Below are 42747 nucleotides of genomic sequence, written 5' to 3' on the forward strand. Positions count from 1 at the left end.
GGCCCACGCGCCCGGATTCGAACCGGGGACCTTTTCCTTACCAGGTGATCTTTGGACCCTGGCGATTCGAGTTGATCTTAGCTGTCGTCTGTTTGCGGCCGAGACCATTTACCTAATGGCGAATGTGGCCCAGCGATGGCTTACGACGCCGCCCGGCACAACGTGGTGCTCTTTGGCGGGAGCGAGCCGGCAAAGGGCAGAGGCGCCCCGGTGGCCTTGGCCTTCTTTGACGCCTGCGTCGCCACCGATGTGCGCCAGATCGTCCTGCTCGATGGGCCGTCGGTCCGGGGCTGGGATGCATGGCACGAAATCGAGGGCCGTTACCACTTCTCCACGATGCGCGACGGCTTGAAGGCGCTCATGAAGGCCGGCTATCTGGAACCCCGGCCGCCTGAGCCTCTAGCCCACTTGCTGTTTGGCGCTCTCAACGAAGCAGCCCGCGTTCTCGCCCACGCCCCAGATCCAAAGCCGGTTCGTCGCGAGCTGATGGATGCCCATATCCGTCTGATGGAAGGCTTACGTCCCATGGACCGGCGCCAAGGTCCGACCTAAACCTGATCTACGTTCCGGCCGCATTTGGATGGATTTTCAGCCGGCTCATTTGCATGAAGGACTCCGGGAAGGGCTCTCGAGTGACTAGGTCTGCATAGTCCCAAGGAAGTCGCCATTGAATCCGAGGTCGATGACATGCGCAGGGGAATTGAGGCTCACATAGCTGAGATCGACGCTATCGCCGAAACCAATCACGTCCTGGCCGTCCAGCCATCCGTAAGGCGTGATCCTGAGCTCGATGCGTTGCCCCGTTTTCGTCACCACGTCGGCACTACGGCCGCCATTAGACGGGTTAGCAAAAGCAACTCTGTCCTCTGCCGGGGACAGGTGCGCCTCCCCCGCGAAGTTGGGTACTTGCGCATAACTCCAGATCTCGGTGCGATCCTGGCGCCGGATGCTGAGCGTGTTCGGGTAGGTGGTGCACACGTAGTCGCCGGTGGCCGCAACGTCCGTCACGAAGCAATCGTGCGCGGGAGGGGTGTCTTCGATGTGCCGGGTGACTCTTCCCGACTGGGCGTCAACCTGAGCGAAGATTCCCGGAACAGGTAGGGAATCGCCGGCCGGTACCACCCACGCCGTTGGGGCTGTCGCTACGGGTCCAAGTGAGTCCCAGCCGATGAGCGCCATTACCTCGAAGGTCGGCTCCGAGCTCGCGGTCGCCAGGACCTCGTGATAGAGAAGGCGAGCCGCGGCGCCCGCTCGACCGGAATAGACGTCGAGTGTGAAATTCCCAGGAGCAAAGCCATGCGATGTTCCGGCACAGGGGTCGCTGGAGGATGGCTTGGGTGGAATAGTGAAGACCGTAGCCAGCAGGGCGCTGCCGTCGGGGCTGACCGCAAACGAGAGCATCTGCTGGACGCCCGTGAACGGAATTGTCGCGACCACCGCTTCGCTGCCGGCGGCGTCGAGACCTCTGACGATTCCGCCGGCGTCCGCGAAGTAGACCTTCCCCGCTGCAACGTGGGCGCTGGCGGGAAGCCATGCGGCGCCTCCGATGCATCCGCCCCAGGGGACTGGCATGGGCCTGAAGGTCGCCGAAGCCCGCGTGTGGCCTTTCAGGTCTGCGATGACCACCGTGTTCCAGTTGCACGGAGACGCGTTCCCTTTCGCCTCGAGCACAGCCACCAATGGCGGGCCGCTCGGCGTGACCGGCGAATTAGTTCTGACCTGCGAAGCCGTCGCCCATGCACATCCCGCGAAGGCCTCCCCACCAGGGCCGGGCGTCAAGGGCGTGCTGGCCAATGGCGACGCCGCGACCGACCGGAGCGGGCTCGGTGACATGCCGCTGGCGACCGGTGTGGATCCACACCCGGTCAGCAGGAGATTTGCGACGACTACCAAACGCATGACTGTTGAACGCCGGCCGCGACGCATGGTTTCAAGTGGTCGCGGGCCCGCGACTTGCCGAAACCGGAGACGCCGGTGAAGACCGTCAGCCGGCGATTCGGGATCTCGACGCTCAGATTCTTCAGGTTGTTCTCCCGGGCGCCCTGTACCCGGCGTCCCATCGAACTTGGAGCCCACGCCCGGATTCGAACCGGGGACCTTTTCCTTACCAAGGAAATGCTCTACCGCCTGAGCTACGTGGGCGGGGCCGCAGCCCAACGATTCTAGTGGTTGGGGTTCACTCGGCTGGGTTCCGACTCGACCTTGCCGACGTCCGTCAGCACCTCGGCCCGGCCTCGGATCTTGATGGCCGCCGTCAGCTCGGTGAACTGGGCCACGAGCACTTCACCCGCGTCCAGCCGCTCCGTGTGGTGTGAGCGAGTGTCCTTGCCTCGAGTCAGGCCCATGATCGTGACGCCGTCCTCGAGCGCCTTCACCACCACGTAACGCCCGGTCGCCGGGGACATGTCGCCGTGATCGTGCTCGTTGTCGGTCATCGTCTCCCCCGTCCATTGCCGTTGGACTGCGCCTTCGGTCGCACCGTCTCCAGCCGGGTCGATGCGGACCCGACCAACTCGTCGATCTCCGCCGTCAGCGCGGGACCGGCGAGGACATGATAGCGATCGGCATTCACGATCACCTCCCGCCTTCCCACCACCACGTGCAGTACCACGTCATCGGTGCCCGGATGGCGCGCCAGCACCGCCTCGAGCCGCTCGGCGAGCCCCGCATCGCCGTTGGGGATCCGGATATGGACCAGCTGGCGTCGCGACACCGGCAGGCATTCAGGGTCGTCCCACAGCCAGGCCATGTCCACCACCACGGACGCCACCTCCACCTCGGGCTCGAGGTCTGGATCCGCCGGCGACGCGGCGGCTCCCGTCGCCCGGGTGCTGCCCGCCCGCGCGTCGACCTTCCCCTGCACCACCACGACCTTGTCCGGCTCGAACAGCAGCCTGGTCTGCTCGAAGACGCGCGGGAACAGGACCACGTCGACGCTGCCGGTGAGATCCTCCAGCTGCGCGTAGGCCATGATCTGACCCTTGCGCGTGACCACACGCCGCACCTCGCGCACCAGGCCGGCGATTCGCACCTCGCTGTCCTGCAGCGCGCTGGTCACCTCGACCGCTTGCGTGTCCGAGAGCTTCGCCAGCTCGGTGCTGATCCGGCGGAGCGGGTGGTCGCTCAGGTAGAGCCCGAGGAGTTCCTTCTCCAACCGGAGCTTGTCCTCCCCGGCCATCGGCGCGATGTCGATCAACAGCCCGTAGCCGTCGACCTCGGCTTCGGGCGAACCGACCATGTCGAGGAGCGAGGTCTGGCCGGACTCGCGGTCCTTGCGCACGCTCTCGGCGCGGCTGACCGCGTGGTCGAGCGCCGCGAGCAGCCGGGCGCGCTCGCCCAGGCCGTCACACGCGCCCGACTGCACCAGTGACTCCAGCACCCGGCGGTTCACGTCCTGGATCGCCGCCGTGCGCTCGCACAGGTCTTCGAGCGACTTGAAAGGGCCGTCCGCGTCGCGAAGCGAGACGATGGTCTCAACGGCGTGCTGGCCGACGTTCTTGATCGCGGCGAGTCCGAACAGGATTCGCGAGTCGCTCATCGAGAAGTCGGCGCGCGAGCGGTTGATATCCGGCGGCAGCACGTCAATGCCACGAATGCGGCAATCCACGATCGCGGTCGCGACCTTGTCTGCGCTGCCTTCCATGTGGATGAGCAATGAGGTCAGGTACTCGAGCGGGTAGTTGGCTTTCAAGTAGGCGGTCTGGTAGCTGATCACCCCATACGCCGCCGAATGCGCGCGGTTGAAGCCGTACTCCGCGAACTTGGCGATGCCGTCGAACAGCGCCTCCGCCGTGGTTCGGGCGATGTCGCGCTCAACAGCGCCCGCGATGAACTTCGTCCGCTGCTTGGCCATCTTGGCCTTGTCCTTCTTGCCCATCGCGGCGCGAAGAATGTCCGCCTCGCTCATCGTGAACCCGGCCAGCTCCCGCGCCGCCATCATCACCTGCTCCTGGTAGATCATCACGCCGTATGTCTCGCGCAGGATCGGCTCGAGACGCTCGTGCATGTACTCGATCGGTTCGCGTCCCTGCTTGCGCGCGACGTACGCGGGGATGTTGACCATCGGCCCGGGGCGGAACAGGGCGATGGCCGCCGACACGTCGGCGAAGCTCTGCGGGCGCATGTCCATCAACATCCGGCGCATGCCCGCGCCTTCGAGCTGGAACACGCCGTGCGTGTCGCCGTTGGAGATGAGCTCGTAAGTCTTGGCGTCGTCGACGGGGATCTTCTCGAGGTCGATCTCGATGCCGCGGTGCTCTTTGACCAGCCGCAGGCAGGTGGCGATGATGTCGAGGTTCTGCAGGCCGAGGAAGTCGATCTTCAACAGGCCGATGTCGCCGACCGCCTTCATGTCGTACTGCGTCACGACCGACTCACGCCCGGGCCCGTATTGAAGCGGCGTGTAGCGCACCAGCGGCTGCGGCGCGATCACCACGCCCGCCGCGTGCGTGCTCACGTTGCGCGAGACCCCCTCGAGCGTGCGGGCGACATCGATCAGTCGCTTCTGGTCCTCGTTCGTCTCGTACGCCTTGCGGAAGTCAGGGACCTCCTTGATCGTGTCGTCGAGCGTCTTCGAACGGCCCTGGTAGACAGGCACGAGCTTAGCCAGCCAGTCGGTGTCGCGCAGCGGCACCTCGAGCACCCGGCCGACATCGCGGATCGCCGCCTTGGAGGCCATGGTGGTGAAGGTGATGATCTGGGCGACGCGGTCGAAGCCGTACTTTTCCGAGACGTAGCGGATGACCTTCTCGCGACCCTCGACTGAGAAGTCACAGTCGATGTCGGGCATCGACACGCGGTCGATGTTCAGGAAGCGCTCGAAAATCAGGCCGTGCTCGATGGGATCCAGGTTGGTTATGCCCAGGCAGTACGAGACCAGGCTCCCGGCGGCACTCCCGCGGCCGGGACCGACCACGATCCCGTTCCGCCTCGCGAAGTTGTAGAAGTCCCAGACGATCAGGAAGTACGACGCGTATCCGGTCTGGCTGATGACCGAGAGCTCCTGGTCGGCCCGCTCCTGGGTCGCGGCCGACGGCTCGCCGTACCGCCAGCGCATGCCCTCCGTGACCAGCTTGCGCAGGTACTGGTCGGGCTTCAGGCCGTCCGGGACGTCGAAGGGCGGCAGGAGTGTGGCGCCCAGGCGCAGCTTGAGTTCGCACTGGTCGGCGACCTCGAGCGTGCTGGCCAGCGCATCGGGCATGTCGGTGAATGCGCTGAGCATCTCGTCCGGCGTCTTGAGGTAGTTCTCCTGCGACGAGAAGCGCCAGCGGTTGGGGTCGTTGAAGCGGGCACCGGTCTGGAGGCACAGCAGGACGTCGTGCGCTTCTGAATCGTGGCGGTGCACGTAGTGCAGGTCGTTGGTCGCGCACAGGCGCAATCCGAACTCCTTGCCGAAGCCCATCAGCGCCTGGTTGACCTGTTCCTGCCGGTCGATGCCGTGGCGCTGGACCTCCAGCAGGAAGCGATCGGCGCCGAAGATGTCGCGGTAGGCGGCGACCGACTCACGAGCCCCCTCCGTGTCCCCGTCGGAGATCCGGCTCGCCGCCTCGCCCTGCAGGCAGCCCGACAGCGCGATCAGGCCCTTGGAGTGCTCGGCCAGAATCTCCTTGTCGATGCGGGGCTTGTAGTACATCCCCTCCATCTGCCCCACCGTGCAGAGCTTCATCAGGTTCACGTAGCCCTCGTGGTTCGCGGCCAGCAGGGTGAGGTGGTTCGGGTCTCGGTCGACCCGGCCCTCTCGCAAGAGGCGCGACCGGGGAGCGACGTACACCTCGCAGCCGACGATCGGCTTGATGCCGGCGTCTTTGCACGCCTTGTAGAAGTGGATCGCGCCGTACATCACCCCGTGGTCGGTGAGCGCCAGCGCCGGCATCCCCAGCTCCGCCGCGCGGGCGACCAGGGCGGGGATCCGGCTGGCACCATCGAGCAGCGAATACTCGGTGTGATTGTGGAGGTGGACGAAGGTGTTGGGGGCGTGCGGCATTCTTTTGGCTGGGTGTGGCGGACCCCGAGATAGTCTAGCGGCGAGATGGGGGCTCAAACCCGTCGCCTGACCCTCACCGATGGCGAGGGTGAATCCCGCTGACGGCGTAACCGATCCGGCTCAGGTGCCGTTTGGCCTCATGTGGTGCTGCTCAAGCCGATACTGGTCCTTGCGGTCAGGAGCCTTGGGCCCGGGCGGCTCCGCCTCGCGCTCCTGAAGTTCGGGTACGGCCTGCACGCCTTCTAGCCCGACCCCCTCTCGAGCAGGGCGACCGTTTCGATGTGGTAGGTCTGCGGAAACATGTCCACGATCGCCGCTCGCCGCACCCGATAGCCGCCCCGGACCAGCCCGATGAGGTCGCGGGCGTGCGTCGAGGGCTCGCACGATACGTACACCAGCCGTTCTGGGCCAAGGCGTATTAGCTCCGCCAGCGCCGCCGGCTCGCAACCCGCGCGAGGCGGGTCGAGAATCACCGCCTGGTGCTGCCCCAGCCGGACTTGACGCAGCATCGTCTCCACCCTGCCCGGTAGGTAGTCCACCTTGACGGCGTTGATGCGGGCGTTGAGCCGTCCCAACTGCACGGCGCGGGGGTTCTCCTCGATCGCGGACACGCTCGCCGCTTCACGCGCGACGGCGACCGAGATGGTGCCGATTCCCGCGTACAGGTCGAGCACCCGCTCACCGGCTGTCGGCGCGAGCATGTCCAGCGCGGCGCGGTAGAGGACGAGCATCTGCCGGTAGTTGGTCTGCACGAAGGTGTCGCTGCGGACCCGGAAAGTGAGGTCCCAGAAGTCCAGGCTCATGGCGTCGTCGAGCAGGACCTGGTCGGGCAGCAGCTCGGCGACCCTTCGCGCCAGGTCTTCACGCGGCCATTGCGGTTCCGGTCCGCGATGGCGCAGCCGCCACAGCAGGCCGCGCCCTGCCGGCTCCACCGTCAACAGGAGGTTCTGCAGGTTCTTGAGCTCCAGCTCGGCCGCGGCCTGGGCGAAGGCCGGCAGCGCCTGCTCGATCCTCAGGTCGTGGATCGGGCAGGTGTCGATCGCCAGCACCGAATGTGAGCGCTGGCGGTGAAACCCGAAGCGCCAGCCACCGCCCGGCTGGCGCACCGCCTCGAACTCGCCGCGGATCCGGTAGCGCCACGGGTCGTCCATGCCGAGCACCGGCGTGTCGGGCGGAAGCCGCAGCCCGGCTCGCGACCAGGCCTCCTCCACCACCTGCCGCTTCAGCCGCAGCTGGTGGGCGTATGCCGCGTGCTGCAGCTGGCAGCCGCCGCATTCGCCGAAATGCGGGCACGACGCGGTCACGCGATGCGGTGAGGCTTCGATCACGCGCGTGGTGGCGGCGACGGCGACGCCACCGTGGCGGCCCCGTGGCTCGGCTTCGACCACTTCGCCCGGCAGCGCATAGCTGACCAGCCACACCTTGCCCTCGTCTCGCGCGACGGTGGTCCCGCCATGCGCCGGGGACGACGGCCGCAGGATCAGCGGCGCCACAGGGCCATCGGGTCGCGCGCCGGCTTGAAGCCGGCCGCCTCCACGATCTGGGCCGCGAGCTCAAAGCCGCCCGCGACCTTGTCCGGCTGGTGGGCGTCGCTGCCAAACGACACCGCCTCACCCCCCACCTCGTGCCACCAGCGCAGCACCTTCAGGCCGGGACAGAACCGGCTCTCTCCCCCATCCCCACGAGTCGTGTTGGCCTCCAGCGCGCAGCCCCGCCGCGTCGCGGCGACCAGGACCGCCCGCAGCTCGGCTTCGTAATCCTCCTCGCGGTACGGCGGCAGCCCCTCGGCCCAGTAGCGCTTGGGGTAGTCGAGGTGCGACAAAGCCTCGAAGGGTTGCGAGCTCTCGACCATGGCGAGGGTTTCGCGGAAGTACTCCCTGACCGCCTCGGGGAACACGGCGGCCGGCCGGAAACGAAATTGGCTGGCGTCCACCTCCTGACCATCGAGGCGGGCGCAGTGGATCGAACCGAGGACGCGGTCGAACGGGCCGGCGCCCAGGACCGCGGCCGTCTCCTCTGGGAACCAGTGCGGCTCGCCCAGCTCGACGCCCGACAGGATGCGCAGGCCCTTGAACTCCGCGCGGCAGCGCTCGATCGCCTCGTGGTAACCCGTGATGTCCAGAGTGTGCTGGCCTTCATGGATCGTGACGAAGTCGGCGTGCTCGGTGAACGCGATCGCGGGCAGCCCGATCTGCAGCGCGCGCTCGCAGCTGCGCTCCATGGATCCCTGGCGCGCGTCCCAGGACCACTGGCTGTGCACGTGGAGGTCGGGTGGGAGAGGCACCCGACAAGGCTAGCTGGATACCCCTCTTGCGCGGTTTGCGGCGTCCGGCCGCCCTCGTCCCGGCTCCGCCGGCACCCCTGCCGGGCGGGGAGGTGACTTGACTAAAATGGCCAGCGGTGGACTACGTGGTGCTTGCCCTTGTCTACCTCGTGGGCGGGGCCTTTCTGGGAGCCGGTATATACCTGGTCATGAGCGGCAGCTTCCCCGGCTGGTGGGTCAGGCGAATGCTCTGGCCGCTGGTGCGGGTGACGCCGACCGTGACCCACCTCCAGGGCTGGGCCGCGGTCGGGCTCGGCGCCTCGGTCCTGGCCATCGGGTTCACCACGATCGTGCCGGAGATCGTGGGCGGCGTCCTGGTCCTGCTGGCCGTGGCGGCGTACCTGGCGGGCGTCGGGCTATTCGTCTACAGCACCTGGCTTTCGAGGCGGCCGACCGTCTAGCGGAGCAGTCGCTGGAGCAGCTCGCTCGCCACCTTCGGGTTGGCCTGCGGCGCCCTCTTCTTGAGATCCGCCATCAGCGCGCCCAAGGCTTGCCTCCTGCCCGCCCGGTAGTCCTCGACGGCCCTGGGGTTCGCGGCCACGACCGCTTCGATCTCCGCCCGCAGGGCACCCTCGTCGCTGATCTGGGCGAAGCCGTGCTCGGCGACGAGCTCTGACGGCGCCCGGCCCGTGATGAGGGATTCGGCAAGGACCTCGCGACCCTGGTCGCGGGTGATCCTCCCACCGGCGACGAGCTTGACGATCTCGGCCAGGTGCGCCGCCGACGGGAGCTTGCCGCTGGGCGCCACTTCGCCGATGATCCAGTTGGCGGCGGGTTTGGCCTCCGCACCGGCTTCGACCGCGCCTTCGAAGAGGTCGGCGAGGTCGCGGTCGGCCGCGATGAGCACCGCGTCGGCCGCCGGCAGGCCGTAGTCGGACACCAGGCGCGCGCGCCGCGGGCCGGGCAGCTCCGGCAGAGCGCGCCGCAGGTCTTCGATCCACGCCGGGTCGAGCTCCAGCGGCGGCAGGTCGGGCTCCGGGAAATAGCGGTAGTCCTCGGCGAACTCCTTGCTGCGCTGCGAGAAGGTGCGCTGCTCCGCGTCGGACCAGCCGCGCGTCTCCTGCACCACGGTGCCGCCCGACTCGAGGGCCTCTTTCTGCCGCGCGACCTCGTACAGGATGGCGCGGTGCAGCGCGCGAAACGAGTTGATGTTCTTCAGCTCGGTCTTCACGCCCAGCTCGTCCGTACCGAAGCGACGGATCGAGATGTTGGGCTCGGCCCGCAGCTGGCCTTTCTCCATATCGGCTTCGGAGGCGCCGATCGTGCGCAGCAGCGTGCGCAACGCGACGGCATAGTCGCGAGCCTCGTCCGCCGAGCGCAGGTCGGGCTCGCTGACAATCTCCATGAGCGGCACCCCGGCTCGGTTCAGGTCGACAAACGACTCCCAGGCCTTGTGGAGCTTGTCGCCCGCGTGAATCAGCTTGCCTGTGTCCTCTTCGAGATGGACGCGGCGGATGCGGACACGGCGGCCGTCCAGGTCGAGATGGCCGTTGAAGCTCATCGGCAGGTCGTACTGGCTGATCTGATAACCCTTGGGCAGGTCCGGATACATGTAGTTCTTGCGGTCGAACTTCGTGTGCCGCGGGATCTCGCAGTTCAGCGCGAGCGCGGTCTTCAAGCAAGCTTCGACCGCCGCCTTGTTGACCACCGGCAGGACCCCGGGCATGCCGCCGCAGATCTCGCAAACGTTGGAGTTGGGCGGGTCGCCGATGTGCCCGACCGCGCAGCCGCAGAACATCTTGCTGCGGGTGCGCGGCTGGACGTGCACCTCCATCCCGATGACGACCTCCCACCTGCCGGTCATGAATGCGCCCCGCGCGCGCCGGGCCCAAGGGGCGCCACCTGCGCCTTCACGCCGCTCGCGACCTCATACGCTCGCGCGACCCGCAGGGCGACGTCCTCTCGCCACTGCGGCGCCAGCACCTGCAGCCCCACCGGCAGGCCCTCCGACATGCCGCACGGCACGCTGACACCGGGCAGGCCCGCCAGGTTCCCGCCCAGCGTGAGGACGTCGCACAGGTACATCGAGAGCGGATCCTGGGTGCGCGAACCCAGCGGGAACGCGACGACCGGCGACGTCGCACTAACGATGGCGTCGCACCGGTTGAACGCCTCATCGAAATCGCGCTTGATCAGCGTCCGCACCTTCTGCGCCTTCAGGTAGTAAGCGTCGTAGTAGCCGCTCGAAAGCGCGTACGTGCCCAGCATCACGCGGCGCCTGACCTCGGTGCCAAACCCCTGGCGGCGAGTGCGCTGGTATGCGTCGGTGATGTTCTCGGCATCCTGATCCGACAACCCGTACCTGACGCCGTCGAACCGCGCCAGGTTCGACGAGCATTCGGCCGGGGCGATGATGTAGTAGGCCGCCAGGCCGTAATCGGTGTGCGGCAGGGTGACGTCGACGATCTCGGCGCCGGCCTCGCGAAGTGCCTGGATGGCATTTTGGATGGCGGCCTTCACGCCCGGCTCGATGCCCTCGGCCTCGTAGTACTCGCGCGGCACGCCAAGACGCATGCCCATGACGCCGGCCTCGAGGTCGCGGCGGACGTCATTGGGCCGATTCGAAGATGTGGCGTCGAGCGGGTCGTGGCCGCACATCGCCTCGAGCAGGATCGCGGCGTCTTCGACCGACCGGGCGAACGGGCCGATCTGGTCGAGGCTCGAGGCAAACGCGATCAGCCCGTACCGGCTGACGCGGCCGTACGTGGGCTTCATGCCGACGACGCCGGTCAGCGCCGCCGGCTGGCGAATCGAGCCGCCGGTGTCGGTGCCGAGCGCGACCACCGCCTCACCCGCGGCGACCGCCGCCGCGCTGCCCCCCGAGCTGCCTCCGGGCACGCGGTCGAGCGCCCACGGATTGTGGGTGGGGAAATAGCCGGAGTTCTCGGTCGAGCTGCCCATCGCGAACTCGTCACAGTTGGTCACCCCCAGCATCACCGCTCCCGCGGCGAACAACCGCGATACCGCGGTGCCGGTGTATGGCGGTTTGAAGCCGCGCAGGATCTGCGAGCCCGCCGTCGTCTCCACCCCGCGCACGCACAGCACGTCTTTGATCGCAAGCGGGATCCCGGCGAGCGGCCCGGCTTCGCCCGAGCGCAAAGCACGGTCCGCGACCGCGGCCTGCTCGGCAGCCAGCTCGGGTGTTAGACGAAGAAAGGCCTTGACGCTGCCATCCACCCGCTCGATGCGTTCGAGATGCGCCGCGAGCAGCTCGCTCGCGGAGAGCCGGCGCGACTGGAGCAACCGCCCAAGCTCACCGACGGTCAGGCCGATGAGGTCGGTCACGACTCTTCCTGGATCGAAGGCACGCGGTAGAACCCGTCGACCGCCGCCGGCGCGTTGGCGAGCGCGTCGGCCTGGCTGAGGCCAGGGCGCGGCACGTCCTCACGCAGCGGATTCGCGGTCTCGACGACCTGTGCGGTCGGCGGGATCGCCTCGGTGTCCAGCTCCTGGAGGCGGTCGATGTGCGCGAGGATGCCGCTCAGCTGCTCGGCGTAGAACTCCTCGTCGCCGGGCTCGAGGCCCAAGCGAGCGAGCATGGCGACATGGCGGACCTCGTCGCGCGAGAGTGGCACGCGGTCTAGCTTAGTTTCTGGACGAGCCGCGGCTCGACGCCAGACCGACCAGCGCCGGAATCCCCGCCGCCGCGCCGACGCAAGTCAGCGTCATGCCGGCCGCCGCGACTGCGGCGAGGGGCCGGGCCCAACGCTCACGCCGAAAGACGCCGATCGAGGCGACCACCCCGACCGCTGCCGCAGCGGCGGAGGTGCCGACCCAACCGGTCAGCACCAGGGCTGAGCGGCCCACCGCCGATGGTTCAGACAGGAAGCCGCTGAGGAACCAGGCCCACGCCAGCAACACGACGGCGCCGATCACGAGCGCCCATCCCACCCATGCCGGCGTGGACGGCCGTGCGCTCGGAGCCTGAACCTGGGCGGCTTCCACCGGGCGAGTTTAGAAGAGCGCCACAGGTGCCGTGAGCGGCGCCCCCGCCGGCCGCCGGCGCCAGATCGAACGCAACACAAGGATCGCCACGGGCAGCCCGACGCAGGTCACGCTCCACGCAACGCAGACGATCGTCGCCGTGACGCGGCCCCACTCGCGGCCGCGGACGAGCCCGGCGGTGGCGACCGCCTGCAGGAGGCACAGGGCGCCCAGGGTTGCGGCCAGCCCGACCGAGGCCGTCCGGATCAGGGCCGGATCGAGGCCGGCCGACGCGCCGGCCGGGTCGACCGCGATGGCGCCGTAGAGGACGGCGATGGTGGCCGACAGCGCGATGCCCAGTCCGAAGACGGCGAGCACCCAGGCTTCGACGTCGCGCCTCGAAGCGGGCTGGGGCGCACCACACCGGGCGCAGAAGCGCGCGTGGCCGGGCAGCTCCAGCCCACAGGCAGGACACGCCCCTCCCCGCCTGGCGGTGAGGGCCGGCGAAGCCGGGGCGGGGGGAATCACGCTTTCACCAGGGCGAGGAATTGCTCTTCGTCGAGGATCGCGAGCTTCAGCTTCTGCGCCCGCTCGAGCTTCGACCCCGCGCCCGGGCCCGCGACGACGTAATCCGTTTTCGAGCTGACGCTGGATGCCGCCTTCCCTCCCAGCCGCCTCACGAGCGCCTCGGCGTCGGGCCGGCTCATCGTCTCCAGCGTCCCGGTGAAAACGAAGGTCTGGCCGGTCAGCGGGCCCTCGCCCGGCGCCTCGACCGCCTGCGGCTCGACGCCCGCGCTCAGCAGCCTGCCCAGGAGCTCGCCGCCATGGCCCTCGAAGTAAAGGGCGACCTCGCGGGCCATGTTCGGTCCCACGCCCTCGACCCGCTGGAGGTCTTCTTCAGTCGCCGCGCGCAGCTCCTCGATGCTGCCGAAGTCGGCCGCGAGCAGATCCGCCGTCGCCTCGCCGACCTGCGGGATGCCCAGCGCATACAGGAACCGTCCGAGCGGCGGGCGGCGGCTCTCGGCGATGCGATCGAGCAGGTTCTGCGCCGACTTCTCGGCGAACCCCTCCAGCTCCAACGCCTGTTCCTTGGTCAATCGATACAGGTCGCTCGGGTCCTCGACCCAGCCTCGTTCGATGACCTGCCCAAGCGTCGCGTAGCCCAGGCCTTCGATGTTCAGCGCGCCGCGGCTTGCGAAGTGCCGCAGCCGCTCGAGCCGCTGGGCGGCGCAGAACGGGTTGATGCACCGGTGCGCGATGTAGGGCTCCTCGCGCACCACCTCACCGCCGCAGACCGGACAGGTCGCCGGCATCTTCCAACCCGGCTTCGGGTCCTTGACGCTGACGATCTCGGGTATGACGTCGCCCGCCCGGTGGATGACGACCCGGGCGCCCACGTACACGCCCTTCTCGTTGACCTGCTGCTCGTTGTGCATCGTGACGTTGCGAACGGTGACGCCGCCGACCACCACCGGCTTGAGGTGCGCGACCGGAGTGAGCACGCCGGTGCGGCCGACGTAGCACGCGATCTCCTGGACCTCGGTCTCGGCCTGTTCAGGGGCGTACTTGAAGGCCATCGCCCAGCGCGGGGAGCGGGCGACGAATCCGAGCTCGAACTGCTGCGCGAACTTGTCGACCTTGATGACGACGCCGTCGATCTCGTGCTCCAGCTCGTGCCGTCGCCGCTGCCATTCGGCGTGGTACTCGATGACCTCCTCGATCGAAGCCAGGAGCCGGCGGTGCTTGTTGACCCGAAAGCCCATCTTCTCGAGCGTCCCGAGCACCTCCCACTGCGAGCGGCAGGGACCACCTGGGTCGAGCGTGTACATGAAAGTCTGGAGGTCGCGGCTCGCCGTCACGTTGGGATCGATCTGCCGCACGCTGCCGGCCGCCGTGTTGCGCGGGTTGACGAAGCGCGGCCTGCCCTGAGCTTCCGTCTCCCGGTTCAACTTCTCGAACGCGGCGATCGGAAAATAGACCTCGCCCCTCACCTCGAACGTGTCGGGCAGGCCCGCGACCCGCGTGACCGCCAGCGGCACGCTGCGGATCGTCCGCACGTTGGCGGTGACATCCTCGCCCACGGCACCGTCGCCGCGCGTCGCGGCGCGCTGCAGGCGGCCCCTTGCGTACGTGAGGCTGATCGCCAGGCCGTCGATCTTCAGCTCGGCGCAGTAGGTGACCTGGTCGCCGACGGCGGCCCGCACCCGCTTGTCGAAGGCCCGGATCTCCGTCTCGTCGAAAGCGTTCTGCAGGCTGAGCATCGGCGAGCGGTGCCGCACCTTGGCGAACTGGTCCGAGGCCTCGCCGCCGACCCGCTGTGTGGGCGAGTCGACGGCCACCAGGTCGGGCCGCTCGTCTTCGATACGACGCAGCTCCAGGAACAGCGCGTCGAACTCCGCGTCCGAGACCTCTGGCTGATCCAGGACGTAGTAGGCATGCTCGTGCCGGCGGATGAGCTCGCGCAGCTCCTCGACCCTGACCGCCGGGTCGACCGCCTTCTTGCGCGAGCTCATTTGCTCAGGGGCGCAAGGAGGCCGCTCAAGATCTTGATTCCGGATTTGTCGAACTTGATCACGAGCTCCTCGTCGGTTCGGGTGAGCGTGCTCTTGACCACCGTGCCCGCGCCGAACGCGGGATGCCTGACCCTGTCGCCGCTGGTGAAGCGCTGCACCGGAGGCGGCGCCGGCGCCGCCTGCACCTGCCTTTCCTGATAACGCTCCTTGTAACCCTGGCGCGGCGGGGCCACCGGCGCGGCGCCTCGCGGAGCCGAGAGCAGTGACTGCGGGATCTCGGTCAGGAACCGGCTGGGGAACGCCGGCTGCGAGCGCCCGTACAGATGACGGCGGAAGGCGCAGCTGAGATACAGGCGATCCTTGGCACGCGTCATGCCCACGTAGCACAGGCGGCGTTCCTCGGCCATCTCGGTGGCGGCGCCGACCGCGGACGGATTCTCCTCCCGCTCGTCCAGCGCCCGCTGATGAGGTAGGAGCCCGTCCTCCATCCCGACCATGAACACGACCGCGAACTCGAGCCCCTTGACCATGTGCAGGGTGATCAGGGTCACGCCCTCGCCGTTCTCGTCGTAGGCGTCGACGTCCGACACCAGCGCCACCTCGGCCAGGAAGTCCTCCAGGCCTTGAGCGGCGTCGCGCTCGTCGAAGCTCTCCGCGAGCCCGCGCAGCTCGTTGATGTTCTCCATGCGCGCCTCACCTTGAGGAGTGCCGTCGAGGTAGTGCTGGCGCAGGCCCATGATCTCGACGACCTGGTCGATCAGCTCGCTCGGGCGAACCACGCCCATCACCGATCGCACGGATTCGAGCTGGGCATGGAACTTCTGCAGCGGCGCGACAGCCGGCCGCGGCACGCCGGGCACGCGCGCGGGATCGGCGAGGAACGAGAGGATGTCGGCCTCGCTGGCGCGCGCGAATGCGTTGAGCGCATCGACCGTGACGCTGCCGATCTTTCGCGGCGGGACCGCGACGATCCGTCCAAAGCTCAGCGCGTCCTTGGGGTTGGAGCAGAAGCGCATGTAGGCGACCACGTCCTTGACCTCGCGTCGCTCCCAGAAACGAACGCCCCCGACCAGCCGGTACGGGATGCGCCGCCGCGCGAGCACGTCCTCGAAAGACCGTGACTGCGCGTTGGTGCGGTAGAGGACGGCAATGTCCGAATACCCGCGGCTTTCGGACCGGCGCAGTCGCTCGATCTCGTCCGCGACGAACTCCGCCTCCTCGACCTCGTTGTAGGCCTGCGTGGCGCACACCTTCTCACCCCCGGCCCGATCCGTCCAGAGGCGCTTCTCGGCGCGTTCGGGATTGCTGCGGATGACGCTGTAAGCCGCGTCGAGGATGGCCTGGCTCGAGCGGTAGTTCTGCTCCAGGCGAACGACGTGAGCGTCCGGGTAGTCCTTGCGGAAGTCGAGGATGTTGCGGACGTCGGCGCCGCGAAACCGGTAGATCGACTGGTCGTCGTCGCCGACGACGACGACGTTGCGATGCTCCTGCGCGAGCTGGTTGACGAGCACGTACTGCGCGCGGTTGGTGTCCTGGTATTCATCCACGAGCACGTGGCGGAAGCGGTCGCGCCACTTCGCGAGGGCCTCCTCGTCGGTGCTGAAGAGCTCGACGAGCTTCATGATCAGGTCGTCGAAGTCGAGGCCCCCCGATCGCCGCAGGACCTCCTGGTACGACTCGTACACCCGGCGCACCACCTCGTCGTGGTAGCTGCGATTCGGATAGTCCTCGGGACGTTTGAGCTCGTTCTTGGCCTGCGAAATCGCGTTGCTGAGGGCCGCCACCGGGTATCGCTTGGGGTCGAGTCCCAGCTCGTCGAGGGCGCGCCTGAGGGCGGCGCGCGTGTCGTCCTCGTCGAAGATGACGAAGCTGGGCACGACGCCGATCCGCGGCGCCTCGCGTCGAAGGATCTTCACCGCGGTCGAGTGGAAAGTCCCCACCCACATCTTGCCCGCGTCCTCGCCGACGAGCGTCTCGACCCGAGCGCGCATCTCCCGCGCCGCCTTGTTGGTGAACGTGACCGCGAGGAGGCGGTCCGGCCACACCCGGTGCGACGCGATGAGGTACGCGATCCGGGCGGTGAGGACGCGGGTCTTGCCGCTGCCTGCGCCGGCGAAGATCAAAAGCGGCCCTTCGCCGTGCGTGACGGCCTCCTGCTGGGGCGGGTTGAGGCGCGAAAGCAGAGCGTCGAGATTGATGCTTGTGGATTCCCCGGCGGACACTGGATCAACGAGTTTACCGGTGGCCGGATTTGCCGTACTCCTTCGTTACACTGACCGTGCCCTTGGCCCGCGAAGTCGATCTAGGCATCCGCGATCACCTGCTCTACGAGCTCGCGCGAGACCTGAGCTCGTCTCTCGAGCTGGACGTGGTGCTGCGCAAGGTGATGGACCGCGTCATCACCCTGATGAAGGCGTCGCGCGGCTTCATCGTGCTGGTCGACCCGGCCACCGGCACCATGTCGGTGCAGATGTCCGGCGGCGAGGCGGATGCTGAAAAAACGCGTCAGTTCCTGGGCTCGCGAACGGTGATCGAGCAGGTCGTACAGACCGGCCAGGCGGTCGTCTCCACGGACGCCAGCCTCGACGAGCGCTTCAAGGGCCAGCAGTCGGTCATCCTCCAGAACCTGCGATCGATCATCGCGGTGCCGCTGGTCACCAAAGGCAAGGTGATCGGGGCCGTCTACGTCGACAACCCCTTCCAGGCCGCGATCTTCGAGGAACAGGACAAGGCGTTCCTGCAGGCGATCTCCGACCTGGCCGCGATCGCCATCGACAACGCACGCCAGTACCAGCGCTCCGAATTCCTGCGTCAGCTCTTCGAGCGCTACGTCAACAAGCAGGTCACCGACTACGTGCTCGCACGCTCAGACCACAACACCATCTTCCTGCCCGGGCAGCGCCAGCAGGTCACCGTGCTCAACTCCGACATCGCCGGCTTCTCGACCCTGTCGCAGAGCATGGAGGCGGAGGAGCTCGTGGAGTTCCTCAACGACTACTTCTCGCGGATGATCGAAGTCGTCCTCGCCCACGGCGGCAATATCGACAAGTTCCAAGGCGACGGCATGCTCGTGGTCTTCGGGGCGCCGAACCCCATGCACGACCATGCAGCCAGGGCCCTCAAGGCAGCCCAGGCCATGATCAAGGAGGTCGACCGGCTCAACCGCGAGCTGGTTGACTCGGGCAAGCCCGCGATCGCGGTGGGCATCGGGCTGGACACGGGCGACGTGGTCGCCGGTCACGTCGGGTCCGAGCGGCGGCTGGAATTCACGCTCATCGGCGTGCCCGTCAACAACAGCGCCTACCTTTCCAAGGTCCGCCCGGCCAAGGTGCTGATGTCGGAGACGACGCGCGATGCGCTTCCGGCCGGGGTCGAGGTCAGTGAATACGAGCCGATGGTCCTCAAGGGCGCGACCTCGAAGCAGCCCATCTACCAGCTCCTGGTCACGGTCACGGCTGAGGAGTAAGGCAGCCCCTCCCCGCTTGGCGGGGGTGCGGGCCCGTTGGCTACTTGCAGGCCCAGCGGCCTGGGCCGTAGTGACTGTAGAGCCAGGCGGCGGCCTGGGCGTTGGCGACCGGGTCGAACGGTGACTGGTTGGCCCACGGGGTGCCCGACCAGGTGCTCGGCAGGAACTGGAACAGGCCCGATGCGCCGCTGTCCGAGTTCACCGAATTGGGGTGATAGCGCGATTCGCAATAGGCGATGCGCAGGGCCCAGACGACGGCATCCTGCCCCAGAGGGCTGAAGGCATCCGTGATGATCTTGGCGATCCAGGCAGGTGGCGGCGGGTGGTTGTTGAGGGCGGCGATCCGGGCCGCCTCAGCCTCGGCTGCCGCCAGCGCCTGCTGCTGCGCCTGGTAGGCCGCGAGTCCCTGCTGAAGCTCATCGGACCAGGCCTGGACCTGGGCCGTCTGGGCGGCCTGGACGCGCTGGGCGCGTGTTTCACGCACGACAGACTGGCGGTCGTAGGCGCTGAGCTGGGTGACCGCAACCGCACTGGTGCTCGGCGCCGGCGGGTCGAGCCTGGGAAGGAGCACGCTCACCAGGAGCACGACCCACACCAGGACCGCCCGAAATAGCGGCAGCAAACCTTGTCGCTCCTCCTTGGACACGCCCTACCCCTGGGGCGCTGTTCAGGCCTGAGCTCGGAGCGGAGACGCATGGAAGACCACTCAGGAACCGGAAAAGGGCCACCTTACCAGATGGGCGGCGACTTTGTGTAGCCGTAAGCCTCCCCCAACCGGGCGGCCGGACCCGGCCGGGAGGCGATTCCAGAGCGGCGAGGTTCGCTCCTACAGCCGGCCGGATGGAGTTCCGGGCAACGTCAGAACAGGTTGGTGAGCCGGCGGCGGAGAAACCTGCGCCCGGCCGGCTCGGAGTAGACGGGCAGCATCTGTTTCACCCAGCCCAAACGCGGCCTGGGTGAGCGACATCGGGTCCGCGTCGGCGGGCGAGATGGCCTCGCCAGCCGGCCATCGTGCAGACTGCGTGGGTCGTGGTCGTGCCCTGGAAGCCGTTGTGCGCTGCGGCGCGCGGCTGGCGCCTATGGAGGCGAAGGCCGGCATGACATCGCGCCGCGGACGCATCGGACACGGGACGGGACGCGCAGCAGTGATCGCGGTGCTGGTGCTGCTCGGATTCTGCGAAGGGGCGTGCGGCACCGCGACTCCAACAACGCCGACAAACGGCGACACAGCTCAGACAACCATGAGCGCGCCTCCGTCGCCGACAATCATGGTCAGCGGATGCGTCCAACCGGATAGCTCGAACTCGCACGTCTACAAACCCGACCGCCTCGAAGTTCTCAAGCCCTGCATCGCCGTCACCGGCGTCATCGACTTCATTCGCCAGGAGAGGGACGGCGACTTCCACATCGGGCTGAAGCTCGACTCACAGTTCGCGGGTCTGGTCAACGCCTGCAACGCGACCTGCCTCAGGGGCGCCGAGCATGGCGAGCTCGTTGTCGAGCCGGTGTGCATGACCACACCGACCCAGGGGGATGCAGTCAGCTCCTGCGCCGGCTACCACAACCCCATCCGCATCCCGCCGGTCGGCAGCCACGTTCGCATGACCGGCGCTTATGTTCTCGACCTCGACCACGGCTGGACCGAGATTCACCCACTCCAGGAGGTGGACGTCATATGACGTAACCAGCAAGGCGGCGCCAGGCACAGCTGAGCTCAGCTCATCCGTGCGAGGTCGGCGTCTCGACGAGACGACTGAGCGGGTCGGCGACTCCTGAACGGCTCCTCGGGACTGTCTCACGCTGAAAGCCCGATCTGTCCGAGCCGCCTCGGCTAGGCAATACAAAATGGCTATATCAGCGCACGACCTGAACGCGCTTTTCGACCCCGCGCCATCTTGCATCCGCGGTAAGAATCGACGATGCATCCGTCACCCTTCCTACCGCAAGCACCAGAGCGTCTGGCAGCCGGAGAGCCTTGTGACCAGCGCGTAACGCCGCCGCAGCTCTTGCAACCTCCCTGTCGATTGGATGAACGATGTCCACGATGGAATCAACGAACGCCTCGGTCGTTCTGACCGCGTCCGCCCCAAGTCGGCTGGCACCGACCAGTACCTCAGCGAAAGCGCTGGCAGGCAACAGGATCCGATGTTGGCGAGAACGGGCTAAGCGCAGGGAGCGCACGGAAGCTACGTGGTGTGCGTCTTGCGGGTCGAGGACACCTAGAACAACGCTGGTGTCGACGACTACCGGTCCCACTCATCCCTCAACTTCTCGAGTTGCGTAGCTGCCCCCAGTCCAGGAATCGATCCTGTGAACTGGTCAAGGGGATCGATCGCACGTTCAAGCAAGATCCGGCCATCTCCTTCCGCGGTCACCCGCAATTCATCGCCGTGCGCAACGTGCGCAGCAGTCAGAGCCGCGACCGGGAGGGTCACCTGATTCTTTCCAGAAAGCCGAGTCGTGCCACGCGAGCGCTTTACTTTTGCGAGCATAAGTAAAGGTTAGCATGACTCCAAGGCAATTGACTCGATGCCACCCGGCCCACCAGCCGGTCGGGACGATCGATTCGGTGTGCTCGGCCGACTCGGCTCGCCATTGATCGCCTCTGGGGAATCTATTTGATCCCTGTCAGCCTTCAACGCTCGACTCAAGGCATCCCCTTGCTGGCTCAGCCCCAGGTCACTTACCGCATCCCTCGCGACCGGCTCGATGGCGGCGGCCGAGTCACACTCCGCTACCTGAGTCGGCTCCGCCACTTCCACGTCAGCTACAAGCACCGCGGCGAACCAGTCATGCTCCTGGTCGCCGGCGACCATGTGCGCGTCATCGCCGAAGATGGCGCACTGCTGCGCGAAGTGACACTGGATCCCAGCCGCGACTACCAGCGCTCTGCCCCGCCTAGACTGGTCCGGAATCAGGTGAGACAGCGGTCCGCTTCTACCTGAGACAGGACAATGGTGCCGGCGCAGGGATTCGAACCCTGGACCATCGGTTTAAAAGACCGCTGCTCTAACCAAGCTGAGCTACGCCGGCAGCTACCAGGTAGAGATTGTCCCAATTCCGGGCAGTGCCCCACCGGAGAAGATCGACGACGCGTGCGGTAGCCTTCCTCGGGTGACTGCCCCCCGGGCTCCGGCGTTACGTGCCTTGGTCCCCGCGCTGGCCGCATGCATCGCGGTAGTAGCCTGCACGCCCGGTGGTGGCAACCCGCCGCCCCCCGAAGTCCTGGCGGCCGATCAGACCCTGAGCTTTCCCATCGCCCAGGATGTCGCCGATCTCGATCCGGCCCTCATGTCGAGCCCCACCGACGTCGACGTGTTCCGCAATGTCTTCTCCGGCCTGTATAGGTTCGATTCGCGGCTCGGCGAGGTGCCCGACCTCGCGGTCGGGCTGCCGGACGTCTCCGCCGACGGCCTGACGTACACCTTTCATCTGCGGCACGACGCCCACTTCTCCAACGGCGACCCCATCACCGCCGGCGACTTCATTTACAGCTGGAACCGCGCCGCGGCGAAGCAGGGCGACTACGCGGGACTCTTCAACCTCGTCACGGGCTACGAAGCCGTCGCGGAGGGCAGGACCGGCCAGCTCAGTGGGCTCGCCAAGGTCGACGACTACACATTCACCTCCACCCTGAGCAGGCGGGCGGGCTACTGGATCACCGAGGTCGCGCTGTGGCCGTTCTGGGTGGTCGACCAGAAGGTCGTCGCCGGCGCCGGCGAAGATGCGTGGTCCACCAGGCCGGAGACGCTGATCGGCAGCGGGCCGTTTCGAATGACCTCCCGGGCGCCGGGCCAGTCGATGGATTTCGCGCCGGTGCAGGTTTGGTACGGCGGGAGGACAGGGGCCATCACGCATGTCCATATCGAGGTGCTCGCGGATCAGAGCGCCCAGGTCTCGCAGTACGAGTCAGGCGTCTTCAGCCTCATCGGCTACGCCCGCCAGGGCCTGTCGCCGGCGGCCGCGACACGTTACATGTCGGACGCCAAGCTGAAGGACCAGCTCGACCTGGTCTCGACCGGGCTCACCTTCTGGGTCGGATTCAACCTGAAGAGCGGACCTTTTGCCGGCATCGAACCCGGGCGGGCCGGGCGCCACGCGTTCAGCGCCGCCATCGACCGCACCGCCCTGGCCGACGCGGTGTGCAACCAGCGCACGGCCTGCGTCACCGCGACCGGCGGCCTGATCAGCAAAGGCTTGCAGGGGTACCTGGGCGACGGCACCGATTCGAATGTGAAGTTCGATGCGGCCGCGGCCAAAGCCGAGTACCAGGCATGGGACCCCAACGGATCGAAGGTCAGAGGACTCACCTACACCTACGACACCAACCCGTTCAACAAGGCCGTGTGCGACCACCTCGTCGCGCAGTGGAAGAGGAACCTTGGCGTGACGGTGCAATGCGTGGAGATGGACCGTAAGACGTTCTTCGACGACCGCAACGGGAGATGCGCGTACGCGATGTTTCGGCAGAGCTGGAGCGCGGACTACGACCACCCGCAGAATTGGTTCGACTACCTGTTCGTCAGCGGCGCGAGCTCATCGGGCTCTTGCTACTCGAACCCGAACCTGGACAAGGTGATCGCGGGCGCCGATGAGGGGCGGTTGAGCAAGACCCTGGTCGACTACGAGACCGCCGGCCACATGCTCATCAACGACTCGGTGTTCGCCCCGCTGGTCTACGGAGAGCAGCAGTACCTCGTGCACCCGTACGTCAAGGGAGTCGGGGGCAACGCGCTATACGACTTCTTCTGGACGAACGCGCGCATTCTCCAGCGCTGACGCAGGCTCAGGCTTTCGCCCTGACCTCTCTCCGGTACTGCTCCCCTCAGACGTCCTGGGAGAAGTGGCAGGCTGCCAGATGGTCTCGCAGCTTTTCCTCCAACGGCGGCTCGATCTCCGCGCAGGGCGTCGGGAGCCGCGCGATCGGGCAGCGCGTGTGGAAGCGGCAGCCTGACGGGGGGTTGATCGGCGACGGGATCTCGCCCGACAGCTCGACGAGCCGGCGCCCGCGCTGGATCCGCGGGTCGGGCACCGGGATCGCGGAGAGCAGCGCCTTGGTGTACGGGTGCTTGGGAGTGCTGTAGGTCCCGACGCTGTCGGCCACCTCCACGATCTTGCCGAGGTACATCACCATCACCCGATCGCTGATGTGACGCACCACCGAGAGGTCGTGGGCGATGAACAGGTAGGTCAGCTTGAACTCCCGCTGCAGGTCCTCGAGCAGGTTGACGATCTGCGCCTGGATCGAGACGTCGAGAGCGGATATCGCCTCGTCGCAAACCACCAGGCGCGGGTTGAGCGCCAGCGCCCGCGCGATGCCGATGCGCTGCCGCTGGCCGCCGGAGAACTCGTGCGGGTAGCGGTTGTTGAAGTTCGGATTCAGGCCCACCGTCTTCAGCAGCTCCTGGACGCGTTGATTGCGCCCTCTGCCGCGCATCACGCCGAAGTTGTCGAGGGGCTCGGCGATGATGTCTCCGACGGTCATCCTCGGGTCGAGCGACGCAAACGGGTCCTGGAAGATCATCTGCATCTGCCGGCGGTGCTGGCGCAGCTTCTCACCCCGCAGCCGGGTCACCTCGACGTCGTCGATGAAGATCTTTCCCGAGGTGAGGGGGATGAGCTGCGTGACCAGCCGCGCCAAGGTCGATTTGCCACAGCCCGACTCGCCCACCAGGCCGAGCGTCTCGCCCTCGCGGATCTCGAAGCTCACCCCGTCGACGGCCCTGACGGTCGTGCCGATTCCGGCCGGAAAGTGCTTGACCACGTTCTCGACGCGGACCAGCGCCCTGGCGCCCGCTGTCATGGGCGCCTGCTCCTCACGGCGCGCCGGCTCCGCCATCAGTCGGCCTGTCCGGGGCGGACCCCGGACGCGGCGCCCGGCTTGATGTCGACGAGCTCGTCAGCGCCCATCTCCTTGCGCGCCCGGTCCATGGTCACCCAGCACGCCGCCTGCTGATCCGGGCCGATCTCTTTGAGCTGCGGCTCGTCGGTGAAGCACTTCTCGACGCGAAATGGGCAGCGAGGGTGAAATCGGCAGCCGGACGGCGGGCGCAGCAGGTCGGGCGCGATGCCCTCGATCGATCGCAGGCGCTCGTGGCGAAGCGCGTCGACACGCGGGATGGAGCGCAGCAGCGACCAGGTGTAGGGGTGCTGTGGGTTTTCGAAGATCTGATCGACCGGGCCCTGCTCGACGATCTGGCCGGCATACATCACGATCACTCGCGAGCAGAGCCCGGCGACGACGCCCATGTTGTGGGTGATCATGACGATGGCGGTGCCGAGTTCGCGGTTGAGGTCGGCGAGCAGCTCGAGGATCTGCGCCTGCACCGTGACATCGAGCGCGGTCGTCGGCTCATCCGCGATGAGGATCGACGGCGTGTTGGCGAGGCCCATGGCGATCATCGCGCGCTGGCGCATGCCGCCGCTGAGCTGGTGCGGGAAATCCTTGGCGCGCGTTTCCGGCGCCGGGATGCGCACCTTTCTCAGGAGCTCGATCGTTCGTGAGCGGGCCTTCTTTGGGGTGGCGACGTTGTGAGCGAGCATCGCCTCGTCGATCTGGAAGCCCGTGCGCAGCACCGGGTTGAGTGAGCTCTGCGGGTCCTGGAAGATCATCGCGATGTCACGGCCGCGGATCTCGCGGATCTCCTCGTCGCTCAGCTGCAGCAGGTCCTGGTCGCGAAACAGGACCTGGCCCCCCACCACCTGGCCTGGATCCGGAACCAGCCTGAGGAGCGAAAGGGCGGTCACCGATTTGCCGCTGCCCGACTCGCCGACGATGCCAAGGCTTTCACCCTGACGGAGGTCGAAGCTCACCCCGTCGACGGCGGTGACGATGCCGCCGTCGGTGAGGAACTGCGTGCGCAGGTCGCGTACCTGGAGGATGGGTGCGGTCATGTTCGGGATCAGCGCCTCGAGCGTGGGTCGAGGGCGTCGCGAAGTCCGTCGCCCAGGAAGTTGAACGCCATCAGGGTGAGCGAGAGCGCGATCGAGGGTGCGATCACGATGTGGGGCGCGATGCGCATGGCCGCGATGCCGTCAGCCGCCATCGATCCCCACGACGGCTGCGGGGGCGGGACGCCGAGGCCGAGAAAGCTGAGGAAGGCCTCGAAGAGAATCGCCGCCGGGACGCCAAACGTCGCCTGGACGATGATCGGGCCGAGCGCGTTCGGGAAGATGTGGCCGGCGAGGATCCTGAACGGCTTGGCGCCGCTCGCGCGCGCCGCCTCGACAAACTCTCGCTCGCGGAGGGCAAGAGTCTGACCGCGCACCAGCCGAGCCATGTCCATCCAGCGCGTGACGGCGATGGCGATGATGATGTTCGTGAGGCTGGGGCCGAGCAAGAACACCAGGACCAGCGCCACCAGCAGATCCGGGATCCCGTAGAAGAGGTTGATGACGAAGGTCACGACCTGGTCGAGCCAACCTCTGAAATACCCCGCGATCAGCCCGATGGGGACGCCGACCGCCAGGACCACGAGCTGCGTGCCGACCCCGACGACGAGCGAGATCTGCGCCCCGACCATGACCCGGCTGAGGATGTCGCGACCCAAAGCGTCAGCGCCCAGGAGCTGATGGGAGTTGGGTCCGGTGTATGGGATCGTCGTCCCGACTTCCGACATCCGGTATGGCGTGTAGAACAGGGCCAGCACCGCCACCGCGACGAGGAAGACGAGGAACACACCGCCGCCCAGCGCGAGGCGGTTTCGGCGCAGCCGCCGCCACGCATCGGTCCACAGGCTCGCCTGTGCCGGACTGACCGGCTTGGTGATGACTGCCGCGGCGGTCGCCATCAGTAGCGGATCCTGGGATCGATCACGACGTACAGGAGGTCGACCCCGAGGTTGGCCAGGCCCACCAATGCCGCGTAGCCGGTGAAGACGCCGATGACGATGTTGTAGTCGCGGTTGAGGATGCTGGTCGCGAACTCCTTGCCCAGGCCCGGGATCCCAAAGATGTTTTCGATGACGACTCCACCGGTGATGATCCCGATGACCAGCGGCCCAAGGATGGTGATCACGGGGATCAGGGCGTTTCGCAATGCGTGCCGGGCCATGATCACCGTCTCGCGCAAGCCCTTGGCGCGGGCGGTGCGGATGTAGTCCTGCCGGATGACCTCGAGCATGCTCGCGCGCGTCAGCCGCGCGACGATGCTCGCGTACGGAAAGCCCAGAGCGAAGGCCGGAAGCCAGATCTCACCGATGGTGCCGAACCGGCCGGTCCACCCGATCTGGAAGTAGAAGGCGGACTGGGTGAGGTTGTCCAGCCAGACCGCAAAGACGAGGATGAGGAAGGTGGCGATGACGAAGTTCGGCATGCTGTAGCCGATCACCGAGGTGGTGCTGAGCACGTAGTCGACCCAGGTGTTCTGGCGCACCGCGGCGACCACGCCCAGCAACATGCCCAAGCCGACGGTGAAGATCAGCGCGATCAGGCCGACCTCTGCGCTGACGGTCATCTCGCGCACGACCAAAGGAGTGATCGGAACGCCGCGGTTGACGAGCGATTCGCCGAGGTCGCCGTGCAGGAACATGCCCGTCACAAAGCTCGTGTACTGCTGCCACAGCGGCCGGTCGAGACCGTAGTGGTGGAGCAGCAGCTCGTACTGCGTGCCGTGGAGATGCTCGCTGAAGAGCGCATCGCCCGGCAGGCGGTGGATGGCGAGAAAGACGACCGACGACACGCCGAGGACCGCCAGGGCGATCAGCACCAGGCGCTGACTGATATAGACCAGCGTGCCGCGTGTCAGCACTTCACTCCAATTGTCGCCGAAACAACAGAGGGCGCCCGCAAAGCGCGGGCGCCCTCCTGACTGTCCGTGGTTAGTGCGTCTGGATCTGGATCTCGTTCCAGTAGTGGTCGAAGAAGCTGTTGGAACCGGCGCCCTTCACATACGGCTTGATGAGGAAGGAGCCGACGGTGTAGTAGAGCGGGATGTAAGTGACGTCGTCGATGAGCATCTGGTTGAGCTTCTTGTAGTCGGCGAGGGCCGAGCTGAGAGGCTCCGCGTCGGCCTTGGCCAGCAGGTCGTCATATGCCTGGGTGTCGTAGCCGCTGGTGCAGCTCGAGTCGGGGCAGCCGACGATCTTGCCCCAGAGGTTGTCGAACCAGTCCTGGGGGTGGTTGTAGTCGGCCTGCCAGCCGTCGCGGGACATCGCGTACTGCCCCTTGAGGCGTCCCTTGATGAACTGCGAGTGCGAAACAGGCTGGAGGTCCACGTGGACGCCCAGGTTGTCCTGCCACTGCGACTGCATGAACTCGGCCGCCGCCTTGTTGAGCGGGTTCTCAGGGTCGTAGGTGTAGGTCAGACCTTTGGTCTTGCTGCCCGTCGGGTCGGCGCCCTGGAGCAGCTGCTTGGCCTTGGCGGCGTCGAACTTGGCGAGCGGGTCCTGGTTGTCACCCATGTAGCCGACCAGAGTCGGTGGGATCAAACCGCCGGTCGCCTGCGTGCAGACGATGTTCTGGCACACGACCTGGACCAGCTTGGTCTTGTCGATTGCCAGGGCGAAAGCGAGGCGAAGGTCGTGGGCGTTCTGTCCGTCAGCAAGGAGGAACGGACCGCCGGCCACTCGCTTGGCGTCGTGGACCATGTTGAAGCTGACCCAGTAGGTCCTCACCTTGGGGTGCAGCAGGAGCTGGCCGCTCTCGCTGCTCGAGCCCTTGATGCGGAGGATGTCGGCAACCGGGAGGGTGCTGTAACCGCCGTAGCCGACGATGTCGTATCCGCCCTGCTCGTACTTGGTGATGGCGGTCGATGCGTCGGCGACCGAGACGTCGAGGTGGACCTTCTTCAGGGTTGGCTTCGGTGAACCCCACCAGTTGTCGACGGCGACGAAGTCGACCGACTGCTTGGGCACGCGAGCGGTCATCTTGAAGGGCCCGGTGCCGATGGCGGTCGCCGGGTTGGTCCACCAGTTGTCAAAGTCCTGCTTGACAGCGTTCTGGTCGACGATGTCGCCGGTCGTTCCGGCCAGCGCGATCGCGGTGAGGAACCAACCTGCGGGGGTGGCGAGCTTCACCTGAACCGTGTACGGGTCGGTCGCGGTCAGGCCGCTCATCGTGACGGACGGGTCGTTCTTCTCAAGCAGCGCCTCGAGCGCGGCGCCCGAAGCCTGGTTCTGAGAAACCTTGTCGTAGCCGACGATTGCGGAAAGGTTCGTGGCGTACGCGCCCTGCATGGCGGCGGCGCGGTTCCACGAATAGAGGACGTCCTTGGACGTGACCTTGTCTCCGTTGGAGAACGTCACGTCGTGCCGCAGGTTGAACGTGTAGGTCAGGCCGTCAGAAGATGCCGTCGGCACGGAGGTCGCGATGTCGGGAACGATGTTGAGGTTCTCATCGAACTTGACCAACCCGTCGAACATGTTCTGGGAGATCTCTGTGTCGTTCTCGGCGTCGGCGATGGCCGGGTCCAGGGTGCCGAAGTCGGCCAGGATCGGGAAGGTCAGCGTCTGGTCGGCGGCCAAGGTCGTGCTGGTGCCGCCTCCCCCGCCACACGCGCCCAGCACCAGGCTGGATACGCCCCCCACACACAGGGCCTTCAGGAACCGTAACGAGGTTGGAGTCATAGCTTCCCCCTAGGTCGAAAAGCTTGAGGCCACGGCCTCTTCCCCTCGTCTTCTTCCCGGTGGTCTTCGCGGCGACCGGGGCGAGAGCGCGCCGACGGGGGGTGGCGGACCGCGTGGCCCGCCTCTTACTCCGCCCACCATTGTGGGCCTGCTTACCCCGGATTGTCTACCGGTGCCGTCTGGCGGCTCATGGCATGATCGGCCGGTGGGCATGATCGGCCGGGGCGCGCGGCGGCAGGAGGGCGGCGAGAAGGTGGCCGGCTCGACCCGGTTCACGGCCGATCTCGACCTGGCCGGCTTGCTGCACGTCCAGCTGGTGCTGAGCCAGCTTCCGAGCGCCCGCATTCGAGGCGTCGACACCGGCGCCGCACGCTCGGCGCCAGGAGTCTTCGACATCGTCACCGGCGCCGACCTGCCGGAGGTGAAGGCCGCCGGCCCGGACAAGCCGCTGGCCGTCGACCGGGTCTTCTTCGCCGGCCAGCCGGTGGCGGCGGTCATCGCCGGCAGCGAGGCGGCGGCATGGGATGCGACCGGTCTCATCGAGGTCGATTACGAGTCCTTGCCCGCGGCCATCGATCCCGAGCGGGCGATGGAGGATGGCGCCCCACAGGTGCTGGACGCGGACGAGGCCGGCTCCGGCGACGCGTCCATGCACGGCGCCGCCACCAGCGCCGAATCGAAGCCGGCGGGACGGCCGCGCAACGTCAGCGACGTGGCCTCGTACCGGCGCGGCGACGCGAGCGCGGCGCTCGCGAGCGCCGGTGTCGTCGTCAAGGGGACCTATCGCCTGGCCGGTGTGCACCAGGGGTTCATGGAGCCGCACGTCTCGGTCGTCCGGCCGGAACCGGACGGCGGGGTCACGATCTGGGCCCCGACCCAGGGACCGTTCTTCGTCCGCGACGAGATCGCCAAGGCGCTCGACGTTCCGCACCACCGGGTGCGAGTCGTTCCCATGCCGGTCGGGGGCGGGTTCGGCGGCAAGGTGATGCTGCTGGAGACGCTCCTCGCCTTGCTCGCCCGGCGGACCGGACGCACGCTCCGGCTGGCGCTGACCCGGCAGCAGGAGTTCCTGGTCGGCAGGCCGGCGCCGGCGGCGCGCTTCGACATCGAGCTGGGCGCCACGCGCGAAGGCGCGCTCGTCGCCCTGCGCGCGCATTACCACTACGACAACGGGGCCACCGGCGGGTGGCACTCAGGCATCACCGGCGCGTTCTTGGGAGGCACCTATCGCATCCCCAATTTCGACATCACCGGTTACGAGGTGGCCACCAACAAGACGCCGGTCGACGCGTATCGCGCCCCCGGTGGGCCGCAGGCCTATTTCGCGCTGGAGTCGGCGATGGACGAGCTGGCGATCAGGCTCGACATCGACCCGGTCGAGCTGCGCCTGCGCAACGCTTCCCGCGAAGGCGACCCGGATGCCGAGGAAAAGCCGTGGCCGCGGATCGCCATGGTCGAATGCCTCGAGGAGGCGCGGCGCCATCCGCTGTATGCGGCGCCCGTCGCCGCCGGTGAGGGCGTGGGCGTCGCCCTGGGTTCGTGGGGCGGCGCGCGCTCGCCCGCGGCGGCGGGGTGCCGCGTCGAGCCGGACGGCACCGTGTCGGTTCTGGTCGGGTCGCCGGACGTCAGCGGCTCGTCCACCGGCCTGGCGATGATCGCCGCCGAGGCCTTCGGCGTGCCTGTGGACCAAGTGCGGGTGGAGGTCGGCGAGACCGGGGTGGCGCCGCCCGGCCCGATGGCGGCCGGCAGCCAGGTCACGTACAGCGTCGGGGGAGCGGTTTACGAGGCGGCGCTCGAGGCCAGGCGCCAGCTGCTCGAGATCGCGACCGAGGAGCTGGAAGCGGCGCCGGAGGACCTGGACATCGTCGACGGCCGGGTGATGGTGAAGGGCGTGCCGGACCGTTTCGTCGAGATCACCCGGCTGGTCGAGGTCAGCAACGAGTTCATGGGCCGCCACAAGCCGATCCACGCCGCCGGCCGCTCTGCGGTGCAGACTGCATCTCCGATGTTCACGGTCCATATCGCTCGCGTTCGGACGGACGCCGAAACCGGCGACTTCCAGCTCACCGGCTATGCGGCGATCCAGGATGTCGGGCGCGCCATCAATCCACCCGAGATCGAAGGTCAGATCCACGGCGGCGCGGCACAGTCCTTGGGCCGGGCAATGGGCGAGCAGCTCGTCTACGACGGTGAGGGCCAGCTGCGCACCGCCAGCTTTCTCGACTACGAGGTGCCGACGGCGGACCAGCTGCCGGACATCGACGTGCGCCTGATCGAGGTGACCTCGCCGGGCGGACCGCTGGGGGCCAAGGGAGTCGGCGAACCGCCGGCGGTGCCGGGGGCCGCCGCGCTCGCCAACGCGCTGGCGCGAGCCACCGGCATCCGATTGCGAGAGGTCCCCATCGACCGCTCCGCGCTGGCGAAGGCGACCACGCTCCGCTGATCGTGGGTGAGCGCATGGACGCCAAGCGCGGCTCGTCGCTGCGCGCATACGTGGCGCGCACTCTGCCCGACTACTCGCCCATCCTCGTGAGCAACCGGGCGCCGCATGAGCCCAAGCCGGAAGGTGGATTCAGGCGCGGCGCCGGCGGGGTGATCACAGGACTGCTCACGCTGGCCGAGGCGATCGGCGCCGACTGGGTGGCGTGCGCGCGCAACCAGGCCGAGCGTGAGCTTGCCTCCCGGCAGGGCGGCGCGTTCACCGTCCCGCTGCTGCATTCCACCGGCCGCCTGCACTACGCGATGCCGACCCAGGCGCAGTACGACATGTACTACTCGGTGATCGCCAATCCGGTGCTGTGGTTTATCCAGCACTACCTGTGGGACCTCGGCAACGAGCCCGTCATCGACGAGCGCATCCACCAGGCCTGGACGGACGGCTACGTCGAGGTCAACCGGCAGATGGCGGCCAAGGTGGTCGAGGTCGCCCGCGCGGCGCCGTCACGGCCGCTGGTCCTCGTCCACGACTACCAGCTCTATCTGGTGCCGCGACTGGTGAGGGAGAGCCTCCCGTCGGCGCTCATCCAGCACTTCGTGCACGTGCCTTGGCCGACCCCCCAGTACTGGAAGGTGCTGCCGAAGCAGATGCGCGACGCCATTCTCGACGGCATCCTCGGCAGCGACATCGTCGCCTTCCAGTCCAGCCTTGACGTGCGCAACTTTCTTATCACCTGTGAGGCGAACGCCGGCCTGCAGGTCGACGAGCACGAGCGCGCGGTGCTCACCGGCGGCCGGGTGATCTACGCCCGCCACTACCCGATCTCGATCGACGTTCAGTCGACCACCCGGCTGGCCGCCTCGCGCGGGGTCAAGCGCCAGGAGCAAGAGCTGGCCTCGTGGCGGCCGCCGCGCCTCATCGTGCGCGTCGACCGCACGGATCCGTCCAAGAACATCGTTCGCGGATTCATCGCGTACGAGAAGCTCCTGCGCTATCACCCGGAGCTGCGCGGCGAGGTTCAGTTTTGGGCCTTCCTGCAGCCATCGCGGCAGGACGTCGCGGTCTACAGCCGCTATCTGCGGCAGATCCGGCAGGCGGCGGGGCGCATCAACGGTGAATTCGGTACGGAGGAGTGGACGCCGGTCCGCCTCGAGATCGGTGAGAGCGAGCGCAAGGCCATCGCCGCCATGAAGAACTTCGACGTGCTGCTGGTCAACCCCGTTTACGACGGGCTGAACCTGGTGGTCAAGGAGGGCGCCCTCGTCAACCACTCAGACGGCGTGATCGTGCTTTCCGAGAACGCCGGCGCGCATGAGGAGCTGCGCGGGCACGTGCTTTCGATCAACCCGTTCGACGTCGAGGCCACCGCCGCCGCGATGTTCGCCGGGCTGACGATGGCCCAGGAGGACCGGCATCGGCTGAACGAAGAGGCGCGAGAGGTCGTGCGCACCAACGACATCGCGAGGTGGATCAGCGGCCAGGTGCAGGACCTGCGGGACCTGGTGTCGCGGCCCAGTCCGCTATCAGGTTCATGAGGGCGGCCACTTCCTCGGGGCCTGAGACGACCAGGTCGCAGCGATCGAACAGGCCGGGCGGGGCTTCGGCCGAATCCACCCCGACACACATGTGAGGGATGGCGAGCCGGCCGGCCACCTCGAACAGCGAGCGGTCGTTCTCGTCATCGCCGAAGCAAACCACGCCGCCGGGGTTCATTTCCGCCAGCAGAGCCGTGAGCGTGCTGCCCTTGCCGGCTTCGGGCAAGTGGACCTCGAGCACTTTGCGCCCGATCGCCGCCGCGAGGCGGGTTGAAGCCAGCAGCGGGCGCATCACCCCCAGCACCTCGTCCCCGCCCCGGTCGGTGTTGCGGAAATGCACGGCGCTGCTGGCGGGCTTGATCTCGAGCCACGCCCCCGGGATTGCGGCCAGGAGACTCGCCGCCTCGGCGTTGAACCGCGCCAGCGCGCGCTTTTGAGCCGGCCGCGGCAGGGCGCGGCCGCTGTCGCCGATCAGCCGCAATCCAGGAACCGGCACAAGCCCCTCGAGCTCGGCAGGCGCGCGGCTGCTGAGGACGATGACTTTGCCGATCCGCCGCACGAGGCGGCCAAGGGCGTTCAACGCCGCCGGCAAAGCCACCGCACGGGCTGGATCGGGCACGATCTCGGCGAGCGTGCCGTCGAAGTCCGTCACCATCACGAGCTCGTGCGGCGAGATCGCCGAGACTGGAGAGTCGCGCCAGCCGTCTGCGATCGCCCCGGTCCTCACCAGGACGATGTAACGGGAAACGAGCCTCCCGCCGCTGTGCGCACGATCACTCAAGCGATCGGCGGCCGGTGGCGCTGGACGATCCCGGCGAGCTGCGAACCGGGCCGCAGAGTGCCCAATGTACGGCCCCAATCACCCCCCAGGCGCGAGGCGCAGAAGGTCTCAGCGACCGCGGGGTCGCCGTGGCGCAGCAGCAGCGAGGCCTGGAGCACGAGGGCCATGAGCTCGACGATTCGGCGGGCGCGAGCCTCGGCCTCCGCTGCGTTCGACAGGTCGCGTTTCAGGTCGTCCACCGATCGGTCGAATCTGGCGTCAGAGCCGCGCGCGGTTTCGACCTCGGCGAGGAAGGCTGAGAGTGAATCCGCTTCCCGCGTCATGGCGCGCAACACGTCCAGCGCGTTCACGTTGCCGGATCCCTCCCAGATCGAGTTGAGCGGGGACTCGCGGTAGAGGCGCGGCATGATCGACTCTTCGACGTAGCCGTTGCCGCCAAGGCATTCGAGCGCTTCGGCGACGACCGCGACGGCGCGCTTGCAGGTCCAGTACTTGGCGACCGGCAGCGCCAGGCGCCTGAAGCGCGCCTCCGCGGAATCCGAGGCCCGGTCGAAGGCGCCGGCGAGCCGCATCATCAGGATGGTGGCCGCCTCGGATTCCACGGCGAGGTCGGCAAGCACGTTGACCATCAACGGCTGCTCGCTCAGCAGCCGTCCGAATGCCCGGCGGTGGGCGGAGTGATGTGTGGCCTGGGCCACCGCCTGTCGCATCAGCGCCGCCGAGCCGATGACGCAGTCGAGGCGCGTGTGGTTGACCATGTCGATGATCGTCCTCACCCCTCTCCCCTCTTCGCCGACCATCACCGCCCAGGCGCCGTCGAGCTCGATCTCCGCTGACGCGTTGGAGCGGTTGCCGAGCTTGTCCTTCAACCGCTGGATGTGCAAGCGATTGCGGCTGCCGTCGGCCAGGACGCGCGGGAGCATGAAGCACGACAGCCCGCCCGGAGCCTGGGCCAGGATCAGAAATCCGTCGCACATAGGCGCCGAGCAGAACCACTTGTGGCCGGTGATGACGTGCTCGGCGCCAGGGCCTCCCGATGCGACGGGGACGGCGCGCGTCGTGTTGGCGCGAACGTCGGAACCGCCCTGCCTCTCGGTCATGGCCATGCCGAAGAGCGCGCCTCGCTTGGTGGCGGCGGGCCTCAGGCCGGGGTCGTAGTCGAGCGTGGTGAGGAGCGGTTCCCACTGGGCCGCAAGCTCCGGCTGGTGGCGCAGCGCCGGCACGGCGGCGTAGGTCATCGACACGGGACACCCGTGGCCGCCTTCGACCTGCGACCAGATGTAGAAGGCGGCGGCGCGAGCCGCATGCGCGCCGGGCCGAGGCTCGCGCCACGGCAGCGCATGCAGCCCGTGCCCGATGGCGACCTCCAACAATCGATGCCAGGAGGGATGGCACTCCACCTCATCGATCCGATCGCCGAACCTGTCGTGGGTGCGCAGCTTCGGCGGGTTCTCGTTGGCCTGGAAACCCCAGTCGATGGCCGCCTGGGTCCCCGCCAGCCGGCCCAGGTCGAAGACGAGGTCGTGCGCCCAGGCGGCGCCCTCGCGCTCGAGGCCCTCGCGCAGCGGAGCGTCGGCGGCGAGGAGGTTGTAGCCGACGAGCGGCGGCGGCTGGTTCGAGCTACTCTCGCGCAAGCTCCGCCACCAGTCGTAACTGCTCCTTCCGTTCTTCGTTGTCGATGGCCATCGGAGAGACGATCAGCGTATCGATGCCCACGTCGCGGAAGGCTCGGAGCCTTTCCTTCGCCCTCTGCCTCGAGCCCGCGATGCTCACGGCGTCGATGAGGTCGTCGGGCAGCGCCAGCATCGCCTCGCTCTTCCGGCCCGCCAGGTACAGCTCCTGCACCTCCCGCGCCGCCCGTTCGAATCCATAGGCGGAAACCAGGCGGTTGTAGAAGTTCTGCTCCCTCGAGCCCATGCCGCCGATGTAAAGAGCGAGCACCGGCCGGATGGCGTTGCGGGCCGCCTCCGCATCGTCGCTGATCATCACGTTGACGGTCGGACAGATCCTGAAATCCGCGAGCGACCGTCCGTCTCGAGCCGCGCCCTCCTCGAGCGGGGCTCGGAGGGAGGCAGCGTGCTCGGGCGAGAAGAACACCGGCAGCCAGCCGTCCGCGATCTCGCCGGCGAGCGCCACGTTCTTGGGCCCGAGCACAGCCAGGTAAATCGGGATTCGCTGCTGCACCGGCCGGATGGTCAGCTTGAGCACCTTGCCCGGACCGTCCGGGAGCGGAAGCTCGATGGTCTCGCCGTGGAACTCGACCTTCTGGTGCGCGAGGGCCATGCGGACCACGGCCACGTATTCACGAGTGCGCTGGAGCTGCCTGGCGAACCTGACGCCGTGCCACCCCTCCGACACCTGCGGGCCGGACGTGCCCAGGCCGAGCAGGAAGCGGCCGCCTGAGAGCTGGTCGATGGTGGCGGCGGTCATCGCGGTCATCGCGGCGCTTCGCGCCGGGATCTGGAAGATGCCGGAGCCGAGCTTGATGCGGCTCGTGCCGGCCGCCAGCCACGCGAGGACGGTGGCGGCGTCGGAGCCGTACGCCTCCGCCGTCCAGACGGAGTCGTAACCGAGCTCCTCGGCGGTCTGAGCCACCTCGAGCTGATGCGCCGCGGTCAGCCCGAACCCCCAATAACCGACGCTGACCCCGAGCTTCACAGCCCGATTGTCGGCCTTATCTGCCGCTGGTCAGCAGGTACAGGAGGAAAACGTTGAGGGTCACGATGATCGTCACCACCGCCGTGGCTATGGCTGTCGTCGCCGGTCGGTTGACCAGAGTGCCCATGAGCCGGCGGTCGCGGCAGAACAGCAGCAGCGGGATGAGGGCGAACGGGATGCCGAACGACAGGACGACCTGGCTGAGCACCAGAGCCCGCGACGGATCAAGCCCGATGGCGATGACGATCAGCGCCGGCGCCATCGTGAGCGCACGCCGCAGGAACAGTGGAATCCGGCGGTGGATGAACCCCTGCATGACCACCTGCCCGGCGAGCGTGCCGACAGACGACGAGGACAGGCCGCTGGCCAGCAGCCCGAGTCCGAAAAAGATGTCCGCGCCGTGGCCGAGCGTTACGCCCAGGGCCGCGAAGGCCTGATCGAGGCTCTGGAGCGGGCCGATGTTGCGCCCGTGGAAGGCGGCGGCGGCGATGGTGAGCATGGCGATGTTGACCAGGCCGGCGACGCCCATCGCGATCACCACATCCCATCTCTCGAAGGCGAAGATCTTTCGCTGCTCCGCCTCCGAAGCGCCGACCACCCGCCGCTGCGTCAACGCCGAGTGCAGATAGATGACGTGAGGCATCACCGTGGCGCCGAGGATCCCCGCCCCCAGCAGAACGCTTTCGGTGCCGTCGAACCGGGGTGTCAACAGCCCGGCCGCGACTCCGCCGAGCGAAGGCCGGGCGAGAACCACCTCGAACGCGAAAGCGGCGACGATGACCCCGACGAGGGCGGTGATGACGGCCTCGAAGCCGCGGAATCCGCGCGATTGGACGGCGAGGAGGCCGAACGCGGCGAAGGCGGTGATGACGCCGGCGAACAGGAGGGGGACGCCCGGAAAGAGCAGGTGGATCCCGATCGCGGCGCCGATGAACTCCGCCAGGTCCGTGGCCATGGCGATGACCTCGGCCTGAACCCAGAGGCCGAACACGGCTGAACGGGGAAACTTCTGGCGGCAGACCTCGGCGAGGTTGAGCCCGGTCGCGATGCCGAGCTTGGCGCTCATCGACTGGACGAGCATCGCCATGAGGTTGGCCGCGAGCACGACCCAGAGCAGCATGTAGCCGTACTGCGCGCCGCCGGAGATGTTGGTGGCGAAGTTGCCCGGATCGACGTAAGCGACCGCGGCGACGAATGCCGGTCCCAGAAACGGGGCCAGCGCCCGCAGGCCGCGCGTCTCGCCATTGATGGCTCTTTCCGCCGCACGGAGGACTCGCTCCTCGCCCGGCAGCGCGACGACCGCCGCTTCGACCGGCGGCTTGCCGGGCGGCTCGCTGATGGTTACGGGCTTTTCTGCCTTAACGGCCAAGGTCGCGCCGGCCCTCGACGAAGACGGCTTTCGCCAGGCCGAGCGGGACGTTCGCCCGCCGGCCTTTGAGGCGCACCTCGATCGGACCCTCGAACTCGCTGGCCGCCAGCACCTCGACCCCGGCGCCGGGGGTCAGGCCGCGGCGTTCCAGCTCGCGCAGCTTGACGGGGTCGTCGTCGGAGACGCCTTGCACGACCACCTTCTCACCGCCGTGGCATTCGCTGAGAGGGCGGTCGCTGAGGGATCGGACCTTGCCTCCCAGGGTCGGGATGGCGTGGCCGTGGGGGTCCAGCTCAGGGCGGCCGAGCAGCTCGAAGATCCGCTGCTCCATGCGCTCCGAGATGACGTGCTCCAGCCGCTCGGCCTCGTCGTGGACCTCATCCCAGCTGTAGCCGAGCACCTGGACGAGGAACATCTCGAGCAGGCGATGGTGGCGGACGAGCTCGAGGGCGACCTTGCGGCCCTCACGGGTCAGCTGCTGGCCGCGGTAGCGGTCGTGCTCGACCAGGCCCTGCGCCGTGAGGCGGGTCACCATCTCGCTCACGCTGGGCGAGGAGATACCGAGGCGCTGGGCGAGGTCGCGGGTCGGCACCGGCCTCTGGTCGCCGTGGAGGTGATAAAGGGCTTTGAGGTAGTCCTCCTGGGCACGCGTGAAGGCGCTGCGGCGCTCGATCTGCTCGACCACCGGACCTAGGGCTCCCTAATTTCCATCACTGGCATGCCTATCTTAGAAGATAGGATAGCCTAACTTTACCGAGCGTGTCATGGAGTGACTGCGGCTCCAGACGGGAAGAGCGGATCCCCCCTGCCGATGCGCCCGCCGGAGTGGCGGGCGGACCTCCCCGCGACTTGGGAGGTGACCTACCTGATCAGGCGCAGGCCCCGGTCGTGGATGAGGCCGGGTTGTAGGTGACGCTCACGTTGGGGGTGACCGTGACGTTCGAGGCGGCGGTGAACACCGACAGGTAATCCGCGCAGCCCTCACCCAGGTGGAAGTCGTAACTGACCGACGTCACGTTCAGCCAGCTGATGACGGCGCCGTTGTGGTGCATGCAGTAGTTCGTCGTGCCGGCCCCGCTGTCGACGCAGGCAATGGCCTTCGCCCACTGTTCCAGGGTCAGGATGCTGACCGACATCGGACCGTTAGAGGTGGCGTTCAGGTGGTAGGTAAACGTGTCCGGAACGCCGCCCGCGAGATACCACGACGACCCCTTCACCTGCTGAGGCACGTTCCAGATGGTCAGGTGTGGATGCTCGAGCTCCGCGCGGACCGTCGCCAGCTGGCCTAGCGTGGCCGTCAGGTTGGTCTGGGTCGACTTGAGCTGGTCCTGGAGGTTCTGGTTCCGGCCGGTCAGCGACTCGTTCTGCATCGTCAGCGCCCGATCGGCGCTCTGGTAGCCGGTGTCGTCGAGGTAGAGCAGCCCCAACCCGGCGACCGTCACCAGCAGGGCAGCGGCGAGGGCGGCGATCCACAGCCGGCGCTCGCGAGGGATGAAGCCCGGAGTCCGCGCGTCGGTCACGACCGCCCGCGTCGGGGGGTCGTAGGGCTCAATTGGCTGCGCGGTGACCTGCTCGATCGGCGCCGGCGACTCTTCCATCTCGGTCGGGGCCATGATCGCATCCCAGCCCCAACCAGTTGTCATGTCTGGCCGGGTCGGGGCCAGGTGCCGTAGACCTGTTTGATCCGCGAGGCGTCCTCCGCCTGCCGGCCGAGGTCAAAAGTGAAGGTGTGACCGTCCGGCTGCCAGGCCGGGCCGATGCCGCAGTTGGCGCCACACGGAGCTTCTTCGACATAGAAGATGGCGGTTGAGTCGAGGAACACCGGCGATGACCGAACATTGGGCAGCTGGCCGCCGGCATGCCCGCCGTGGCCGTACAGCCAGACGTGCGGCGTGCCGGCCGAATCGCGAACCGTGAAGGCCAGGTAGTCGTCACCGGCGTCGGCTTGCGGGTGGAGCCATGAAAGCTGCTGCCCGATCGCCTGCGTGACGCCCGCGCTGGGATCCCAGACATCGATCACCGACTTGCCGGGCTGGCGGAAGTACAGGCGGCTCCCCGTGCTGCCCCAGCTGGCCATCGTGCCGGAGGCCTGCGAGTAGGCAATGCTGCCGTCGGTCGTCCGCCTCACCTGGAGCTGGTCGCCCGAGCCCGTGAACGTCTGGACGAAGGCGAAATACCCGCCGTCGGGGGAGAAGCTGAGGAATTCGTCGTCCTCGCTGGGGTTGAAGCCGCGCCCGGGGACGGCGCCCATGCTGGCCACCACGCGATCGCCGCCGCCGCTCAGGAGGTGGAGGTTGACCCCGCTCGCATCCGAGGTCACGTAGGCGAGAAAGCCACGGTCTGGGCTCCAGGCGTGGAGGCCGTCCATGAATCCGCCGCCCTGCCAGCTGGCGGCGACCGTCGAGGTGCCGGTGAACAGGTCCATGGCGGCGATCAAGCTGGTTCCCGCCGCGCCGGGGTTGCCCTGGGACGCGTACCAGGACACCGTGGTCTGGGTCACCAGCTGAGGCTGCCAGCTGCCGCCGCCGAACGTGCAGATGGTGCGCGGGTTACGGGGGTCGGAAGTGTCGGCCAGGACCGGATTGGCCGAACCCTGCATGACCACCACCGCCTCCTGGGCGGCGGGGGCTGCCGAGCAGCTCGCGCTCATCGCGGCCCAGGGCGGCACCGCGAGCGGGCTCGGCAAGGCAGCCGGGGTTGGGGTTGGGCCGGCGTCTGGCGTCGGCGTGGAGCCGGGCGAAGCGATTGGCGTGGAGCTCGCCGGCGCCGAGGGGGACGGGCTGTGGTGAGCGGCTATCGGGCCGTTCGCGGCGCAGCCGGCGACGGCCAGCAGCGCACCAATGGTAAGCAACCCCCTTTTCATCGGGGATTGAAACGAGCGCCGGGAGCCCCGAGTTACGCGGGTCGCGTTTGCAATCACGGCGCCCAGAATATGCCTGTCCTTACATCGCAGAGCTCAGCTATCGCTTAAGGATCGGCTGGAGAAGAGGAAAGGGGCTCGAGATGAAGCCAGGCGCCGTGGTTGCCCTTGCTCTCATGCTCGCCGCCTGAGCCGATCCGGTGCGGCTCACCGCCACGATCACCGCCTCCGCCACGCAGAGCGTCGCGGTCGGAGGGCGGGCGCAGCTGGTGGTCAAGCTGACCAACACCGGGCCCACCATCCCCCACCTCGGGTTGGTTTTCATGACCGCGGACAAGTGGTACGAGCACCACACGGTCTCGGATCTGGGCGGCTGCACGATCGCGCTCGATGAATCGGCGTTCGACTGCGGAGACCTCAAGGCGGGCCAAACCGCCTCGTTCTCCATCGCCGGCACGGCCAAGGACGCCGGGACTTTTCACTACGAGCTCGCGTTGCGGGAGCTCATCCAGCCCTTCGACTACGTGAACGACAACCCCGACGGCGCCGACGTTCAGAGCTGGGACGAAACCATCACGCCGACCTGATCCGCCCGGGGCGGTCACCAATGCTGTTAGGCGGCTCACTCGATAGGACTGTCAAGGAGGTTGTATGGACGCGCAAAGAATCATTCCGCTGCTGGTGTATGAGGACATCCAGGCCGTTCAAAGCTTCTTGGTGGAGGCCTTCGGCTTCGGGGAGGGAACTCTCGAGCGAGATCAACGTGGCGTAGCGGTTCATGCCGAGGTTGCCTTGCGGGATTGCGTAATTTGGCTCCACCGAGTCACCGCCGAACACGGGCTTGCGTCGCCCAGCACTCTGCCCGCGCAACATGGAGGAGTTGTCGTCCTGGTCGATGATGTGGACGCTCACTGCGAGCGGGCGCGAAGAGCCGGCGCGGTCATCGACTCCACACCAACCGACCAGCCCTACGGACAGCGGGAGTATGCAGCGCGTGATCCGGAGGGTGGACGCTGGTATTTCGCCACGCGCTTCGTGTGATCTGCCCTCCTTGGGAGGTCTGCCAAGCACGCCGCGAACAGTCGCAATACCAGCGATCAGGTTCGTTCAGATCTGCTTTGCCGCGCCGGTTCGAGAAGAGTGTTGACCAGCGCATCGCCAAGCCATTCCTCGTAGCGCGCCGGCGTCCAACCTCGGTCGAAGACGAGCTTGGTGAATTGGTCGGGACCACTCAGCGCCCACAGGACCGCCACCGACTCCGACGGTGAGATGCCCAACCGCAGCCGGCCGCTTCTCTCCAACAGCGCCGGAACTCGGTGCTGAATCATGCCTATCAATCGCTGCTCTTCTCTGTCGCGATAGCGTGCCAGCAGACCTGGATCGCCAGACTCCCGCATGAAGCGAAGGAGGTCTGCGCAGAGCTCGTAAATGAGGCGCGAAACGTGGGCCGTCGTGCGCAGCCCCAGTTCGGGATCGTCCGCGGGGCCCAGCTCATCGAACAGCTTTAGAGCACCCGCGACGTGAGGGAACCCGATCTCGATGAGGCTTTGCGCCAGTCGGAGCTTGCTACCGAAAATCGCATAAACCGTCTGATAGGCGACGCCTGCTTCGGTGGCCACGTCCTCCATCGTGACGCTGCTGTAGGTTCCGCTCACCAGGAGCCGCCGAGTTGCTTCGAGGATGCGGCCGCGAGTCATTCGCGCTTGTTCTGTACGCAGTGCGCCGTTGTATGGGCGATGGGTCTTGACAGCCTTGACCATTGCGAATAGGGTACCACTATCAATCAGTGGCTGCCTCTAATTAATTAGGGCATCCCCTAAAGGGTGGTTTGGGATGAGCAAATTGGACCCGTTGTGGGATTGGCTGCGGCAAGGGCTGATCTGCCTGTGCCCGATGGAGGCGATCGCCGCCTACAACTCGGGCTTCGAGAGCGAGGCGGAGCATCCTGGACCAGCGAGCGCAAGACGTCTTTTCTTGCTTCCCGACGCGGTGATACCCAAAACAGCCGGTTCGGCGCTGGCGAAGCCGCGGGTGCTGGGATGAACAAGCTTGTCAGGCGTACCGAGATCAGCAACAGCGATGCCATCGGTGTCGTCTTCGAGCCCGAGCAGGCATCCGATCACTTCGCGGTGATGCTTGGCGGAGCGTCTGGTGGCATTCCAGAGGGTCCTGCCAGAAGGTTGGCGGAGAACGGCGTGACTGCCTTCGCTCTCGGCGTAGCCGCCAAACATTCCACTGTCTGCCACCCTCAGACCTGCGGCAAGGTCGAACGATTTCACCAGACGCTCAAGCGCTTCCTAAAGAAGCAGCCGCCGGCGCGCTCGCTGGCTGAG

39 protein-coding genes, 2 tRNA genes and 2 pseudogenes are annotated in these 42747 nt (G+C 67.4%); 13 read left to right on the forward strand and 30 right to left on the reverse strand.

The window, feature by feature from the left end:
• The first annotated feature begins 135 nt into the window (after positions 1-135).
• Entirely contained in the window at positions 136-552 is a 417-nt protein-coding gene (locus tag EPN29_07590) for a hypothetical protein (protein TAN32870.1), read from the forward strand.
• 84 nt (positions 553-636) lie between these two features.
• On the opposite strand, the gene EPN29_07595 is transcribed toward EPN29_07590, so the two are convergent.
• The 7 genes and pseudogenes from EPN29_07595 to EPN29_07625 form a co-directional block, all read right to left on the reverse strand.
• Positions 637-1671, reverse strand: a complete 1035-nt coding sequence (locus tag EPN29_07595; GenBank protein ID TAN32871.1) for a hypothetical protein — start codon at positions 1669-1671, stop codon at positions 637-639.
• A 278-nt stretch (positions 1672-1949) separates the two neighbouring features.
• Positions 1950-2060 (reverse strand): annotated as a pseudogene (locus EPN29_07600) (DNA excisionase).
• Positions 2061-2066: 6 nt separating this feature from the next.
• Positions 2067-2142 (reverse strand) — tRNA-Thr (locus EPN29_07605).
• Positions 2143-2162: 20 nt separating this feature from the next.
• Positions 2163-2435 carry a trp RNA-binding attenuation protein MtrB gene (gene mtrB / locus EPN29_07610; GenBank protein ID TAN32872.1) on the reverse strand — a complete coding sequence of 91 codons (273 nt, stop codon included), beginning with the start codon at positions 2433-2435 and terminating at the stop codon, positions 2163-2165.
• Entirely contained in the window at positions 2432-5983 is a 3552-nt protein-coding gene (locus EPN29_07615; protein TAN32873.1) for a DNA polymerase III subunit alpha, read from the reverse strand. The genes mtrB and EPN29_07615 overlap by 4 nt, the downstream gene beginning before the upstream one ends.
• A 242-nt stretch (positions 5984-6225) precedes the next feature.
• Entirely contained in the window at positions 6226-7476 is a 1251-nt protein-coding gene (locus EPN29_07620; protein ID TAN32874.1) for a class I SAM-dependent RNA methyltransferase, read from the reverse strand.
• Positions 7464-8267, reverse strand: a complete 804-nt coding sequence (locus EPN29_07625; GenBank protein TAN32875.1) for a histidinol-phosphatase HisJ family protein — start codon at positions 8265-8267, stop codon at positions 7464-7466. Before EPN29_07625 ends, EPN29_07620 begins: the two co-directional genes overlap by 13 nt.
• A 116-nt stretch (positions 8268-8383) precedes the next feature.
• Between EPN29_07625 and EPN29_07630 the strand changes: the two genes are divergently transcribed.
• Positions 8384-8707 carry a hypothetical protein gene (locus EPN29_07630; GenBank protein ID TAN32876.1) on the forward strand — a complete coding sequence of 108 codons (324 nt, stop codon included), beginning with the start codon at positions 8384-8386 and terminating at the stop codon, positions 8705-8707.
• Here the strand turns inward: EPN29_07630 and gatB are convergent.
• From gatB to EPN29_07665, 7 genes are read right to left on the reverse strand one after another with little or no spacing between them, the layout of a single operon-like run.
• Positions 8704-10110 carry an Asp-tRNA(Asn)/Glu-tRNA(Gln) amidotransferase subunit GatB gene (gatB, locus tag EPN29_07635; protein TAN32877.1) on the reverse strand — a complete coding sequence of 469 codons (1407 nt, stop codon included), beginning with the start codon at positions 10108-10110 and terminating at the stop codon, positions 8704-8706. The two genes, EPN29_07630 and gatB, sit on opposite strands and share 4 nt — an antisense overlap.
• On the reverse strand, positions 10107-11591 hold the full coding sequence (gene gatA, locus EPN29_07640; GenBank protein TAN32878.1) for an Asp-tRNA(Asn)/Glu-tRNA(Gln) amidotransferase subunit GatA: 1485 nt from the start codon (positions 11589-11591) through the stop codon (positions 10107-10109). Before gatA ends, gatB begins: the two co-directional genes overlap by 4 nt.
• A complete protein-coding gene (gene gatC / locus EPN29_07645) occupies positions 11588-11881 on the reverse strand; it encodes an Asp-tRNA(Asn)/Glu-tRNA(Gln) amidotransferase subunit GatC (GenBank protein TAN32879.1) in 294 nt (97 codons plus the stop codon). The genes gatA and gatC overlap by 4 nt, the downstream gene beginning before the upstream one ends.
• A 10-nt stretch (positions 11882-11891) precedes the next feature.
• Complete coding sequence (locus EPN29_07650) at positions 11892-12251, reverse strand: hypothetical protein (protein ID TAN32880.1); 360 nt, start codon at positions 12249-12251, stop codon at positions 11892-11894.
• A 9-nt stretch (positions 12252-12260) separates the two neighbouring features.
• Positions 12261-12758: a zinc ribbon domain-containing protein gene (locus EPN29_07655; protein TAN32881.1), complete on the reverse strand. Its 498-nt coding sequence runs from the start codon at positions 12756-12758 to the stop codon at positions 12261-12263.
• Positions 12755-14743: an NAD-dependent DNA ligase LigA gene (gene ligA / locus EPN29_07660; GenBank protein ID TAN32882.1), complete on the reverse strand. Its 1989-nt coding sequence runs from the start codon at positions 14741-14743 to the stop codon at positions 12755-12757. The genes EPN29_07655 and ligA overlap by 4 nt, the downstream gene beginning before the upstream one ends.
• The gene (locus tag EPN29_07665) at positions 14740-16965 is read right to left on the reverse strand and encodes a hypothetical protein (protein TAN32883.1); all 2226 of its coding nucleotides are present in this window, start codon (positions 16963-16965) and stop codon (positions 14740-14742) included. The genes ligA and EPN29_07665 overlap by 4 nt, the downstream gene beginning before the upstream one ends.
• A 62-nt stretch (positions 16966-17027) precedes the next feature.
• Here EPN29_07665 and EPN29_07670 point away from each other — a divergent pair, with 62 nt between their 5' ends.
• Entirely contained in the window at positions 17028-18209 is a 1182-nt protein-coding gene (locus EPN29_07670; protein ID TAN32884.1) for a GAF domain-containing protein, read from the forward strand.
• A 40-nt stretch (positions 18210-18249) separates the two neighbouring features.
• On the opposite strand, the gene EPN29_07675 is transcribed toward EPN29_07670, so the two are convergent.
• The gene (locus tag EPN29_07675; GenBank protein TAN32920.1) at positions 18250-18552 is read right to left on the reverse strand and encodes a lytic transglycosylase domain-containing protein; all 303 of its coding nucleotides are present in this window, start codon (positions 18550-18552) and stop codon (positions 18250-18252) included.
• Between the two features lie 898 nt (positions 18553-19450).
• Here EPN29_07675 and EPN29_07680 point away from each other — a divergent pair.
• Complete coding sequence (locus EPN29_07680; protein ID TAN32885.1) at positions 19451-19888, forward strand: hypothetical protein; 438 nt, start codon at positions 19451-19453, stop codon at positions 19886-19888.
• Between the two features lie 175 nt (positions 19889-20063).
• On the opposite strand, the gene EPN29_07685 is transcribed toward EPN29_07680, so the two are convergent.
• Complete coding sequence (locus tag EPN29_07685; GenBank protein ID TAN32886.1) at positions 20064-20465, reverse strand: type II toxin-antitoxin system VapC family toxin; 402 nt, start codon at positions 20463-20465, stop codon at positions 20064-20066.
• Between the two features lie 404 nt (positions 20466-20869).
• Here EPN29_07685 and EPN29_07690 point away from each other — a divergent pair, with 404 nt between their 5' ends.
• Positions 20870-21154: a hypothetical protein gene (locus EPN29_07690; GenBank protein TAN32887.1), complete on the forward strand. Its 285-nt coding sequence runs from the start codon at positions 20870-20872 to the stop codon at positions 21152-21154.
• Positions 21155-21164: 10 nt separating this feature from the next.
• On the opposite strand, the gene EPN29_07695 is transcribed toward EPN29_07690, so the two are convergent.
• Positions 21165-21242 (reverse strand) — tRNA-Lys (locus EPN29_07695).
• Between the two features lie 81 nt (positions 21243-21323).
• Between EPN29_07695 and EPN29_07700 the strand changes: the two genes are divergently transcribed.
• Positions 21324-22988: a peptide ABC transporter substrate-binding protein gene (locus tag EPN29_07700; protein TAN32888.1), complete on the forward strand. Its 1665-nt coding sequence runs from the start codon at positions 21324-21326 to the stop codon at positions 22986-22988.
• A 46-nt stretch (positions 22989-23034) separates the two neighbouring features.
• Here EPN29_07700 and EPN29_07705 read toward each other — a convergent pair whose 3' ends face one another.
• From EPN29_07705 to EPN29_07725, 5 genes are all read right to left on the reverse strand, one after another.
• On the reverse strand, positions 23035-24048 hold the full coding sequence (locus EPN29_07705; GenBank protein ID TAN32889.1) for an ATP-binding cassette domain-containing protein: 1014 nt from the start codon (positions 24046-24048) through the stop codon (positions 23035-23037).
• Complete coding sequence (locus tag EPN29_07710; protein TAN32890.1) at positions 24048-25103, reverse strand: ABC transporter ATP-binding protein; 1056 nt, start codon at positions 25101-25103, stop codon at positions 24048-24050. Before EPN29_07710 ends, EPN29_07705 begins: the two co-directional genes overlap by 1 nt.
• A gap of 8 nt (positions 25104-25111) precedes the next feature.
• Positions 25112-25999, reverse strand: coding sequence for an ABC transporter permease (locus tag EPN29_07715; protein ID TAN32891.1), 888 nt, complete (start codon positions 25997-25999; stop codon positions 25112-25114).
• Entirely contained in the window at positions 25999-26958 is a 960-nt protein-coding gene (locus tag EPN29_07720) for an ABC transporter permease (GenBank protein ID TAN32892.1), read from the reverse strand. Before EPN29_07720 ends, EPN29_07715 begins: the two co-directional genes overlap by 1 nt.
• 70 nt (positions 26959-27028) lie before the next feature.
• Positions 27029-28774: a peptide ABC transporter substrate-binding protein gene (locus tag EPN29_07725; GenBank protein TAN32893.1), complete on the reverse strand. Its 1746-nt coding sequence runs from the start codon at positions 28772-28774 to the stop codon at positions 27029-27031.
• Positions 28775-28979: 205 nt separating this feature from the next.
• On the opposite strand from EPN29_07725, the gene EPN29_07730 reads away from it, so the two are divergent.
• A complete protein-coding gene (locus EPN29_07730) occupies positions 28980-31217 on the forward strand; it encodes a xanthine dehydrogenase family protein molybdopterin-binding subunit (GenBank protein TAN32894.1) in 2238 nt (745 codons plus the stop codon).
• 2 nt (positions 31218-31219) lie between these two features.
• Positions 31220-32746, forward strand: coding sequence for a trehalose-6-phosphate synthase (locus EPN29_07735; protein ID TAN32895.1), 1527 nt, complete (start codon positions 31220-31222; stop codon positions 32744-32746).
• On the opposite strand, the gene otsB is transcribed toward EPN29_07735, so the two are convergent.
• The 7 genes and pseudogenes from otsB to EPN29_07770 form a co-directional block, all read right to left on the reverse strand.
• The gene (gene otsB / locus EPN29_07740) at positions 32682-33473 is read right to left on the reverse strand and encodes a trehalose-phosphatase (protein ID TAN32896.1); all 792 of its coding nucleotides are present in this window, start codon (positions 33471-33473) and stop codon (positions 32682-32684) included. The two genes, EPN29_07735 and otsB, sit on opposite strands and share 65 nt — an antisense overlap.
• A gap of 50 nt (positions 33474-33523) precedes the next feature.
• Positions 33524-35161: a DNA alkylation response protein gene (locus tag EPN29_07745; protein TAN32897.1), complete on the reverse strand. Its 1638-nt coding sequence runs from the start codon at positions 35159-35161 to the stop codon at positions 33524-33526.
• On the reverse strand, positions 35148-36185 hold the full coding sequence (locus EPN29_07750; protein TAN32898.1) for an LLM class F420-dependent oxidoreductase: 1038 nt from the start codon (positions 36183-36185) through the stop codon (positions 35148-35150). The genes EPN29_07745 and EPN29_07750 overlap by 14 nt, the downstream gene beginning before the upstream one ends.
• Before the next feature lie 16 nt (positions 36186-36201).
• Positions 36202-37524, reverse strand: coding sequence for a divalent metal cation transporter (locus EPN29_07755; protein ID TAN32921.1), 1323 nt, complete (start codon positions 37522-37524; stop codon positions 36202-36204).
• 19 nt (positions 37525-37543) lie between these two features.
• Positions 37544-38227: a metal-dependent transcriptional regulator gene (locus EPN29_07760; GenBank protein TAN32922.1), complete on the reverse strand. Its 684-nt coding sequence runs from the start codon at positions 38225-38227 to the stop codon at positions 37544-37546.
• A 196-nt stretch (positions 38228-38423) separates the two neighbouring features.
• On the reverse strand, positions 38424-39167 hold the full coding sequence (locus tag EPN29_07765; protein ID TAN32899.1) for a hypothetical protein: 744 nt from the start codon (positions 39165-39167) through the stop codon (positions 38424-38426).
• Positions 39168-39576: 409 nt separating this feature from the next.
• Positions 39577-39672, reverse strand: a pseudogene (locus EPN29_07770) (translation initiation factor).
• Between the two features lie 479 nt (positions 39673-40151).
• Here EPN29_07770 and EPN29_07775 point away from each other — a divergent pair.
• The 3 genes from EPN29_07775 to EPN29_07785 all read left to right on the forward strand — a co-directional run bounded on the left by EPN29_07775 (position 40152) and on the right by EPN29_07785 (position 41455).
• Positions 40152-40343, forward strand: a complete 192-nt coding sequence (locus tag EPN29_07775; protein ID TAN32900.1) for a hypothetical protein — start codon at positions 40152-40154, stop codon at positions 40341-40343.
• 271 nt (positions 40344-40614) lie between these two features.
• Positions 40615-41001, forward strand: coding sequence for a hypothetical protein (locus tag EPN29_07780; protein ID TAN32901.1), 387 nt, complete (start codon positions 40615-40617; stop codon positions 40999-41001).
• A 64-nt stretch (positions 41002-41065) separates the two neighbouring features.
• Positions 41066-41455: a hypothetical protein gene (locus EPN29_07785; GenBank protein TAN32902.1), complete on the forward strand. Its 390-nt coding sequence runs from the start codon at positions 41066-41068 to the stop codon at positions 41453-41455.
• 56 nt (positions 41456-41511) lie between these two features.
• Here EPN29_07785 and EPN29_07790 read toward each other — a convergent pair whose 3' ends face one another.
• Positions 41512-42174 (reverse strand): TetR/AcrR family transcriptional regulator, encoded by a 663-nt coding sequence (locus EPN29_07790; protein ID TAN32903.1) that lies wholly within the window; start codon positions 42172-42174, stop codon positions 41512-41514.
• A gap of 73 nt (positions 42175-42247) precedes the next feature.
• On the opposite strand from EPN29_07790, the gene EPN29_07795 reads away from it, so the two are divergent.
• Together EPN29_07795 and EPN29_07800 are read left to right on the forward strand one after the other, a co-directional pair.
• A complete protein-coding gene (locus tag EPN29_07795) occupies positions 42248-42457 on the forward strand; it encodes a hypothetical protein (GenBank protein TAN32904.1) in 210 nt (69 codons plus the stop codon).
• A partial coding sequence (locus EPN29_07800) for a hypothetical protein (protein TAN32905.1) occupies positions 42454-42747 on the forward strand: 294 nt, incomplete at its 3' end. The genes EPN29_07795 and EPN29_07800, both read left to right, overlap by 4 nt.

The organism is bacterium (genome assembly GCA_004299235.1).
Classification (GTDB): Bacteria; Chloroflexota; Dormibacteria; order Dormibacterales; family Dormibacteraceae; genus SCQL01.

Coding starts and splice junctions, on each gene's coding strand:
- mtrB (TAN32872.1), bottom strand. CDS start 2,435: ATGACCGACAACGAGCACGATCACGGCGACATGTCCCCGGCGACCGGG.
- EPN29_07795 (TAN32904.1), top strand. CDS start 42,248: ATGAGCAAATTGGACCCGTTGTGGGATTGGCTGCGGCAAGGGCTGATC.
- EPN29_07715 (TAN32891.1), bottom strand. CDS start 25,999: ATGGCGACCGCCGCGGCAGTCATCACCAAGCCGGTCAGTCCGGCACAG.
- ligA (TAN32882.1), bottom strand. CDS start 14,743: ATGAGCTCGCGCAAGAAGGCGGTCGACCCGGCGGTCAGGGTCGAGGAG.
- EPN29_07785 (TAN32902.1), top strand. CDS start 41,066: ATGGACGCGCAAAGAATCATTCCGCTGCTGGTGTATGAGGACATCCAG.
- EPN29_07725 (TAN32893.1), bottom strand. CDS start 28,774: ATGACTCCAACCTCGTTACGGTTCCTGAAGGCCCTGTGTGTGGGGGGC.
- EPN29_07680 (TAN32885.1), top strand. CDS start 19,451: ATGAGCGCGCCTCCGTCGCCGACAATCATGGTCAGCGGATGCGTCCAA.
- EPN29_07775 (TAN32900.1), top strand. CDS start 40,152: ATGACCACCACCGCCTCCTGGGCGGCGGGGGCTGCCGAGCAGCTCGCG.
- EPN29_07790 (TAN32903.1), bottom strand. CDS start 42,174: ATGGTCAAGGCTGTCAAGACCCATCGCCCATACAACGGCGCACTGCGT.
- EPN29_07705 (TAN32889.1), bottom strand. CDS start 24,048: ATGGCGGAGCCGGCGCGCCGTGAGGAGCAGGCGCCCATGACAGCGGGC.
- EPN29_07765 (TAN32899.1), bottom strand. CDS start 39,167: ATGGCCCCGACCGAGATGGAAGAGTCGCCGGCGCCGATCGAGCAGGTC.
- EPN29_07710 (TAN32890.1), bottom strand. CDS start 25,103: ATGACCGCACCCATCCTCCAGGTACGCGACCTGCGCACGCAGTTCCTC.
- EPN29_07615 (TAN32873.1), bottom strand. CDS start 5,983: ATGCCGCACGCCCCCAACACCTTCGTCCACCTCCACAATCACACCGAG.
- gatB (TAN32877.1), bottom strand. CDS start 10,110: ATGACCGGCAGGTGGGAGGTCGTCATCGGGATGGAGGTGCACGTCCAG.
- EPN29_07590 (TAN32870.1), top strand. CDS start 136: ATGGCTTACGACGCCGCCCGGCACAACGTGGTGCTCTTTGGCGGGAGC.